Source organism: Variovorax sp. KBW07 (assembly GCF_003852515.1).
In the GTDB taxonomy this organism is placed as follows: Bacteria; Pseudomonadota; Gammaproteobacteria; order Burkholderiales; family Burkholderiaceae_C; genus Variovorax.
This window is the reverse complement of record NZ_QAJK01000119.1, coordinates 1-41,063: the sequence shown is the minus strand read 5'-3', so window position 1 is coordinate 41,063 and position 41,063 is coordinate 1. Positions and strand designations below refer to the sequence as shown.

Annotated in this window: 37 protein-coding genes; 5 read left to right on the top strand and 32 right to left on the bottom strand. The window is 65.5% G+C overall.

Translation table 11 applies throughout. The features are described from left to right. Nucleotides 1–116: 116 nt before the first annotated feature. The 20 genes from DBV14_RS22295 to DBV14_RS22200 form a co-directional block, all read right to left on the bottom strand. Nucleotides 117–641, bottom strand: a complete 525-nt coding sequence (locus DBV14_RS22295) for a phosphoribosyltransferase (protein WP_124462170.1) — start codon at nt 639–641, stop codon at nt 117–119. 17 nt (nt 642–658) lie between these two features. After that, a complete protein-coding gene (locus tag DBV14_RS22290; protein ID WP_124462167.1) occupies nt 659–1,990 on the bottom strand; it encodes an adenylosuccinate synthase in 1,332 nt (443 codons plus the stop codon). A gap of 23 nt (nt 1,991–2,013) precedes the next feature. Then, the gene (locus DBV14_RS22285) at nt 2,014–3,174 is read right to left on the bottom strand and encodes an ATP phosphoribosyltransferase regulatory subunit (RefSeq protein ID WP_124462165.1); all 1,161 of its coding nucleotides are present in this window, start codon (nt 3,172–3,174) and stop codon (nt 2,014–2,016) included. A 43-nt stretch (nt 3,175–3,217) separates the two neighbouring features. Continuing rightward, nucleotides 3,218–3,406, bottom strand: coding sequence for a DUF2065 domain-containing protein (locus tag DBV14_RS22280; RefSeq protein WP_124462163.1), 189 nt, complete (start codon nt 3,404–3,406; stop codon nt 3,218–3,220). Between the two features lie 13 nt (nt 3,407–3,419). Next, entirely contained in the window at nt 3,420–4,319 is a 900-nt protein-coding gene (gene hflC / locus DBV14_RS22275) for a protease modulator HflC (RefSeq protein ID WP_124462161.1), read from the bottom strand. 17 nt (nt 4,320–4,336) lie between these two features. Beyond that, on the bottom strand, nt 4,337–5,704 hold the full coding sequence (gene hflK, locus DBV14_RS22270; protein ID WP_124462159.1) for an FtsH protease activity modulator HflK: 1,368 nt from the start codon (nt 5,702–5,704) through the stop codon (nt 4,337–4,339). Between the two features lie 74 nt (nt 5,705–5,778). Then, nucleotides 5,779–6,948, bottom strand: coding sequence for a GTPase HflX (gene hflX / locus DBV14_RS22265; protein WP_124462157.1), 1,170 nt, complete (start codon nt 6,946–6,948; stop codon nt 5,779–5,781). Nucleotides 6,949–7,002: 54 nt separating this feature from the next. Beyond that, nucleotides 7,003–7,248 carry an RNA chaperone Hfq gene (hfq, locus tag DBV14_RS22260; RefSeq protein ID WP_012747311.1) on the bottom strand — a complete coding sequence of 82 codons (246 nt, stop codon included), beginning with the start codon at nt 7,246–7,248 and terminating at the stop codon, nt 7,003–7,005. Between the two features lie 165 nt (nt 7,249–7,413). Continuing rightward, on the bottom strand, nt 7,414–8,757 hold the full coding sequence (der, locus tag DBV14_RS22255) for a ribosome biogenesis GTPase Der (RefSeq protein WP_124462156.1): 1,344 nt from the start codon (nt 8,755–8,757) through the stop codon (nt 7,414–7,416). Nucleotides 8,758–8,817: 60 nt separating this feature from the next. Continuing rightward, the gene (gene bamB / locus DBV14_RS22250) at nt 8,818–9,960 is read right to left on the bottom strand and encodes an outer membrane protein assembly factor BamB (RefSeq protein WP_124462154.1); all 1,143 of its coding nucleotides are present in this window, start codon (nt 9,958–9,960) and stop codon (nt 8,818–8,820) included. 7 nt (nt 9,961–9,967) lie between these two features. After that, the gene (locus DBV14_RS22245) at nt 9,968–10,660 is read right to left on the bottom strand and encodes a tetratricopeptide repeat protein (protein ID WP_124462153.1); all 693 of its coding nucleotides are present in this window, start codon (nt 10,658–10,660) and stop codon (nt 9,968–9,970) included. A 6-nt stretch (nt 10,661–10,666) separates the two neighbouring features. Further along, nucleotides 10,667–11,977, bottom strand: coding sequence for a histidine--tRNA ligase (gene hisS, locus DBV14_RS22240; protein ID WP_124462151.1), 1,311 nt, complete (start codon nt 11,975–11,977; stop codon nt 10,667–10,669). Nucleotides 11,978–11,994: 17 nt separating this feature from the next. After that, nucleotides 11,995–13,281 (bottom strand): flavodoxin-dependent (E)-4-hydroxy-3-methylbut-2-enyl-diphosphate synthase, encoded by a 1,287-nt coding sequence (gene ispG / locus DBV14_RS22235; protein ID WP_124462149.1) that lies wholly within the window; start codon nt 13,279–13,281, stop codon nt 11,995–11,997. Continuing rightward, complete coding sequence (locus DBV14_RS22230) at nt 13,278–14,249, bottom strand: helix-turn-helix domain-containing protein (protein ID WP_124462147.1); 972 nt, start codon at nt 14,247–14,249, stop codon at nt 13,278–13,280. Before DBV14_RS22230 ends, ispG begins: the two co-directional genes overlap by 4 nt. Further along, complete coding sequence (gene pilW, locus DBV14_RS22225; RefSeq protein ID WP_124462145.1) at nt 14,242–15,099, bottom strand: type IV pilus biogenesis/stability protein PilW; 858 nt, start codon at nt 15,097–15,099, stop codon at nt 14,242–14,244. Before pilW ends, DBV14_RS22230 begins: the two co-directional genes overlap by 8 nt. A gap of 4 nt (nt 15,100–15,103) precedes the next feature. Further along, nucleotides 15,104–16,261, bottom strand: coding sequence for a 23S rRNA (adenine(2503)-C(2))-methyltransferase RlmN (gene rlmN / locus DBV14_RS22220; protein WP_124462143.1), 1,158 nt, complete (start codon nt 16,259–16,261; stop codon nt 15,104–15,106). 21 nt (nt 16,262–16,282) lie between these two features. After that, nucleotides 16,283–16,708: a nucleoside-diphosphate kinase gene (gene ndk, locus DBV14_RS22215; protein ID WP_124462141.1), complete on the bottom strand. Its 426-nt coding sequence runs from the start codon at nt 16,706–16,708 to the stop codon at nt 16,283–16,285. Between the two features lie 155 nt (nt 16,709–16,863). Continuing rightward, a complete protein-coding gene (locus tag DBV14_RS22210; RefSeq protein ID WP_124462140.1) occupies nt 16,864–18,735 on the bottom strand; it encodes a pseudouridine synthase in 1,872 nt (623 codons plus the stop codon). Beyond that, entirely contained in the window at nt 18,732–19,724 is a 993-nt protein-coding gene (gene scpB / locus DBV14_RS22205; RefSeq protein ID WP_124462139.1) for an SMC-Scp complex subunit ScpB, read from the bottom strand. The genes DBV14_RS22210 and scpB overlap by 4 nt, the downstream gene beginning before the upstream one ends. Nucleotides 19,725–19,856: 132 nt before the next feature. Further along, entirely contained in the window at nt 19,857–20,798 is a 942-nt protein-coding gene (locus tag DBV14_RS22200) for an RluA family pseudouridine synthase (protein WP_260397182.1), read from the bottom strand. A 107-nt stretch (nt 20,799–20,905) separates the two neighbouring features. Here DBV14_RS22200 and DBV14_RS22195 point away from each other — a divergent pair, with 107 nt between their 5' ends. Continuing rightward, nucleotides 20,906–21,712 (top strand): outer membrane protein assembly factor BamD, encoded by an 807-nt coding sequence (locus DBV14_RS22195; protein ID WP_124462137.1) that lies wholly within the window; start codon nt 20,906–20,908, stop codon nt 21,710–21,712. A 76-nt stretch (nt 21,713–21,788) separates the two neighbouring features. On the opposite strand, the gene DBV14_RS22190 is transcribed toward DBV14_RS22195, so the two are convergent. Together DBV14_RS22190 and DBV14_RS22185 are read right to left on the bottom strand one after the other, a co-directional pair. Further along, entirely contained in the window at nt 21,789–23,852 is a 2,064-nt protein-coding gene (locus DBV14_RS22190) for an ATP-dependent DNA helicase (protein ID WP_124462136.1), read from the bottom strand. Next, nucleotides 23,849–24,052 (bottom strand): YdcH family protein, encoded by a 204-nt coding sequence (locus DBV14_RS22185; protein ID WP_041943815.1) that lies wholly within the window; start codon nt 24,050–24,052, stop codon nt 23,849–23,851. The genes DBV14_RS22190 and DBV14_RS22185 overlap by 4 nt, the downstream gene beginning before the upstream one ends. A 104-nt stretch (nt 24,053–24,156) precedes the next feature. Between DBV14_RS22185 and DBV14_RS22180 the strand changes: the two genes are divergently transcribed. Next, on the top strand, nt 24,157–24,930 hold the full coding sequence (locus tag DBV14_RS22180; protein ID WP_124462134.1) for a PP2C family serine/threonine-protein phosphatase: 774 nt from the start codon (nt 24,157–24,159) through the stop codon (nt 24,928–24,930). A gap of 24 nt (nt 24,931–24,954) precedes the next feature. On the opposite strand, the gene DBV14_RS22175 is transcribed toward DBV14_RS22180, so the two are convergent. From DBV14_RS22175 to DBV14_RS22135, 9 genes are all read right to left on the bottom strand, one after another. Beyond that, nucleotides 24,955–25,605: a hypothetical protein gene (locus tag DBV14_RS22175; RefSeq protein WP_124462132.1), complete on the bottom strand. Its 651-nt coding sequence runs from the start codon at nt 25,603–25,605 to the stop codon at nt 24,955–24,957. Then, the gene (gene zapE, locus DBV14_RS22170) at nt 25,602–26,702 is read right to left on the bottom strand and encodes a cell division protein ZapE (RefSeq protein ID WP_124462130.1); all 1,101 of its coding nucleotides are present in this window, start codon (nt 26,700–26,702) and stop codon (nt 25,602–25,604) included. The genes DBV14_RS22175 and zapE overlap by 4 nt, the downstream gene beginning before the upstream one ends. Before the next feature lie 13 nt (nt 26,703–26,715). After that, nucleotides 26,716–28,146 (bottom strand): dihydrolipoyl dehydrogenase, encoded by a 1,431-nt coding sequence (gene lpdA / locus DBV14_RS22165; RefSeq protein ID WP_124462128.1) that lies wholly within the window; start codon nt 28,144–28,146, stop codon nt 26,716–26,718. A 15-nt stretch (nt 28,147–28,161) separates the two neighbouring features. Then, nucleotides 28,162–28,641, bottom strand: coding sequence for a GNAT family N-acetyltransferase (locus DBV14_RS22160; RefSeq protein ID WP_124462126.1), 480 nt, complete (start codon nt 28,639–28,641; stop codon nt 28,162–28,164). Between the two features lie 16 nt (nt 28,642–28,657). Continuing rightward, nucleotides 28,658–29,926, bottom strand: coding sequence for a 2-oxoglutarate dehydrogenase complex dihydrolipoyllysine-residue succinyltransferase (gene odhB, locus DBV14_RS22155; protein ID WP_124462124.1), 1,269 nt, complete (start codon nt 29,924–29,926; stop codon nt 28,658–28,660). Nucleotides 29,927–29,980: 54 nt separating this feature from the next. Continuing rightward, entirely contained in the window at nt 29,981–32,857 is a 2,877-nt protein-coding gene (locus DBV14_RS22150; protein WP_124462122.1) for a 2-oxoglutarate dehydrogenase E1 component, read from the bottom strand. Between the two features lie 179 nt (nt 32,858–33,036). Then, on the bottom strand, nt 33,037–35,013 hold the full coding sequence (locus tag DBV14_RS22145) for a propionate--CoA ligase (protein WP_260397179.1): 1,977 nt from the start codon (nt 35,011–35,013) through the stop codon (nt 33,037–33,039). Nucleotides 35,014–35,100: 87 nt separating this feature from the next. After that, a complete protein-coding gene (locus DBV14_RS22140) occupies nt 35,101–35,706 on the bottom strand; it encodes an isochorismatase family protein (RefSeq protein WP_124462118.1) in 606 nt (201 codons plus the stop codon). Nucleotides 35,707–35,718: 12 nt separating this feature from the next. Then, nucleotides 35,719–36,423, bottom strand: coding sequence for a TetR/AcrR family transcriptional regulator (locus DBV14_RS22135; RefSeq protein ID WP_124462116.1), 705 nt, complete (start codon nt 36,421–36,423; stop codon nt 35,719–35,721). A gap of 127 nt (nt 36,424–36,550) precedes the next feature. Between DBV14_RS22135 and DBV14_RS22130 the strand changes: the two genes are divergently transcribed. Together DBV14_RS22130 and DBV14_RS22125 are read left to right on the top strand one after the other, a co-directional pair. Beyond that, nucleotides 36,551–38,173, top strand: a complete 1,623-nt coding sequence (locus DBV14_RS22130) for a 4-hydroxyphenylacetate 3-hydroxylase family protein (RefSeq protein WP_124462114.1) — start codon at nt 36,551–36,553, stop codon at nt 38,171–38,173. A 10-nt stretch (nt 38,174–38,183) separates the two neighbouring features. Then, nucleotides 38,184–38,984, top strand: coding sequence for an alpha/beta fold hydrolase (locus DBV14_RS22125; protein ID WP_124462113.1), 801 nt, complete (start codon nt 38,184–38,186; stop codon nt 38,982–38,984). An 18-nt stretch (nt 38,985–39,002) separates the two neighbouring features. On the opposite strand, the gene DBV14_RS22120 is transcribed toward DBV14_RS22125, so the two are convergent. Continuing rightward, nucleotides 39,003–40,052: a PQQ-dependent sugar dehydrogenase gene (locus DBV14_RS22120; protein ID WP_260397178.1), complete on the bottom strand. Its 1,050-nt coding sequence runs from the start codon at nt 40,050–40,052 to the stop codon at nt 39,003–39,005. A gap of 322 nt (nt 40,053–40,374) precedes the next feature. Between DBV14_RS22120 and DBV14_RS22115 the strand changes: the two genes are divergently transcribed. Further along, nucleotides 40,375–40,950, top strand: a complete 576-nt coding sequence (locus DBV14_RS22115; protein ID WP_124462111.1) for a C40 family peptidase — start codon at nt 40,375–40,377, stop codon at nt 40,948–40,950. Nucleotides 40,951–41,063: the final 113 nt, after the last annotated feature.

The window sequence follows — 41,063 nt, the reverse complement described above, 5'->3', positions numbered from 1 at the left end:
CCCCGAATGACCCCGCTCCAAAACAGCAGCGCCAAGAAGGCCCCGCAGCGCGACGGCTCAACGAGAGCCGATACAGCGCAAAAAAAGCCGGCAATTGCTGCCGGCTCGGAACCGAATCAGACCGACCACTTCTCGAGCAGCTTTTCAGCGCCGAGCGAGTCGTAGCCCTCGAAGGGCTGGTGAATCCAGGGGTTCGTTGCCAGGAACTCGACCGAGTAGTCCGGCGTGAACGTCGACAACGCCTTCGTCCAGATCACCGCGCTGCGCAGCTCCGTGATTGGCTTGTAGTTGTTGCGCAGCATGTCCATCACCGCGTGCAGCGTGTGGCCAGAATCGGCCAGGTCGTCCACCAGCAGCACCCTGCCGGCGATCTCGCCCTTGGGCGTTGTGATGAAGCGCGCGATGTCCAGGTGGCCCTGCACCGTGCCGGCGTCGGCGCGGTACGAGCTCGTCGACATGATCGCCAGCGGCTTGTCGAAGATGCGCGAAAGCACATCGCCGGGGCGCATGCCACCGCGTGCCAGGCACAGGATGGTGTCGAACTCCCAGCCCGACTGGTGCACCTTGATCGCGAGCTTCTCGATCAGGTTGTTGTACTCGTCGTAGCTGACGTAGAGATGTTTGCCGTCTTCGGTCAACATGGGTCTTTTGTTCCTGTTCAGTCGGCGAGGTAGGGGTGGCGCATCATGATCGTGTGATCGCGATCCGGGCTCGTGGAAACCATGTGGATCGGCACACCGGTGACCTGCTCGATGCGTTGCAGGTACAGCCGCGCGTTGATCGGCAGCTTGTCGTATTGCGTCACGCCCACGGTGCTTTCGGTCCAGCCTTCGAGGGTTTCGTAGATCGGCGTGCAGCGCTCGATTTCATCCGCGCCCATCGGCAGGATGTCGGTGACTTCGCCATCGAGCTCGTAGCCGGTGCACAGCTCGAGCTTTTCGAGGCCGTCCAGCACGTCGAGCTTGGTGATGCACAGGCCCGACAGGCCATTGACCTGCGCCGAGCGCTTGAGCAGCGCGGCGTCGAACCAGCCGCAACGGCGGCTGCGGCCGGTGGTCACGCCCTTTTCGGCACCCACGGTGCTCATGTGATAGCCAGGGGTGCCGGGCGTGGCCCAGTCGAGTTCGGTCGGGAACGGACCGCCACCGACGCGTGTGCAGTACGCCTTGGTGATGCCCAGGATGTAGTGCAGCATGCCCGGGCCCACGCCCGAACCGGCGGCGGCATTGCCGGCCACGCAGTTGCTCGACGTGACGTACGGGTAGGTGCCGTGGTCGACGTCGAGCAGCGTGCCCTGCGCGCCTTCGAACAGCAGGTTCGCGCCGGCCTTGTGGGCGTCGTTCAGCTCGCGCGACACATCGGCCATCATCGGCTTGAGCAGCACGGCGTGGCGCATGGCCTCGTCGAACACCGTGTCGAAGTCGATGGCGGGCGCGTTCAGCACTTGCGTCAGCACGTGGTTGTGCAGGTCGAGCAGCACGCGCAGCTTGGCGGCGAAACGGTCGGGGTGCTTCAGGTCCTGCACGCGCAGCGCGCGGCGGGCGATCTTGTCTTCGTAAGCCGGACCGATGCCGCGGCCGGTGGTGCCGATCTTCTCGATACCGCCCTTTTCGCGGTAGGCCTCGCGCGCGATGTCGAGCGCGGCGTGGAACGGCAGGATCAGCGGGCAGGCCTCGCTGATGCGCAGGCGCGAACGCACTTCGACGCCGGCCTTCTCCAGCCCTTCGATTTCCTCGAACAGCTTGGCGGCGGACAGCACCACGCCGTTGCCGATGTAGCACTTGACGCCGGGCCGCATGATGCCGCTCGGGATCAGGTGCAACGCGGTTTTGACGCCGTTGATGACCAGCGTGTGGCCCGCGTTGTGGCCGCCCTGGAAACGGACCACGCCCTGGGCGCTTTCCGTCAGCCAGTCGACCAGCTTGCCTTTGCCTTCGTCGCCCCACTGGGTACCGACGACGACCACGTTTCTTCCGGTGGTTACGCTCATGCTCGTTCCATTACTTCAAAAATTCAGATCGCTCGGACATTCCACTGGCCGGCCTGCTCGACGAGCTCGCGGTCGCAATGGAATTCATCGATTTCGCTGCCGTGACCCGGCAGCACGCAGACAACCGTTTCACCGGCCTTGCGCAATTGGGCAATGGCCTGGCGCAGGCCTGCCGCGTCGCTCCAGGGCGCGCGGATGGCGGCGCGCAGCGGGCGGGCCGGCAGCACGCCGACCAATTCGCGCACGTCCAGGCTGAAGCCGACGGCCGGACGGTTGCGGCCGAACACGGCGCCAACTTCGTCATAACGGCCGCCGCGCACCAGCGAATCGGCGGCGCCCGGCACATAGATGCCGAAGCGCATGCCGCTGTAGTAGGCGTAGCCGCGCAGGTCGGCCAGGTCGAAGCTGATCTGGCGGCCGGCCGTGCCGCTCAGGCCCGCGGCCAGCTGCTTCAGGTCGGCCAGCGCGGCGCCCACGGCGGGCGTGCCCTTCAGGGCCCTGGCGGCCTCGTCGAGCACCGACACATCGCCGTACAGCTGGATCAGCGCACGCAGCCCGTCGCGCGAGGCGGCGGGGAAATCCTTGGTGAGCGACTGCAGCTCGCTCGCATCCTTGGCGGCCAGCGCAGCATGCACACGGGCCAGCGTTGCGGCATCGACCGGCACGCCGGCGAACAGCGCACGCACGATGCGGGCATCGGCCAGGTCGACGATGACGCCTTCGCGCAGGCCGGCGGCGTCGAGGCAGTCGAGCGCCAGCAGCAGGGTTTCTGTGTCGGCTTCGAGGCCGGCGTGGCCATAGATCTCGGCGCCGAACTGGAGCGGTTCGCGGGTGGCATGCGGCCGGTCGGGCCGGGTATGGAGCACCGGGCCGCAGTAGCACAGGCGGGCCACGCCATCGCGGTTCAGCAGGTGTGCATCGATGCGCGCCACCTGGGGGGTGGTGTCGGCACGAAGGCCCATGCTGCGGCCGGAGAGCTGGTCGACGAGCTTGAAGGTTTGGAGGTCGAGCGCCTCGCCGGTGCCCGAAAGCAACGACTCCAGGTGCTCGAGCAGCGGCGGCATCACCAGCTCGTAGCCATAGCCACGGGCGGTATCGAGCAGCTGGCGTCGAAGTTCTTCGATGTGGCGCGCCTCGGAGGGCAGCACATCGGCAATGTGATCCGGGAGGACCCAGGCGGACATGGGGATCGGGGGCGTGGTTAAACCGGGATTCTACCGGGCCGCGCTACCCCAAGACCCAAAGGAGTGCCAAACCCAGCAGGATGCTGCAAAGTCCAAAGAAACGAAGCTGGCCGTCGCGCAGCTGCATGAGCTGCCCGAAGCCGCGCCGCCACCCTCCTGGCGACAAGAAAGGCAGGATGCCTTCGATCACCAGGACGAGCGCCAGCGCGCTCCAGAAAGTGTCGGCGCTCACGGCTCCGAACGAATCAGCGGCGAGGTGCGCTGGTGGCCGATCCCGAGCCCTGCATGGCCCGGAAGAAGTCCGACGACGGGTCGAGAACCAGCACGTCGCTCTTCTTGTTGAAGCTCTGCTTGTAGGCTTCGAGGCTGCGATAGAACTGGGCGAACTGCGGGTCGCGGCCAAAAGCTTCGCTGTAGGCCGATGCGGCCTGGGCATCGCCCTCGCCCTTGATCTTCTGGGCGTCGCGGTAGGCGTTCGCCACAATCACTTCGCGCTGGCGGTCGGCGTCGGCGCGGATCTTTTCGCCTTCGGCCGTACCGGTCGAACGCAGCTCGTTGGCCACGCGCTTGCGCTCGGCTTCCATGCGGCGGTAGACCGATTCGGTAATGGCTTCCACGTAGTCGACACGGGTGATGCGCACGTCGACGACATCCACACCCCAGGGCTTGGCGCCCTTCACGACGGCCAGCACTTCGCGCTGCACGTCGGCCATGAGGGCTTCACGGCGCACGGAGATCAGGTCGCGCACGGTGCGCTTGTTGATGTTTTCCTGGAACGCATTGCGCACCACGCGGTTCAGCTGCATGGCACCCGCGTTTTCGTCGAGGCCGACGTTGCGGATGTAGGCCTGCGGGTCGGAAATGCGCCAGCGCACGTACCAGTCGATCACCACGCGCTGCTTTTCAGCGGTGAGCATGGGTTCGGTGTCGAGGCTCGACAGCGTCAAGAGGCGCTTGTCGATGTACGACACGTTCTGGAACGGCGGCGGCAACTTGAAGTTGAGGCCGGGCTCGGTAATGACCTGCTTGATCTGGCCGAGGGCGTAGACCACGCCGAACTGGCGCTGGTCGACCACGAAGAGGGTCGAGCTCAGCAGCACGAGCAAGACGAGGATCGACGAGGCGATGAATCCGATTCTGTTCATGTTCTTCTAGGCCTTTTTCAACGCACGTCGCGGTCACGCGAGCGGCCGTCGCGGGCGCGCACGTCGCCCGTCACCGGCGCCACCGGGATCACCGAGGACTGGCTTGGCGCGGTGCCGGCCACACTGGGGCTGGCCGCATCGACGGGCGTTGCCGCCGCGCTGTTGCCGCTCATCTGCATCAGCTTGTCGAGCGGCAGGTACAGCAGGTTGGAGCCCTGCTTGCTGTCGACCAGGACCTTCGTGGTGCTGGCGTAGATCTGCTGCATGGCGTCGGTGTACATGCGGTCGCGGGTTACTTGCGGTGCCTTCTGGTACTCGGTCAGCACGGCGCTGAAGCGGCCGGCATCACCTTGTGCCTGCGCCACGATCCGCGCCTTGTAGGCTTCGGATTCTTCCTTCAGGCGCGAAGACGTACCGGTAGCGAGCGGCACCACGTTGTTGGCGTAGGCCTGCGCGTCGTTCTTGGCGCGCTCGCGCTCCTGGCCGGCCTTGAGCACATCGTCGAATGCGGCCTGCACCTGCTCGGGCGGACGCACGCCGCCCTGCTGCAAGTTGATGCCGACGACTTCGACACCGACCTTGTAGCGGTCGAGGATAGTCTGCATCAGGGCGCGCACGCGGGGTGCGATCTGGTCGCGCTCTTCGGCGAGCGCCGCGTCCATCTTCATCTTGCCGACCACTTCGCGCACGGAGCTTTCAGCCACCTGCACGATGGTCTCGGCCGGCGACTTGCTCTCGTAGAGCCAGGCGCGCGCGTCGCTCAGGCGGTACTGCACGGCGAACTTGATTTCGACGATGTTCTCGTCTTCGGTCAGCATGGCCGATTCGCGCAGGCCGGTGGAACGCACGATGGCGTCACGGCCCACGTCGGTGGAGCGGATCTGCGTGGTCACCACCACTTCGTGGCGCTGGATCGGGTACGGCAGGCGCCAGTTGAAGCCGGCGTTCACGGTGGACTTATAGCGGCCGAACTGGGTCACCACGGCCTGCTGGCCTTCGTTCACGATGAAGAAGCCGGTACCGAGCCAGATGAGCACCGCCACGGCCAGCACGAGGCCGAGGCCGAAACCTGCGTTCTTCATGTCGGGCTTGAAGCCATTGCCGCCACCACCGCTGTTGCCGCCATTGGGGCGGTTGCCGCCGCCCTTGCCGCCACCGAAGAAACCGCCGAGCTTGCGATTGAGGTCGCGCCAGAGTTCGTCGAGGTCGGGCGGGCCCTGGTTGGGGCCCTGGCCGCGGGGGCGGTCACCGTTGTTGTTGCCCGAGGGCGGGGGCGTCGGTGCGCCGGGAGGATTGGCATCGGGGGGGCGGTTGCCGGCTGGACGGTCGCCGTTGGAGGACGGCTCGTCGCCGCGCCCCCATCGGCCATCGTTCAGATTGAACATGCCTAAAAACCCACTCCGCGCTGGCTTTGAATTCATTCGCTTCGTTCTCTTGTCAGTGGCGGGATTGTGCCCAATCAATTGCCGGCATCGTGCAATTCAGCGTCTGCCTCAGGGGTCATCGTATCGGCTACGGAGCCCGATTGCCGGGCGAGCTCGGCGCGCAGCAGTGGCACGCCCTCGCCGCTCTTGGCGCTGAGGAAGATGCGGGGGACCTGCACGCCTTCGATTTCCATCTCGTCCTGCAGATGCAGCGGATGTTGCGCGCTTTCAAGGGCATCGAGCTTGTTGAAGATCAACAGTTGCGGCACGGCCTCGGCGCCGATGTCGCGCAGGACCGACTGCACCTCGGCCATCTGCTCGGGGTAATGCGGGTTGGAGGCGTCGATGACATGCAGCAAAAGGTCTGCATCCACCGCCTCTTGCAGCGTGGCCTTGAACGCGTCGACCAGGCCGTGCGGCAGGTCGCGGATGAAGCCCACGGTGTCGGAGATCGACACCTGGCGGCGCGCATCGCCCAGATAGAGGTTGCGCGTGGTGGTGTCAAGCGTGGCGAACAGCTGGTCGGCCGCATAGGCGCGGGCTTTGACCAGTGCATTGAACAGCGACGACTTGCCCGCATTGGTGTAGCCGACCAGCGAGATGTTGAAGGTCTCGCGGCGCTCGCGCTGCCGGCGTTGCGTGCCACGCTGCTTTTGCACTTTGGCCAGACGCTCCCGCGTGCGCTTGATCGACTCGTTGATCATCCGGCGGTCGAGCTCGATCTGCTTTTCGCCCGGGCCGCCGCGCACACCCGCACCGCCGGTCTGGCGCTCCAGGTGGGACCAGCGGCGAACCAGCCGCGTGCTGAGGTACTGCAGGCGAGCAAGCTCCACCTGCAGCTTGCCTTCGTGCGAACGGGCGCGCTGGGCGAAGATTTCGAGAATGAGGAAGGTGCGGTCGTACACCGCGACATCGAGCTGGCGCTCGAGGTTGCGCTGCTGCGCGGGGCTCAGGGACTGGTCGAAGATGACCTCGCTCGCCCTGTGCATGGCGGCCAGTTCCTTGATTTCTTCGGCTTTGCCGCTGCCAACGAACAATGCTGCATCGGGCGCCTTGCGTTTGCACGCAAGACGGGCGACAGGCGTCAGGCCCGCGGTCTGCGCAAGCAGGCCGAGTTCCTCGAGTTCGCTGTCGAAATGGGGCAGCCCGAAATCAACGCCGACGAGAACGGCGGCGCCTTCCTGGCGGGGGATCAGTTCAGACAAGCGGGGATCGGAATAGGGAAAAAGCGCGGCAGCAAGCTGCCGCGCTCCGCGCGATCAGGCTGCGGCGTCGTCGTTCTCGGCAGCCGAGAAGTTGACGGCACGACCCGGCACGATGGTGGAAATGGCGTGCTTGTAGACCATTTGCGTCACTGTATTGCGGAGCAATACGACGTATTGGTCAAAAGACTCGATCTGGCCCTGCAGCTTGATGCCGTTCACCAAATAAATGGAAACCGGCACATGCTCACGACGCAAGGTGTTCAGAAACGGATCTTGCAGAAGTTGCCCTTTATTGCTCACGATATTCTCCGTGTTCAAGAGTAGTTGTTGGAGAGATGACCTTAACACAGGGTTTCTGCGCTGCAGCAATCGGGGTCAAAAGCCTTGAGAAAATAACGGTTCTCAAAAGACGGAACTTCCGGTCTTGCTGCAACTCATCGGCCGCCATCGGCGGCCAAGCCCCGCTCAGTCGTCCTTGTCGACAAACGGGTTGGAGGAGCTCTTGAACTGGATTCGCAGGGGCGTTCCGACCAGGTCGAACTCCTTGCGGAAACGGCCTTCCAGAAAGCGCTTGTACGCCTCTGTCACGTGCTCCAGCGAATTGCCGTGGATGATGATCACTGGGGGATTCATGCCACCCTGGTGCGCATAGCGCAGCTTGGGACGGAACATGCCTCCGCGCTTGGGCGCCTGGAATTGCACCGCCTCCAGCAGCAAGCGGGTCAGCACCGGAGTCGACATCTTGCGCGTGGCCGACTTGTGGGCCTGCGCAATGGCCTGCCACACCGGGCCAAGGCCCTGGCGCTTGATGGCCGAGATGAAATGCAGCGCCGCGAATTTCAGGAAAGGCAGCCGGGTTTCGATCTGCCGCTGGATCTGCTCGCGCTGATAGCTGTCGACCGCGTCCCACTTGTTGATGGCGATCACCACCGCGCGGCCGCTTTCGAGGATGTAGCCCGCAATGTGGGCGTCCTGGTCGGTCACGCCCTGCGTGGCGTCGAGCAGCAGCAGCACAACGTTCGCCGATTCGATGGCCTGCAGTGTCTTGACCACCGAGAACTTCTCGATCGCCTCGAAGACCTTGCCCTTGCGGCGCAGGCCGGCGGTGTCGATCAGCTCGAAGCGCTGGCCGTTGCGCTCGAAAGGCACCGAGATCGCATCGCGCGTCGTCCCGGGCATGTCGAAGGCCACCAGGCGCTCTTCGCCGAGCCAGGTATTGATGAGCGTCGACTTGCCCACGTTGGGCCGCCCCGCCACCGCCAGCTTGATCGGCTTGTTGACGTCGTCCTCGTCCGCCTCGTCGTCGGGATCGGGCAGGTTCAGGGGCGCCAGTGCCAACTCGACCAGATCGCGCATGCCCTGCCCGTGCGCGGCGGACACGCCATGCACATCGCCGAAACCAAGCTCGTAGAAATCCACCAGCTTGGTGCCGTCGTGCATGCCCTCGGCCTTGTTGGCCGCCAGCACGCAGGGCTTGCCCAGCCGGCGCAGTTCGTTGGCAATGTCGTGGTCTTGCGCCGAGAGGCCTTCGCGGGCATCGACCACGAAGATCACCACATCGGCCTCGGCCACGGCCTGCCGCGTCTGCTTGGCCATTTCCTTGTAGATGCCGCTGCCGGCATCAGGCTCGAAGCCGCCGGTGTCGATCACGATGAACTCGTGTTTGCCCAGGCGGCCATTGCCGTAATGGCGGTCGCGCGTGAGTCCGGCGAAGTCGGCGACGATGGCGTCGCGCGTCTGGGTCAGGCGGTTGAACAGCGTCGACTTGCCGACGTTGGGACGGCCGACCAGGGCCACGACCGGCTTCATGGCCGGCCTTTCGATGGCGCGGTTTTCATGGTCGGGCCTTGAGAGTGGGAAAAGAAGAAATTATTCAGGGCGATAGCCAAACACGCCACCCTTGGCAGTCACGACCACGACCGTGTTGCCGGCCATGACCGGCGCGACGGTGATGGCCGAGCCATCGGGCGTGACGCGATTGAGCAGCGCGCCGTCTTCGCGAGAAACGAAATGCAGGGAACCGGTGTCCTCGCCAATGACGAGCGAGCGGCCCACCGCCAGCGGCGCGGTCAGTTCGCGGTTCTTGAAGCGGGTCGATGCCCAGGCGCGCTCGCCATCGGCACGGCGCCAAGCCACGACGCTGCCATCGGTCTCGGTGCCGTAGACGAAGCTCTCGTTGCCGCTGACGCCATCGGCGCCCACGGCCGGCTTGCTCCACACCAGCGTACCGCGCTGGGTTTCGACACAGCCGACGTTGGCGTAGTACGCCCGCGCGCAGACCGAGTCACCGACGCGGCTCACGCTGCCGGTCAGGTCGACCAGGCGCTCCACGTCGTTGGTGCCGCGCGGTGCCGCGATGGGCGATTCCCAGCGCGAGGTGCCGTTGCCCGGGTTGATGCCCACTAGGCGGCCGCCGATGCCGGCCACCAGCGTGTCGCCCACGGCGATCAGCACGCCCGACTTGCGCAGCACGAGATTTTCACCGGGGCGCTGCTGGATCCAGAGGCGGCGGCCGCTTTGGCCGTCCCAGGCGCTGATGCTGCGGTCGGCGGTCTGCACGAACACGCGGCGGCCAGCGACCAGAGGTGCGGTGAAGGCCTGGGCCGACAGCTTCTGCTTCCACAGGACCTTGCCGCCTTCGATGGCGACCAGTTCGTTGTTGGTGGTGACCACCGCGGCCATCGAGCCGTCGCTGCCGACACCGGCAGCCAGCGTGGCGCCGACGCTGGCGCGCCAGGTTTCACGACCGGCGCGAGCGTCGATGGCGACCACGGTGCCGTCGCTGCCTGCCACGGTCACCGTGTCGCCGCTGACGTCGGTGGTGAGCGGGAAGCTGACCGAGGGAATCTTCACCGTCCAGGCCTGGCGCACCCCGATCAGGGACGGGTTGGCGGGAAGCTCGGCCGGCTTCGGCTTGCTGGTGCCCGAGCAGGCAGCCAGGAGCGCTACCAAAACAATAGCTGATCCCGCACGCAGGGCGGTGGATTCAGGCATGAGACGCTTGAAATTCATGATGCGGTCAGGGAGTTTTGGGGGCTGCGGGAGTGACGGTGACGACGGGGGCCAGGCTCTTCGGGTCGACGCCGACCGCGTTGAGCTTGATCTCGATCAGGCGGCGATAGTCGGAAGTGGCGCCAAGGCCGGTCCAGGCCTTGCGGTACTCGGCCTGGGCTTCGTCGCGCTTGCCTTGTGCCAGGTAGATGTCGCCCTTGCGATCGGCCACCAGCGGTTCGAATTCCTTGGGCACCTTGCCGTCGAGTTGCTTCAAGGCTTCGTCGTACGACTTGCTGTCGAGCAGCTCGGCGGCGAGACGCAGCTTGGCAATGGCCTGGTAGCCCGGGTCGATGGCGCTCTGCGCCACCCAGCCCAGCGCTGCGCGCGATTCTTCGACCTTGCCCTTTTCGTACAACGTCTTGGCGACCAGCAGGCCAGCCTGTTGCGCGTAGGTGGTGCCGGCAAAGCGCTCCTTCATGTCGCCCAGCACGCGCTGGATGCGCTCGACGTCGCCGGACTGCGTGCTGCGCTCGACCTCGTCGTAGAGCGCCGCGGCTTGAGCAGCCTTGTTGCGCTGGAAGTATTGCCAGCCGTTCCAGGCCACGAAGGCGCCGGCGGCAAGCAGCACGACCCAGGTGATCAGGGTGCCGTAGGTATTCCAGAAATGCTTGAGCTGGTCGAGCTGTTCCTGTTCTTCGAGGTCGAGATGGGTTGCCATGCGCTGTCAGATGTTGGGAGCCGGCGATTGTAGGGTGGTGGCCCAGGTGGCCACTTCAGCAAGCGTTCGGGAAGTTTGCGCGCCACTTCCGTCGCGCAGCGCCTTGAGAGTCACTTCGCCGCGCGCAAGTTCATCGGCACCGAAGATGAGGGCGTAGGTGGCGCCGCTGTTGTCGGCCCGCTTGAACTGCGACTTGAAGCTGCCAAGGCCGTCGACCGTGGCTGCATGCATCTGCACGCGAACGCCAGCCTCGCGCAACTGCTGCAGCGTGCGCAGCACCACGGGCATGGCGGCGGCATCGGGTACGACCGCATAGACGTCGGGCACGGGCAAGGGAATGTGGGTGCCCTGCTCTTTCATCAGGTCGAGCACACGCTCCACACCCATGGCCCAGCCCACGGCGGGAGCAGGCTTGCCGCCGATCTGCACGATCAGGTCGTCATAGCGGCCACCTGCGCACACGGTGCCTTGAGAACCAAGGCGATCCGTCACGAACTCGAACACACTGAGGTTGTAGTAATCGAGCCCACGCACCAGCCGCGGATTGATGGTGTAGGCCACGCCGTTGGCATCGAGGATGGCCTTGAGGCCGTCGAAGTGCGCAAGCGATTCGGCGCCGAGAAAGTCGATCAGCTTCGGCGCCGATTCGACGACTTCCTTCATCGCCGGATTCTTGGTGTCGAGGATGCGCAGCGGATTGCTGTGCAGGCGGCGCTTGCCGTCGTCGTCGAGCTTGTCGGCGTGTTTCTCGAAGTGCGCAATGAGCTGGGCGCGGTGTTGCGCCCGCTCGGCCGGTTGACCCAGGCTGTTGAGTTCGAGGCGGACGTCGGTCAAGCCGATGCGCTTCCAGAGCGCGTTGGCAAGCAGGATCAACTCGGCATCGACATCGGGGCCGGCAAAGCCGAGCGCCTCGGCGCCGATCTGGTGGAACTGGCGGAAGCGCCCCCGCTGGGGCTTCTCTCGCCGGAACATCGGACCGATGTACCAGAGGCGTTTGCCCCCGTCGTAAAGCATGTTGTGCTCGATCACCGCGCGCACCAAGCCAGCAGTGTTCTCGGGCCGCAGCGTCAGGTGATCGTTGTCGCCATACTTGTCGGAGCGGTCATGAAAGGAGTACATCTCCTTCTCGACGATGTCCGTCACTTCGCCGATGCCGCGCACGAACAGCGCCGTGTGCTCCAGGATCGGCGTGCGGACGTTGCGGTACGCATAGCGCCCCATCAGGTCGCGCACGGTGGCCTCGAGCCACTCCCAGCGCGCCGATTCGGGCGGCAATATGTCGTTCATGCCTTTGACGGCATTCAATTTTTCAGCCATGGATCCTGCCGGAGGTGTCAGGCCAGGGCGGCGTGCTCGCCGCCGAAGCGCTTTTCGATGTAGGTTTCGACGAGTTGGTGGAACTCGTTGGCGATATTGTCACCGCGCAAAGTGAGCGCTTTTTCGCCGTCGATGAAGACCGGCGCGGCAGGCGCCTCGCCGGTGCCGGGCAGGCTGATGCCGATGTCGGCATGCTTGCTCTCGCCGGGGCCGTTGACGATGCAGCCCATGACGGCCACCTTCATCGTCTCAACGCCCGGATATTTCTTGCGCCAGACCGGCATCTGCATGCGCAGGTAGTCGTCGATCTGCTTGGCCAGTTCCTGGAACGTGGTGCTGGTGGTGCGGCCGCAGCCGGGGCAGGCAGTAACGCTCGGCACGAAAATGCGCAGGCCCAGGGCCTGGAGAATCTCGGAAGCGATCACCACTTCCTGCGTGCGCGATTCACCCGGCTGCGGCGTGAGCGACACGCGAATCGTGTCGCCGATGCCCTCTTGCAGCAGGATCGACAGCGCCGTGGCCGAGGCCACCGTGCCCTTGGTGCCCATGCCGGCTTCGGTCAGGCCCAGGTGCAGCGGATAGTCGCAGCGCTTTGCCAGCTCGCGGTAGACCGAGATCAGGTCTTGCACACCGCTCACCTTGCACGACAGGATGACCTGGTTGCCGGCCATGCCCATCGATTCAGCCAGCCTGGCGGACTCGATGGCCGAGGTGATCAGCGCCTCGTACATGACCTGCTTGGCATCCCAAGGCTCGGCGCGCTGGCTGTTGATGTCCATCAGGCTGGCGAGCAGTTCCTGGTCGAGGCTGCCCCAGTTCACGCCGATGCGCACCGGCTTGTTCCAGCGCATGGCGGCGTCGATCATCTGGCCGAACTGGCGGTCGTGCTTGTCGCCCTTGCCCACGTTGCCGGGGTTGATGCGGTACTTGCTCAGCGCCTCGGCGCAGGCCGGATAGTCGGTCAGCAGGCGGTGGCCGTTGTAGTGGAAGTCGCCGATCAGCGGCACGTCGATGCCCATGCGATCGAGCTGCTCGCGGATGTACGGCACCTGGGCCGCCGCTTCCGGCGTATTGACCGTGATGCGGACCATTTCGGAACCCGCGATGGCGAGCTCCTTGATCTGGATGGCCGTGCCGATGGCGTCGACCGTGTCGGTGTTGGTCATCGACTGCACGCGCACCGGTGCGTCGCCGCCCACCGTCACGATGCGCGGGCCCCAGACCACGCTGGCCTGGCGCGAACGGCGCGCCTTGGGGGCGGCCGATTCAATGGGTTGCGGAGTGCAATCTACGGGATTGGTCACGATGTCACCTCGAAGCGGGCCACGCCACCACCACGGGTGACAGGCTTCAGATCGTAGGCTTTTCCGCGCACCTGCACATCGACGGCCGAAGCACGCCCGACCACGACGGACAGCGGCAGCGCACCCGACAGCCCGACGGTTTCGCCGGCCTTCAGGCTGCGGCGCAGCAACTGCTTGCCACCGGCTTCGGTCACGGTGATCCAGCACTCTTCGCGTGCGACAAAAACGAGTTGCTGGCTGCTGCTTTCGGCAGCGGCCGCAGGTACGGCAGCAGTAGTGGCGGCGACCACGGGTGCGGGGGCAACGGCCGAACCGGCACTGGCCACGGTTGCATTGCCAGCGACGGGTCCGCTCGGCGCCACGGCTTGCGCGGGAACGGTTTCCGCAACCACGCCCGTTGCGCCCGAAGGCTGGCCATTCGCAGCAGCTGGATCGGTAGCCGGAGCCGGCTCCGCCTCGCTGCGCGCGGTGAGGCGCGAAACAGAAGCACCGATCTGGTCGAAGACCGACTGGGGCAGCCAGAACAGCGCACCCGCGCCGACCAGCAGCAGCACCACGACCGTCAGCAGCGCGCGCGATGGCAGCCCGCTGGCACGGCCGTTGTTGTTCCAGCGCGGCGTGCCCGAGCTGATGTTCGTCTTGATGGTGCGATCGGCCACGGCCAAAGACACCTTCTGCGTGCTGGGCAGCTTCGCCAACACCGGCGCGGGATCGATGCGCAGTGCGCGACAGACGCTGCTGGCCAGCGCGCGGGCAAAAACCGGATCGGGCAGCGAGGCGATGTCGTCCGCCTCGAGCGCCATGAGCTTTTGCGGCGGCACCTTCAGCGCCGCCGCCACCATCTCGATGTGCAGGCCGTGGGCCTCGCGGGCCTCGCGAAGCATGTCGCCAGCCGTCTTTTGCGTGATGTCGCCTTCCTCGAGCGGCTGCGCCGCGGAAGTGCCGAACTCCGAAACCCGATCAGTCATTGAAATTCCCGCGCTCGTACGCTGATGCCTCCCGCGACTGGGGGAAACGTCGCTGAAGTTGGCCTCCCAACTGCGCGACGGCCTCGCGGTTGTTGAGCTTCCGTTCGATCTTGATGCCGAGCCAGAGCGTCTCCGCACTGGCCGAGGGGCTGTTGTTGACGCGGCGGATGTAGAACTGCGCGCGCGACCATTCTTCGCGCTGCGCCAGCACCGAGGCCAGGTTGAAGCCGACCACCGGGTTGCCGGCATCGATCTCGTAGGCCTGCATCAGGCTGCGCTCCGCTTGCGGGCGCAGGCCGGCCTTGAGCTCGCACACGCCCTGCGTCATCAACGTCTTGGCGCGGTCGGTGTAGCTGGGAATGGCAAGCGCCTCGGCGAACTGCTGCGCAGCGTCGCCATAACGGTTCTGCTGGCACAGCAGCCAGCCGTAGTTGTGGCGGGTGTTGGCGTCACGCGGGTTGATGGCCACGGCGCGGCGGAAACTGTCCTCGGCCATGCCGGGGTCGTCGAGCCGCATGTAGACCAGGCCGCGCAGGTTGTAGGCGTCGGCGTAGTTCGGGTCGGCCACCAGCGCCTGCTTGATCTCGTCGAGCGCGATGGTGGTCTGGCCTTGCTCGAAATAGCCCGAGGCGAGTTCCATGCGCAGGCGCGCACGGCGCTGGCGGTTGGTCTCGTCGGACTCGGTCACCATTTCGGGCCCTCTGCCCGAGTTGCTGCTATCGGCCAGGCTGGTGCTGGTGGTGCGCGTGTTGACGCAACCGGCGAGCAAAAACACCACGGCGACGCCGGCAAGGCTCGCGGCCAGCATTCGCTGCGCGCTTGCGGTCGTCATCGAAAAGGCCATGCTCATTGCTTCAGTGCTCCTGGGAGACGGTAGAGGTCTTGCGGACCGGATGCAGAACAATGGGGCGCTCGCTGCTCGCACGGCGCTGTGCCATGCGCTCGGCGGCGCGGGTGCGGTCCTTGACGTCGCCGGCGAGCTGCCCGCAGGCGGCATCGATGTCGTCGCCGCGCGTCTTGCGCACGGTCGTCACCAGGCCGGCTTCGCTCAGCGCCTTGGCGAATGCCAGAACACGCGGTTGCGGCGAGCGCAGCAGGCCCGAGGCCGGAAACGGGTTGAAGGGAATCAGGTTGAACTTGCACGACACGCCATGCGTGCGCACGAGCTCGATCAGCTGCTTCGCATGCTCGGGCTGGTCGTTCACGCCGTCGAGCATGCAGTACTCGAAGGTGATGAAGTCGCGCGGCGCGTGCACCAGGTAGCGCTTGCAGGCCTCGAGCAGTTCGGCAATCGGGTACTTGCGATTGAGCGGCACGAGGTCGTCGCGCAGTGCATCGTTGGGTGCGTGCAGCGAGACGGCCATGGCCACCGCGCAATCGGTGCCCAGCCGATCGATCATGGGCACGACGCCCGAGGTCGACACGGTGACTCGGCGGCGCGACAACCCGTAAGCGTTGTCGTCGAGCATGGTGCGCAATGCGGGCACCAGCGCCGAGTAGTTCTGCAGCGGCTCGCCCATGCCCATCATCACCACGTTGGAGATGACGCGCTCGGTGCGCTTCAGGTGCTTGCGCAGGAAATGTTCGGCAAACCACAGCTGGGCGACGATTTCGCCCGTGCTGAGATTGCGGCTGAAGCCCTGATGCCCCGTGGAGCAAAAGCGGCAACCGACCGCACAGCCGGCTTGAGACGACACGCACAAGGTGCCACGGTCGTCTTCGGGAATGAATACGGCTTCGACGGCATTGCCGTCACCGACGTCGAACAGCCACTTGATCGTGCCGTCCTTGGATTCGTGCTGCGTGAGAACCGGCAAGGCCTCGACGCGCGCGGTGGTCGCGAGTTTTTCGCGCAGCGACTTGGCCAGATCGGTCATCTGGGTGAAGTCGCTGGCGCCACGCTGGTGAATCCAGCGGAACAGCTGCGTGGCGCGGAATTTCTTCTCGCCGAGTTTTTCGCAGAACGCGGCCAGCCCCTCGAGATCGAATTCGAGCAGATTGGCCGTGGTCATGAAATCAGTCGGCAGACGGCTTCAGCGTGCGTAGACGTTGAGGCCGGCGAAGAAGAACGCGACTTCGTTCGCTGCGGTTTCAGCGGCGTCCGAACCGTGCACGGCGTTGGCGTCGATGCTGTCGGCGAAGTCGGCGCGGATGGTACCGGCGGCTGCCTTCTTGGGGTCGGTGGCGCCCATCAGGTCGCGGTTCTTGGCGATGGCGTTTTCGCCTTCGAGCACTTGCACGAACACGGGGCCGGAGATCATGAACTCGACCAGGTCCTTGAAGAAAGGACGTTCCTTGTGGACCGAATAGAACTGCTCGGCTTCGTTGCGCGAGAGGTGCACCAGCTTGGCGGCGACGATCTTGAGGCCGGCAGCTTCGAAGCGGGAAACGATCTTGCCGATGACGTTCTTTGCGACGGCGTCGGGCTTGATGATGGAAAGGGTACGTTCGATAGCCATTGAAATGCTTTCTGAGCTTTGATTTTGAAGTGTTTTGTCACAACTGCAACGAGTTTGTTGCGCCACATGTCGACAAAGCCTCTGATTTTAACCGGCGCAGCCCTCGGGGTTGGTGAAAACCCCGCGAAAGGCCGCGCTGCAGCGGCAGGCTTTTTTCAGCGCCCGCGGCGGCGGCCACCGCCGCCTCCACCACCCTGGCCGCCGAAGCCACCACCACCGCCTCCGCCGCCACCACGCCGGCCACCCGGGCCGCCGCGTTGCTCCTTGCGCTGGCGCGAAAAGCTGTCGGCGCCGATGTAGCCCAGCGAGGTCTTCATCGGATCCGGCTGGTTGGCGCCGCTTGGCTGACGGTCGTCGCCCTGCTGGCGATTGCCGCCGCCCTGGCGGTTGTTGCCACCGCCGCCACCGCGGCGTCCCTGCCCTTGCGGAGGACCGCCATTGCCGCCACCACGATTGGCACGGCCACCGCGGTCACCGCGCGGCGGACGACCGTCGCCCAACGGGCTCGGGATGGGCGCTTCGCGCCCTTCGTCGCGCGGGTCGCGCATCTCTCGTTGCTGCTGCGGCTGGCCACCACCGGCACCGCCGTTGCGGTTGCCGCGGCGCTTCTTGTTGCGGCCGTTGCGGCCACCGCCTTCGGGGCCACCCGGGCCGCGCTGCGGCGGACCCGCGGGGCGCGCAGCCGCACCACCGGAAGCCTGGAACAGCGCGCGGATGTCGCGCTCGTCGAGCTCCATCCAGGCACCGCGCTTCAGGCCGCGCGGCAGCACCATCGCGCCGTAGCGGATGCGGATCAGCCGGCTGACCGCATGGCCCACCGACTCGAACAGGCGCCGCACCTCGCGGTTGCGGCCTTCGGAAATGGTCACGCGGTACCAGCAGTTCGAGCCTTCGCCACCGCCCTCTTCGATCGTGCCGAACTGGGCCATGCCGTCATCGAGGCGAACGCCGTCGAGCAGCTTCTGCTTTTCTTCGCTGCTGAGCTTGCCCAGCACGCGCACCGCGTACTCGCGCTCCAGGCCGAAGCGCGGATGCATGAGTTGGTTGGCAAGATCGCCGGAGCTGCTGAACAGCAACAGGCCTTCGGTATTCAGGTCGAGTCGGCCGACCGATTGCCACTTGCCCTGCTGCAGGCGCGGCAGCTTGCGGAACACGGTGGGCCGGTTCTGCGGATCGTCGTGCGTGACGACTTCACCGGTCGGCTTGTGGTACGCGATGACGCGCGGCGGCGGCGGTGCAATCCGATAGCGGATCGGCTTGCCGTTGATCTTGACCTGGTCGCCGTACTGAATGCGTTGCCCGATATGGGCCGGCTCGTTGTTGACCGAAATGCGGCCCTGGAGAATCAGCGCCTCCATTTCAAGCCGCGAGCCCAGGCCGGCCTGCGCCAGCACCTTGTGCAGCTTGGGCGAATCGGCCTCGGGCAGCAGCACGCGCTTGAGCGGTGGGACTTCAGGGCTTTCCTCGTCGGCGTCGAACTGGCCGGAAATGACGTCGGCAAAGCGGATCGGCTCCGGCGGCAACGCATTGCGTTGCTCGCGCTCGGCAGCGCGGCGGGCACGGTCGAGGTCGTCTTCTTCCTCGTCGGGCTCTTCTTCGTCCTCGTCGTCGCCATCGTCCTGGTCATCGCGGCTGTTGTCGCGATCGGCTGCCACTACTTCTGGCTGGGGCGCCTGACGCGCTGCTTCGACCGGCGCGGGGGCTCGGTCTTCTTCAGCCGCCTCGGCAACGACCGGCGCGGCGACTGCCACGGCAGCGGCGGGCTCGATCACTTCGGTGGAAGCCAGTTCCACCTGCGCCGCTTCAGGCGCAGGTGCGGCTTCGTCGGCCACGGGTTGCTCGACCGGTTTCTTCTTGCGCGCGCGCGGCTTCTTCGGCTCCTCGGCTTCCACCGGCGCGACGGCCTCAGGCGCTACCGATTCGATAGCACCGTCCGCAGCCTTCTTGGGCGCGGCTGCCCTTTTCTTCTTTTTGACTTCGGGCTCGACCGGCGGCAGTGCCGCGTCGTCGGTGTCGGATGGGCTCATGAGGTTTTTCCGGGAGAAACTGCGTGGGGATCGACCTCGTCCGGAGACGTGGTGTCGGGTTCTGGCTCTGTGGTGAGCTCTTGCTCTGGGGCGAACTCTGGTTCTGCCACGAGCTCTGGTTCTGAAGCCGCCTCGGCTTCAAGCGGCGCTTCGGCAACTTCTGCCACTTCGGCCGCAGCGGCGTTGTCGGCAACCTGTGCCTCGACGGCTTCGATGATTTCAGGCGCCGCTTCGACAGCCGCCGATTCATCGGCTGGCGCATCTTCTTGCTGCGACGCAACAGGAACAGGCTCTTCGTCGGTCACTTCGCCGGCTGGCAATGCCACTCCCGCCTCCGCAACCGCCAACAGGACTTCTTCCTGGCCCGCCCCCGCAACAGCATCCAGAGATACTTCTGCGTCACCCGCGCCATCGATCGGCAGGTCGGCCTGATGGCCAGACGCCTGCTCGAGCGCATCGACCAGCGCAGCCTGCTGCGCCGGCGTTTCGATCAGCGGCAACTCACCGAGCGAGGCCAGCCCCAGGTCGTCGAGAAACTGCCGCGTGGTCGCGTAGAGCGCAGGCCTGCCGACCGTTTCGCGATGGCCGATCACCTCGACCCAGCCGCGGTCTTCAAGCTGCTTGAGGATCAGCGAATTGATCGTGACGCCACGGATGTCTTCCATGTCGCCGCGCGTGGCCGGTTGCCGGTAGGCAATGATGGCCAGCGTCTCGAGGGCGGCGCGCGTGTAGCGCGGCGGCTTCTCGGGGTGCAGCCGATCGAGGTGGTCGCGCATCTCGGGCCGGCTCTGAAAACGCCAGCCGCTGCCGACGCTCACGAGCTCCAGGCCGCGTTGCGCCCAGTCTTCCTGCAATTCAAGCAACAGCACCTTGATGGTGTCCACGCCCAGCTCGTCGTCGAAAAGCACGCGCATGTCGCGCACCGGCAGCGGCTGGCTCGAACAGATCAAGGCGGTTTCGAGAATGCGCTTGGCATCCGCCGTATTCATGGTTCGCGTTATCCGGGAAAAGGCGCCTGGTCGACGCTTGTTCAGAAGGATGAAAGAAGAAGGAGGCGTTGCCGGCACGCGGCGAGTGCAACGCAGGGCCGGCATCGAGGGGCCGGCGAGGCCCTCGGGCCGTCAGGCGCGATTGTAGTCCAGCCCCCAGGACTGCAAAGCCTCGGCAAGGTCGGGCGGTGGCGGCGAGCGGAACTCCATCGCCGCCTGCGTGACCGGATGCACGAAGGCCAGCCTGAAGGCATGCAGCGCCTGGCGCGTCAACCCGACAGCCGGTGCGCCGCCATAAAGCGCGTCGCCCACCAGCGGATGGCCGATGGACGCCATGTGCACGCGGATCTGGTGGGTGCGGCCGGTTTCGAGCGTGCAGCGCACGGCACAGCCGTCGGCATGGCTGTCGAGCCGCTCGATCAGCGTGCGCGCGGTCTTGCCCGAATTACGTTCCAGGTCGACCACGGCCATGCGCAGCCGGTTGCGCGGGTCGCGGCCGATGGGCGCATCGACCTGCCGGGCGGCGGCGCCGACCCATGGCTTGTGCCCCATGGCCAGGTACTGGCGCTTGACCTCGCGCGCGGCGATCAGCGCCACCATCGCGTCCATGGCGGCCCGTGTGCGCGCCACCACCATCAGGCCGCTGGTATCGCGGTCGAGCCGGTGCACGATGCCGGCGCGCGGCAGCAGCACGGCTTTCGGGTCGAGCGCCAGCAGCCCGTTCAGCAGCGTGCCGCTCCAGTGGCCCGGCGCCGGATGCACGACCAGCCCGGCCGGCTTGTCGATGATGCGCAGATGCTCGTCTTCATGCACCGTGACGAGATCCATCGCCTCGGGGCGGAAGGCCTGGCTCTGGGGGGTGGGCCGCAATTCGATGCGGCCGGCCTGCCCCGCCTTCACGGTGGCCGAGACCTTGGTGAGCGTGCGCCCCTGCAACTCCACAGCGCCGGCTTCGATCAGTTGCTGAAGGTAACTGCGGGAAAATTCGGGCACCAGCGCAGCGAGCGCCCGGTCGAGCCGCTGGCCGTGCTGGGCCGGGTCCACCACGAAAGGCCGCAGTTCGCTGGGCTCGATCGGGTCGGCGCCGTCCTCGTGTTCGGCCGCCTCCGCAGTTTCAGGGGTATTGCCCGAAGGGCCGGTCGATATAATTGAGGGCAACTGTTTCACGAAAGCCGTATGTGATGTTTCGCGCCAAATTATCGGTCCCTACCTGGATCGCGCTCGGCTTAGCGGCCATGCTTGCAGCCGGCTGCTCTTCCACCAAGGAAGACAAGACCGCGAGCTGGAGCCCCAACCGCATTTATTCCGAAGCCAAGGACGAGGTCGGATCGGGTGCCTACGACAAGGCCGTGCCGCTCTACGAGAAGCTCGAAGGCCGCGCCGCCGGCACGCCGCTCGCGCAGCAGGCCCAGCTGGAAAAGGCCTATGCCCAGTACAAGTCGGGCGAAAAGGCGAACGCCATCGCCACCATCGACCGCTTCATGAAGCTGCATCCGGCCAGCCCGGCGCTGGACTACGCGATCTACCTCAAGGGCGTGATCAACTTCAACGACGACCTGGGCATGTTCGCGTTCCTGACGCGCCAGGACCTGTCCGAGCGCGACCAGAAGGCCGCCAAGGAATCGTTCGAGTCCTTCAAGGACCTGGTCACGCGCTTCCCCGATTCGCGCTATGCACCCGACTCGCGCCAGCGCATGAACTACATCGTGAACTCGCTCGCGCAGTACGAAGTTCACGTAGCTCGCTACTACTACACGCGCGGCGCCTACCTGGCCGCCATCAACCGGGCGCAGATCGCACTGGCCGACTACCGCGAAGTGCCGGCGCTCGAAGAAGCCCTGTACATCATGGTGAAGTCGTACGACGCACTGGGCATGAAGGAACTGCGCGACGACGCGCAACGCGTGCTGACCACCAACTACCCGCAAAGCACCTACCTCGCCAACGGCTTCCGTGGCAAGGACGATCCGTGGTGGAAGGTCTGGTAAGCCGGAACAGCCTGCCGGCTTGACACCCGGCATTGCTTGCCTCTGAATTCAGCCTCCTTCGGGAGGCTGATTCGTTTCAGGGCTTGAGTGCTTCCAACGCGGCGTTGAAATCCGATTCGTTGTCCAGGCGCCGCATCGGCGGCAGTGCCGCCAGCAGCCGGCGCCCGTAGCCCATCGCGACCAGGCGCGTGTCGCAGATCGCCAGCACGCCGCTGTCGGTTTCGCGCCGGATCAACCGCCCTGCCCCCTGCTTCAGCGCCACGGCCGCTTCGGGCAGCGAGTAGTCGCTGAACGAGCTGCGGCCCTGCGCTTCGAGGCGCTGCGAGCGTGCCTCGACCAATGGATCGTTGGGCGGCGGGAACGGCAGCTTGTCGATCACCACCAATTGCAGGGCATCGCCCGGTGCATCGAAACCCTCCCAGAACGAGGCCGACGCCACCAGCACGCAGCCCGCGCGCCCCCCGCTTGCGCCTTCGCGAAAGCGGTCCATCAGCACGCGCTTGGGCAACTCGCCCTGCACCAGCACCTCAGGCCGCAACTCGGCTTCAAGCAGCTCGAACTGCTGCTTCATTGCATCGCCAATGGTGCGCAAGGCACGCAGCGTGGTCGTCAGTACCAGCGTGCGGCCACCCAGTTCGGTGGCGCCATGCGCGGCCAGTTGCGCAACGCGCTGGCTGTGCGCGGGATCGTTCGGCTTCGGAAACGCACGCGGCACGTACAGCGCGGCCTGCGATGCGTAGTCGAACGGGCTCTGCACGCGCAGCACCTCCGCATCGCGCAGGCCGCATGGTTCGGTGAACCAGCGCAGCGTGGGCTCGTCGCCCAGCGTGGCCGAGGTGAAGACCCAGGCCCGGCCACCATCTTCCGGCGGCGGTGGCTCCTCGCGCGCGATCTCCTCGCCATAGGCATCGACTTCCAACTCGGCCTCGGGGTCGGCGATCTTGAGCACGCGCTTGCGCATGGCATCGGCAATGTCGAGCGGCGACTCGATCAGCCGCAACTGCGAACCCACATCGACCCAGCGCACCGAGTCGACCTCGCAGGGCAAGGCAAAGCGCGCCGTGCGCTTGGCGAGCTGCCGCGCGCGCTCGTGCAGGCGCACGAAGTCGGGCGAGATTTCGCTCACCGTGTCGAGCCCCTCGGCCGCCAGCTCGAAGGAATGCTGCAGGTCGTCGAGCGATTGCTGCCAGGCATCGGGATCGATGCCTTCCGGCGAAGGCCCGAGCCAACGCAGCTTGGTGCCGGGCCATTGCTTGCCCACAACCAGCCGCAGTTCGCGAGCGGCGCGCTCGACACCCGCCACCAGCTGCTGCCAGTCGACCAGCCCGCGCGCGTGCTGCAGGCCCGCACCGAGCATGTCGCGCGCGAAGTCGAGTGCCTGGCCGCTGCCGAGCTGCGCGCCGAGAAACTGCACGCCGGTTTCGTTGAGCTGATGGGCTTCGTCGAACACCACCACGCTGACCGTCGGCAGCAGCTCCGCCATGCCGGTCTCGCGCACCGCGAGGTCGGCAAAGAACAGGTGATGGTTGATGACCACGATGTCGGCCGCCAGCGCCTCGCGCCGCGCCAGGTTGACGTGGCACGGCTTGAACTGCGGGCACTGCGCGCCCAGGCAGTTTTCGCGCGTGGACGTGATCAGCGGAATCAGCGGCGAACGCTCGTCGAGTCCCGGCAGTTCGGCCAGGTCGCCGGTGCGCGTGGCCTTCGACCATTGCTCGATCTTGGCGAGCGTGCGCAGGCTGCCACGTTCGGGCAGTGATGCATCGTGGCGCGCCGTGTCGAGGCGGTGCAGGCACAGGTAACTGCCGCGCCCCTTGAGCAGCGCCGTTCGCACGGGCAGCCCGAAAGCTTCGACCAGCCGCGGCAGGTCGCGGCCGAACAGCTGGTCTTGCAGCGTCTTGGTGGCGGTCGACAGCAGCACGCGCTCGCCGCTCAGCAAGGCCGGCACGAGGTACGAAAAAGTCTTGCCCACGCCGGTGCCCGCTTCGACCACCAGCACGCCGCCCTGGTCGATGGTGCGGGCCACCGCCATGGCCATTTCGGTCTGGCCCGAGCGTTCGCGGAACTGGTCGGCGGCACGCGACAGAGCACCTTCCGGCGCGAAGGCTTCGCGCACCTTGTCCTCGAGGCTTTCGGTCACGCGGGTTCTCTCGGGTCGAGCATGTTTTCGACGCGCGTGATCTGGTCGCGCAACGCGAGGCGGCGCTTTTTCAGGCGCCGCAGCAGAAGCTCGTCTTGGGGCGAGGCCTCGGCCAGCCGGTCGATGGTGGCGTCGAGATCGGCATGCTCGATGCGCAGTTCGATCAGCTGGCGGGAAAGGGAGTGAAGATTGGAGTCCAACGGTGGGGAGCGAACGCAGTTTTCGCGTCGCATGTTCATTCGATAATACGTCCTGACCCGAATCTCCGAGAAGACAGAAAACGCGCTACAGGCGCATATGCCTCATGACTCAAGGCTTTCGACTTGCCGCGGCCACCGGACTCCACAAGGGTGACCGCCCCTACCAGCAGGACCAGGTGCTGCTGATGAGCCATCCGCGCGTGCCCGGCTGCGTGCTGGGCGTCGTCGCCGATGGCATGGGCGGGCGCAGCGGTGGGCGCAAGGCGTCCGACCAGGTGCTGATGACGGCACGCCAGCTCTTCACGCGCTACCAGCCCGGCCGCGACGATCCCGAGCTCGTGCTCAGGCAGATGCTGGAAGACTCGCACACGGTCATCAAGCTCACCGCCATCTCGAGCGAGCAGGAGCCGCACAGCACGCTGGCAGCCTTCCTGATGAACCCGAAGGGCGACTGCGCGTGGATTCATGCGGGCGACTCGCGCATCTATCACTTCCACGACGGCCAGCTCATCAAGCGCACGCGCGACCATTCGTACGTACAGGCACTGATCGACCGGGGCCAGATCAGCGAAGCCGAGGCCAACATCCATCCGCAGGGCAACATCCTGCTCGGCTGCCTGGGCATGACGACCACGCCGCCGCCCATCGACCCTCACTACATTCCGAAGATGGAACCGGGCGACCTGCTGATGGCCTGCAGCGACGGGCTCTGGCACTACTTCAGCCCCGAGGAGCTGGCGAGCGTGCTCTACGCGCAGCCGCCGCGCGATGCCGTTGAAATCCTGGTGGGAGAAGCACGCCGCCGGGCCCGTGGCACCGGCGACAACATTTCGATTGCCGTGCTGAAGCTCGATACGCTGCCAGCGGCCGTCGCCTGATCGACGCGCCGCCCCGCGCTTCGCTCAAGGCGCTGGCGGCGGTGGCAGCGGCGCACCGCGCGGCTTGCTGCGGTCGATGTTCTGGCGCTCGCGACTGGCCCGGTGCTCCGCGGCCCTTCTCTGCTTGTCTTCATAGCGCGACACCGCGGCCGGCGCTTCGGCCTGGCGCTGCGCGGCCTTGGCCTGCTCGTCGGCGTTGGCCTGCTTCTTGGACTCGAACTGGCGCGCACGCTCGGCCGACTCCGCTGCCGTGGCGGCCCGGCTGGTCGCATGGTCCGTGGAGCGTTGCTCGCGGTCTTTCTGGTTCTGGATCGACTGGTCGCGCTTCTCGCGTGAATCTTCGGGGCGCGGCGTGCTCGCCTTCTTGTCCAGCTTCTGCAACTCGGCAGCACCACTGCGCTGGCGCTGGATGTCGTTGATCGCCGTTTCCTGCCGCTTGATGTTGTCGGTTTCCGTGCGGCGCCGGTCGCGGCTCTCGCGCAGGCAGTCTTCGACCGCGAACTTCTTGTAGCAGGCGGTTCGCTCCTGCACGAAGCGCTGCTCGATGACCGCGCGCTCGGCGGAAAGCCTGTTGCGCTCGGCCGCCAGGTCGGCGCTGCCCGACGCCGCATTGGACTGCGCCCAGAGCGGAAGGCTGGCCAACGACATCAACAGGGCAAGTGCGATTTTTTTCATGTGAGTCGGGTGTCGACGATGCGGCGTTCGAGGGCAAGGAACTCGCTCGACTGCATTTCAGTGAGCCGGGAAACCGTGCGCGGAAACTCGTGCGCCAGCGGCCCCTCGGTGTACAACGCCTCGGGCGGAACCTCGGCCGACATGATGAGCTTCACGCGGCGGTCGTACAAGACGTCGATCAGCCAGGTGAAACGGCGCGCCTCGGAAGCCATGCGCACCGGCATGTGCGGCACGTCGGACAGCAGCACCGTGTGGAACTGGCTGGCAATTTCAAGGTAGTCGTTCTGCGAGCGAGGACCGCCGCACAGCGTCTTGAAGTCGAACCAGACCACGCCACCGGCCTTGCGCCGTGCGCGAATCTCGCGCTGCTCGATGTGCAGCACCGGGTTTTCGTCGGCCGTCTCGGCCAGCTTGTCGAAGGCCTTGCGCATTTCCTTTTCGGCCGACGCGTCGTTCGGCGTGAGGTACATGCGCAGTTGCTCGAGCGTGCGGCGCCGGTAGTCGGTGCCGTTGTCCACGCTCAGCACTTCGAGCTTTTCGTTGAGCAGCGCAATCGCAGGCAGGATGCGGTCGCGGTGCAGCCCGCCGGGATACAGGTCGTCGGGCTTGAAATTGGAGGTGGTGACAAAGCCCACGCCGTTCTCGAACAACGCCACCAGCAGCCGATGAAGAATCATCGCGTCGGTGATGTCCGCGACGTGGAACTCGTCGAAGCAGATCAGCTTGTAGCGCTTGGAAATTCGCAATCCAAGCTCGTCGAGCGGATTGACCGTGCCCTGCAGCTCGCGCAGCTCGCGGTGCACTTCGCGCATGAACTCGTGAAAGTGCAGGCGCGTCTTGCGCCGAAGCGGCACGGCGTTGAAGAACAGGTCCATCAGGAAGCTCTTGCCCCGCCCGACGCCGCCGTACATGTACACGCCGCGCGGCAGCTCGGGCCGGTTGATGAACTTCTTCAGCGCATTGGAACGCTGGGCCTTGTAGTCGGCCCATTCGCGCGCGCAGCGGTCCAGCGCCTCCACGGCGCGCAGTTGCGCCGGATCGCTGTGGAACCCGCGCGCGGCGAGTTCCTTTTCGTAAGCCTCTTTGACGCTGGTCAATGGATCAGCGCGTTCAGAAGTTGAGCGTGCGCTTGTCCACGGCGAGTGCCGCTTCCTTGGTGGCTTCCGACAGCGACGGGTGCGCGTGGCAGATGCGTGCGATGTCTTCGGCGCTGGCCTTGAACTCCATGGCCACCACGGCTTCGGAGATCAGCTCGCTGACCTGCGGGCCCACCATGTGCACGCCCAGGATCTCGTCGGTCGTGGCATCGGCCAGGAACTTGACCATGCCGGTCGTGTCGCCCAGCGCGCGTGCGCGGCCGTTCGCCAGGAACGGGAAGGTGCCAGCCTTGTAGGCGCGGCCTTCGGCCTTGAGCTGCTGCTCGGTCTGGCCGACCCATGCGATTTCCGGGTGCGTGTAGATGACCCACGGCACGGTGTTGAAGTTGACGTGTCCGTGCTGGCCGGCAATGCGCTCGGCCACGGCAACGCCCTCTTCTTCGGCCTTGTGCGCCAGCATCGGGCCGCGCACCACGTCGCCGATTGCCCAGACGTTCGGCAGGTTGGTCTTGCAGTCGCCGTCGACGTTGATCGCACCGCGCTCGTCGAGCGCAAGGCCCACGGCTTCGGGGTTCAGGCCGATGGTGTTGGGCACGCGGCCGATCGAAACGATCAGCTTGTCGGCGTCCAGCGTCTGCGCTTCGCCCTTGGCGTTGGTCCAGGCGATGGACACGCCCTTCTTGCCCGACTTGATCTCGCCGACCTTCACGCCGAGCTCGATCTTCAGGCCCTGCTTGTCGAACGCCTTCTTGGCTTCCTTGGCGATCTGCTCGTCCACCGCGCCCAGGAAGGTCGGCAGTGCTTCGAGCACCGTGACTTCCGAGCCGAGGCGGCGCCACACCGAGCCCATCTCCAGGCCGATGACGCCCGAGCCGATCAGCGCGAGCTTCTTGGGCACGGCGCCCATGCGCAGCGCGCCGTCGTTCGACAGGATGTTCTCTTCGTCGAATGCGGCACCCGGCAGCGCGCGGGCATTGGAGCCCGTCGCCACGATGATGTGCTTGCCGACGATGGTTTCTTCGGCCGCACCCGCGACCTTGATTTCGTAGCCGCCTTCAGCGGCCTTCACGAACGAACCGCGGCCGTGGAACGAGGTGATCTTGTTCTTCTTGAACAGGTAGGTGATGCCGTCGTTGTTCTGCTTCACGACCTGGTCCTTGCGGGCCAGCATCTTGCCGATGTCCAGCGACAGGCCCGACACGTTGATGCCGTGGTCCGCAAAGCCGTGGCCGGCGTGTTCGAAGTGCTCCGACGATTGCAGCAGCGCCTTCGAGGGAATGCAGCCGACGTTGGTGCAGGTGCCGCCGAGTGCGGGGCCGCCCTTGGCGTTCTTCCACTCGTCGATGCAGGCCACGTTGAAGCCGAGTTGAGCGGCGCGAATGGCGGCGATGTAGCCGCCGGGGCCGCCACCGATGACGATGACATCGAATTGCTTGGTGGTCATTTGATTTCCGAAAATTTAGTGATGAATGCGCCGCACCATTTCGATGTGCGGTATCCCGTCTTCGTCGTAGGGCTCGCCCACTGTGGCAAAGCCTGCCGACTCATACAACTTTTGCAGATACGCCTGTGCGCCAATCCGCAACGCGGCGTTTGGCCAGAACCGGTCCGCATGCAGGAGCCCCTTGTTCAAAAGCTCTTGCCCGAGGCCCCGGCCACGGTACGCAGTGCCCGTGAGCACGCGTCCGATCGAGGCCTCTTCGTACGACACGCCGGGTGGCAGCAGCCGCAGGTACGCAGCCAACTGCGGCAGGCCCTGCGCACCGTCCACGCCGTCCACACTGTCCATTGCGAAGAGGTGGTGCGCCTGCGCGTCCTTGCCGTCCGGATCGAGGTACACGCAGCGCTGCTCCACGACAAAGACCTCGCTGCGCGCCGACAGAATCGCGTAGAGCTCCGACGCCGTGAGAGCGTCGAAAGGCTTGCAATACCACTCCATCGGCAGCGCGCGTGGATCAGATGTCGAACAAGAGGCGCGACGGATCTTCCAGCGCTTCCTTCATGGCGACCAGGCCCAGCACGGCTTCGCGGCCGTCGATGATGCGGTGGTCGTAGCTCATGGCCAGGTAGTTCATCGGGCGGATGACGATCTGGCCGTTTTCGACCACGGCGCGGTCCTTGGTGGCGTGCACGCCCAGGATGGCCGACTGCGGCGGGTTGATGATCGGCGTCGAGAGCATCGAGCCGAAAGTGCCGCCGTTCGAGATCGAGAACGTGCCGCCGGTCATTTCTTCAATGCCCAGCTTGCCGTCTTGCGCCTTCTTGCCGTACTCGGCAATCTTCTTCTCGATGTCGGCAAAGCTCATCTGGTCGGCGTTGCGCAGGATCGGCACTACCAGGCCACGCGGCGAACCGACAGCAATGCCGATGTCGAAGTAGCCGTGGTACAGGATGTCGTTGCCGTCGACCGAGGCGTTGATCACCGGGTACTTCTTGAGCGCGTGCACCGCGGCCTTCACGAAGAAGCTCATGAAGCCGAGCTTCACGCCGTGTTCCTTGGTGAACGCGTCCTGGAACTTCTTGCGCAGGTCCATGACCGGGGCCATGTTCACTTCGTTGAAGGTCGTGAGGATGGCGTTGGTCGATTGCGATTGCAGCAGGCGCTCGGCGATGCGGGCGCGCAGGCGGCTCATCGGCACGCGCTGTTCCGGGCGCTCGCCCAGGTCGGGTGCGCCAGCCGATGCCGCGACTTGCGGCAGCGCGGGCTTGGCGGCCGGCACGGCAATGGTGGCCGCGGGCTTGGCGCCAGCAGCAACCGCGCCGAGCACGTCGCCCTTGGTGACGCGGCCGTCCTTGCCGGTGCCTGCAACGTCGCCGGTCTTCAGGTTGTTGTCGGCCAGCAGCTTGGCGGCGGCGGGCATGGCAACGTCGGACTTCGAACCACCGGTGGCAGCGGCTGCCGCGGCGGCCGGCGCAGGTGCGGCTGCAGCCGGTGCTGCTGCGGCGGCGGGTGCTGCTGCCGGCGCGGCGGCTGCGCCCTTGCCTTCGGTGTCGATCTTGGCGATGAGCTGTTCGGCCACCACGGTGGCGCCATCGGGCTGCACGATTTCGGTCAGCACGCCGGCCGAGGGGGCAGGCACTTCGAGCACGACCTTGTCGGTCTCGATCTCGATCAGGATTTCATCGACGGCGACGGCATCGCCGGCCTTCTTCTTCCAGGTGAGCATGGTGGCTTCGGCCACGGATTCGGAAAGCTGGGGGACTTTGACTTCTACGATAGACATTTGGAGTGAGCTCCGTTTTGTTCTTGAAGGTGTTCGTGTGAAAAGGGACGGGTTTTACTTGGTCAGCACGAAGCCCTTGAGCTTGCCAAATGCGCCATCGACGAGCGCCTTCTGCTGTTCCTGGTGCAGGTGCGAGTAGCCGACCGCGGGCGATGCCGAAGCGGCACGGCCGGAGTAGCCGAGCTTCTGGCCTTCCTGCATGTTTTCGTGGATGTAGTGCTGCACGAAGAACCAGGCGCCCTGGTTCTGCGGTTCGTCCTGGCACCAGACCACATCGACGAGGTTCGGGTACTTCTTGATTTCGGCGGCAAACGCCTTGTGCGGGAACGGATACAGCTGCTCGACGCGGATGATCGCCACGTCGTCGGTGCCCTGCTCTTCGCGCTTCTTGGCCAGGTCGTAGTAGACCTTGCCCGAACAGGCGACCAGGCGCTTGACCTTCTCGGCCTTCAGGCCCTTGCTGTCAGGAATGACGGTCTGGAAGCTGCCCTTGGTGAACTCGGCCAGCGGCGAGGTGGCGTCCTTGTTGCGCAGCAGCGACTTGGGCGTCAGGATGATCAGCGGCTTGCGCAGGTTGCGCACCATCTGGCGACGCAGCACGTGGAAGATCTGGCTGGCCGTGGTGGGCTGCACCACTTGCATGTTGGTGTCGGCGCTCAGCTGCATGAAGCGCTCCAGGCGTGCGGAGCTGTGCTCGGGGCCCTGGCCTTCGTAGCCGTGCGGCAGCATCATGGTCAGGCCGTTGACGCGGCCCCACTTCACTTCGCCCGAAGCGATGAACTGGTCGATCACCACTTGGGCGCCGTTCACGAAGTCGCCGAACTGGGCTTCCCAGATGACGAGCGTGTTCGGGTCGTTCGAGGCGTAGCCGTATTCGAACGCGAGCACGGCTTCTTCCGACAGGATCGAGTCGATGACGACGAACGGTGCCTGGTTTTCAGCGACGTTCTGCAACGGCGTGTAGGTGCCGGTGTCGAACTTCTCGCGGTTCTGGTCGTGCAGCACGGCGTGACGGTGCGTGAACGTGCCACGGCCCGAATCTTCGCCCGACAGGCGCACCGGGTAGCCGCTGGCCACCAGCGAGGCGAAAGCCATGTGCTCGCCCATGCCCCAGTCGACGTTCACGTCGCCGCGGCCCATGGCGGCGCGGTCGTCCAGCACCTTCTTCACGAGCGGGTGCACCGTGAAGCCGGCCGGCACCGTGGTGATCTTCTCGGCCAGGCGCTTCCATTCGGTGGACGGAATGGCGGTGTCGCCGGCGTCGGTCCACTTCTTGTTGAGGTACGGGCTCCAGTCGACGGCGTACTTGCTCTTGAAGTTGGTGAGCACCGGGTCGACGGTGTTCTTGCCTTCGTCAAAAGCCGCGCGCTGCGCCTTGACCATGTCGTCGCCGAGCGTGTCGCCCAGGCCTTGAGCGGCCAGCTTGTCGGCGTACAGCTTGCGCGTGCCGGGGTGCTGGGCGATCTTCTTGTACATGAGCGGCTGGGTGAGCGAAGGCGTGTCTTGCTCGTTGTGGCCCAGCTTGCGGAAACAGATGATGTCGACGACCACGTCCTTCTGGAATTCCATGCGGAAGTCCAGCGCGAGCTGGGTGGCCAGCACCACGGCTTCGGGGTCGTCGCCGTTCACGTGCAGCACCGGCGCCTCGATCATCTTGACGATGTCCGAGCAGTACAGCGTGGAGCGGCTGTCGCGCGGGTCGCTGGTGGTGAAGCCGATCTGGTTGTTGATGACGATGTGCACCGTGCCGCCGGTGGAATAACCACGGGTTTCGGCCAGCGCCAGCGTTTCCATCACGACGCCCTGGCCTGCGAAGGCGGCGTCGCCGTGAACGATCACGGGCAGCACCTGCTTGCCCAGCGGATCGCCGCGGCGGTCCATGCGGGCACGCACCGAGCCTTCGACCACGGGGTTCACGATTTCAAGGTGCGAGGGGTTGAACGCAAGGCTCAGGTGCACCGGGCCGCCGGGGGTGGTCACGTCCGAGCTGAAGCCCTGGTGGTACTTGACGTCGCCGCTGGGCAGGTCTTCGGGGGCGGTGTGATCGAACTCGGCGAACAGGTCGGCCGGCATCTTGCCGAGCGAGTTGACCAGCACGTTCAGGCGGCCGCGGTGGGCCATGCCGATCACGATTTCCTGCACGCCCTTGACGCCTGCCTGGTTGATCAGCTCGTCCATCGCGACGATGAAGCTTTCGCCGCCTTCGAGCGAGAAGCGCTTCTGGCCGACGTACTTGGTGTGCAGGAAGCGCTCGAGGCCTTCGGCCGCGGTCAGGCGGTTGAGCACGTGCTTCTTCTGCTCGGCGTTCAGCTTCGGGTTGGTGCGTGCGCTTTCGAGCTGCTGCTGCCACCAGCGCTTGTGGTTCTGGTCGGTGGTGTACATGTACTCGGCACCCATCGTGCCGCAGTACGTTTCACGCAGTGCATTGAGCAGGTCGCGCAGGGACATGGTGTCCTTGCCGAAGAATGTGTTGCTGGTGTTGAACACCGTCTCGAGGTCGGCATCGGCAAAGCCGTAGAACGAGGGCTCGAGTTCCGGAATGGCGGGACGCTCGGCACGCTTGAGCGGGTCGAGGTCGGCCCAGCGGGCGCCGACATTGCGGTAGGCGGCAATCAGCTGCTGGACGGCGGTGCGCTTGCGGCCGAGTTCGGAGTCGGCACCGCTGGCCTGCACGACCTTGGTCGTGCCCTGCTTCGCGCGTTCGGCGAAAGCATTGATGACCGGCAGGTGGGGCACGTCGCGGGTGTTGGTGCCGTCGGCCGCGGGAACGTTCTGCAAGGCGTCGAAATACGAACGCCAGTTGTCAGGCACGCTGCCGGGGTTGGAGAGATAGTTTTCGTACATCTCTTCGACATAGGGCGCATTGCCGCCGAAGAGGTAGGTGTTGCCTTGATAGGCGGTGTACGCCGTGGGCGTAGATGAATCGCTCATGATCCGCTGACCTTCGCTTCCCTGAAGGAAGCACTAGCTGGTTAAGAAACCTTCCGCGACACGGCTGAACCGGTTGGCGGATGCGACTGTGGCTGGGGAAGGGCCTGAGTACCTTGGCATTGTGCCACGTCAACCATATGACGGTTCACGCGGGCTTCGCAACCCCATCCCCTGCTCATTCAGACCGAAGAAAGTAACTGTTTGATCTGCTGCAGCGTGGCGGGGTCGTCGATGGTGGTCAGGTCGCCCGGGTCGCGCTGCTCGCACACGGCCTGGATGGCGCGCCGCAGCAATTTGCCGCTGCGGGTCTTGGGCAGGCCGGTGACGAAGCGCACGCGGGCCGGCCGCGCCAGAGCGCCGAGCTGGTCGGCCACGACTTTCATGATCTCGCCTTCGAGCCTGAGTGCCGCGTCGGCATCGGTCGCGGCGAGCCCGTCCTTGGTCACCACGAAAGCCATCGCCACCTGGCCCTTGAGCGCGTCGGCCACGCCGACCACCGCGACTTCGGCCACGTTGGCATGACCCGAAATGCTCTCTTCGATCTCGCGCGTGCCCAGGCGGTGGCCCGCCACGTTGATCACGTCGTCGGTGCGGCCCAGGATGTAGAAGTACCCGTCTTCGTCGCGAATGCCCCAGTCGAAGGTCGAATAGACCATCTTGCCCGGCACGCTCTTCCAATAGGTGTTGACGAAGCGCGCGTCGTCTTTCCATACCGTCTGCATGAAGCCCGGCGGCGTCGGGCCTTCGACCACGACAACACCCTTCTCGTTGGCCCCCGTGAGTTCTTCGCCGGTCGACTCGTGCAGGATCTTGATGCGGTAGCCGTACATCGGAACACCCGGGCTGCCGAACTTGCTGGCCTTGGGCTCGACACCGTTGGCAATGGTGATCATCGGCCAGCCCGATTCGGTCTGCCAGTAGTTGTCGATGATCGGCACGCCCAGGCCCTCGCTGATCCAGCGCGCAGTCGGCTCGTCGAGTGGCTCGCCGGCCAGGAACAGCGCGCGCAGGGTCGACAGGTCGTATTTCTTCAGCAGCGCCGGGTCTTGCTTCTTGAGCACGCGCACCGCGGTGGGCGCGCTGAACATCACCGTCACCTTGTACTTCTCGACCAGGCGCCACCAGATGCCGCCATCGGGCTGCTGGTCGATGCCCTGCGTGGGCAGCCCCTCGTACATGATGGTCGCCATGCCCGCGATCAGCGGGCCGTAGACGATGTAGCTGTGGCCCACCACCCAGCCGATGTCGCTGGTCGAGAAATAGGTTTCGCCCGGCCGTCCGTCGAAAATGTGCTTCATGCTCGCGGCCAGCGCCACGGCGTAGCCGCCCACGTCGCGCTGCACGCCCTTGGGCTTGCCGGTGGTGCCGCTGGTGTAGATGGTGTAGCTGATGTCGGTGGACGCCAGCCACGTACAGGGCACCTGGGCATCGAGGTGCTTTTGCCGGAGTTCGCTGGCCAGGTGGTCGCGGCCCGCAGTCAGGTCCATGGGCGCCAGGCCCCGGTCCGTCAGCAAGACGGCGTCGGGCTTGTGCTTCGACAACCGGATCGCCTCGTCGAGCAGCGGCTTGTACGCAATGACCTTGCCGCCGCGCGAACCGGCGTCGGCACTCACGACCACCTTGGGTTCGGCATCCTCGATGCGGGTGGCCAGCGAGCCGCTGGCGAAACCGCCGAACACCACGCAGTGGATCGCACCGATGCGCGCGCAGGCCAGCATCGCGAAAGCGGCTTCCGGGATCATCGGCATATAGATGAGCACGCGGTCGCCCTTGCCCACCCCGAGCTCGATCAGGCTGGCGGCCGTGCGCTGCACCTCGGCGTGCAGCTCCTTGAAGCTGTAGCTCTTCTCGACGCCGGTTTCGGTGGAAACGAAGATCAGCGCCGCCTGGTCGCCCCGATCGGCCAGATGCCGGTCGACGGCGTTGTGGCACAGGTTGGTGGTGCCGCCGACGAACCAGCGTGCAAATGGCGGCTGGCTTGCATCGAGGATCTGCTGGGCGGGCGTTCCCCAGTCGATCAGCCTGGCCTGCTCGGCCCAGAAGGCCTCGGGCGCATCCACGGACTGGCGGTAGAACTCTTCGTAGCGGCTCATCGGGATCTGTCTCCTGTTCTGTATGTATTCCGTTCCGGCGACCTCGCCAAAAACTGAATTCATAATTATGGAGACCGATCTTGCAGCAAGCTGACGACCGGAACAATCCGGCCCAGCCCCACATTCCGGGGGCGGACCCGACTCAGTGGATCAGCGGATCAGGGCTTGCAGATCGCGGAATGCCGGATGTTCGGCGGTGCGCAGCCATTCGAAGCCGACCATCTCGGTGGTCACCAGTTCGGCGCCGGCACCGGCCAGCCGGTCGAAAGCCGCATCGCGGTTGCGCTCGGTGCGCGAGCTGCAGGCGTCGGTGACGACCCAGACCTCGAACTCGTCTTCCAGCAGATCGAGCGCCGTCTGCAGCAGGCAGACATGGGCTTCGCAGCCGGCGATCACGATGGTGTTGCGCTCTTCCGCCGCGGCGGCGGGCTTCTGCAGATGCTTGGGCAGGCTGCGGGCATTGCCTTGCGGCACGGCCTTCGCCGGGGCGCGCAGCCATTCGCCGAGCCCTTCTTCCACGCCGCTGAAATGCATCTTGGCCAGGGTCTTCTTGCACAGCGCGCGGATGTCCGGCAGGTTCTCGCCCAGCTTGGACGGGTTCTGCTCGGTGCCCCATACGGGCACGTCGACCCACTGCGCCATGGTCGCGAGGCGCACGGCGTTCTTCGCAACAGCCTCGTTCTCGAAGACCGCCGGCATCAGGCGCGCCTGGTAGTCGACCAGCACGAGTTGGGATTGCGAGGCATCGAGCAGCATGAACAGTGTCTTTCAGGTATCGGTTGAGTTGGGCTGAACCGTACCACCGAAAAGATCGGGTTGGCCGGCTGCCGCGGGCTCCGCCGCATCCTCGTTGATCGCAACGGTGGCTGATCGCAGTGTCAATTGCGCCAGGTATGTCTTGAACAAGGCATCGGCCGACTGCCTGAACATGCGGATGCGGCCGGTGTACTGCATCAGCAGCAGGCCGACACCGTGCGCAAAAAGCGCCGTGTTTTCCTGGAGCGCGAGCTCCGCGCCGAGGCCCAGCGCCCGAAGCGCTTCTTCGCAAGGGTGCAGCGCGTCATACAGACGGTCGTTGAGTTCGTGGTCCAGCTCGCTGGTCAGCCCGCGGGGCCGCATGCCGTGCACCAGGTAGAAGCCCAGGTCGAGGTCGCGCGGGTTCGCCGCATAGAAGTCGAACCAGGCCTGCGCCTTGGCCGCCAGGGTCTTGTCGGGCCGGCTGCTGAACACCTTCGCTTCGGCCACTGCGGCCTGCAGGCGCAGCAGCGATTCGTCGAGCAAGGCCGCATAGATCGCCTCCTTGCTCTCGAAGTACGAGTAGATGGCGCCCGGCGTGTAGCCCGCCTTTTTGGCGATCTCGCGGATGCTCGCGCCCTCGATGCCGGCCTCCGCAAACACTGCTCGCGCGGCATCGAGCACCAGCGCGCGGCGGGTGTCGGCAAGGGTCTGGCGGCGCTGGAGCTTGGCATGCATGGGCGGCACTATAGCGCCGAGATTGAGCTGTCGATCAATTTTTCAAACGTTGATCTAAGTATTGAACGATGTTCAAATATTTGTGTCTACGATCAATTGAACCGAAAAACACTGGAGACAACACCCGATGAACGCCCCACTTTCCGCCGCCACCCTCATGTCCGGCGCCGACTACCGCGAGTCGCTGCGCCGCTACCGCCCCACCGTGTTCGTCGACGGCCGCCGCGTCGAGAGCGTGGCCGACGAAGCCGCCTTCCAGCCCGGCATCAATGCCATCGCCCTCACCTACGACTACGCCCTGAAAAAGGAATACGAGCCCCTGATGACCGCCGTGCAGCACACCAGCGGCAAGCGGGTGAACCGGCTCTCGCACCTCAACACCAGCTCGGGAGACCTGCTCAACAAGCTCGAAGCCGTGCGGCTGGTCTGCCAGGAAACCGGCTGCGCCCAGCGCTACCTGACGCACGACGCGCTCAATGCCATCGCCCAGGTGTCGGCCCGCATCGACGACGCGCGCGGCAGCACCGAGCACACGGCCCGCTTTTACGAGTACCTGCACCGCATCCAGGACGAAGACCTGACGCTCGGCGTCGCCATGACCGATGCGAAAGGCGACCGCAGCCGGCGGCCGCACGAGCAGGCCAACGTCGACAGCTACCTGCACGTGGTGGAGCGCAACGCGCGCGGCATCGTCATTTCGGGCACCAAGGCCATCGTGACCGGCGCGCCCTATGTGCATGAACTGCTGGTCATGCCCTGCCGCAACATGGGCAAGGAAGACGCCGACTTCGCCGTCTGCTGCGCCGTGCCGCTCGACGCACCCGGCCTCACCATCGTCGCGCGCCCGGCCGGGCGTCCCGGCGAAAAGCTGGAGCACGGCGACGCCCTGTTCAGCCGCAAGTACGGCCAGAGCACTGGCGTGTGCATGTTCGACCGGGTCTTCGTGCCATGGGAGCGCGTGTTCTACGCCGGGGAGTGGGAACACTCGGGCCACCTGACCTACAGCTACGCCACGCACCATCGCCACAGCTGCATCGGCGCCCGCGCCGGCTTCGGCGACCTGCTGATCGGCGCCGGCGCGCTCATGTGCGAGGCCAACGGCTTCGACCCCGGCAAGGAAAGCCACCTGCGCGAGCAGATGGTCGAGCTCATCACCATCACCGAGAGCTTTTTCGCCTGCGGCGTGGCGGCCAGCGTCTACGGCAAGGCCGACGAGCACTGCGAAGTCTTCATGCCCGACCCGGTGTTCAGCAACATCGGCAAGCTGCTGCTGGCCACGAAGATCTACGACATGCACCGCATCGCCCACTACGTGAGCGGCGGCCTGATCGTCACCCTGCCCGGCCCCGACGAAGACCACAACCCCGAGACCGCCGCCCGCTTGTCCGACGTGCTGCGCGCCAACCCGGCCATTCCCTATGAGCAGCGCATCGAGACGGCGCGCTTCATCGAAGACCTGACGGCCGGCTATCAGGGCGGCTGGTACAGCGTGATCAGCCTGCACGGCGGCGGCTCGCCGGCGGCCATGAAACAGGAGATCTGGCGCAACTACCCGGTCGGCTCGAAGGTCGAATTGGTGGAACGCATCCTCGAACGCGGCATCGCGGCCGACGGATCGCCCGCCGCCGCGCCGCACGACCCCGCACGCGCCATCACCCGGAACCGCCAGCCCGGCAAGTGCTGCGACACCGGCTGCACCACGCCGGGCCAGCCTGTGATGGTCGACCTGCCGGCCTCGCTGCGCACCTAAACTGCGCCGGATGAAGACCTTTTTCTCGAAGAAGCGGCTCAGCCTGGCGGCCCTGGGGCTTGGCGCCACGCTGCTGGTGCTGGGCTGCGGCGGCGTGCGCAAGACCGCGGTGCCCATGGCGACCAGCTTCGAGAAAAGCAGTTGCGCCCGCAACATCGACACGCTGCTGGTGATGCTGCCCGGCGCCTATTCGACGCCCGACGAGTTCGAGCGCGAAGGCTTTGTCGCGGCCTTGCGCAACAACCGGGTGGCGGCCGACGTGGTGCTGGTCGATGCGCACCTGGGCTACTACAACGACAAGTCCATCCTCGAGCGCCTGAGCGCGGACGTGATGACGCCAGCGCGCAGCCAGGGCTACAAAAATATCTGGCTCGTCGGCATTTCGGTCGGCGGCTTCGGCGGGCTGCTCTACGCGCAGACGCACCCCGGCGAACTCGCGGGGCTGGTGGCGCTCGCACCCTACCTCGGCGAACGGGGGTTGAGCACCGACATCGCCAATGCCGGTGGCGTTGCGCGATGGAAAGGCCCGCTGGTCGACCCCGCCGAAGCCGCGCCGCGTACGCCCAACGAAACACAGCTGTGGCAATGGCTGCGCGGCTATGTCGGCTTCACGCAGACCGCGGCGGCCAGGCCTCCGCTCTACCTGGGGTATGGCACAGACGACCGCTTTGCCTTCAGCCATCGCCTGCTTGCCGGTGCGCTGCCCGCGGAGCGCGTTTTCACGACCGAAGGCGGCCACGACTGGCCGGAGTGGAAACGCCTGTGGCTGCGCATGCTTCCCACGCTGCCGCTGCCGGGCTGCCCCGTCTAGAGGGACATTCGCGCTGGTTCAGTTCGGTCGCAGGCGCAGCAGCTTGCCGTCAGCCTCGTCGGTGAGCACGTAGAGCAGCCCGTCCGGCCCCTGCTTCACATCGCGGATGCGCGCCCTGCCCTCGGCCAGCAGCTTGTGCTCGGCCACCACCTTGCCACCCTTGAGCTCGATGCGGTCGAGATAGCCGAACTTGAGCGAGCCCACGAACAGGTTGCCCTTCCACGCCCCTCCGTAGCGATCGCTCGTCAGGAACGCCATGCCGGAAGGCGCAATCGACGGCACCCAGTAATGCAACGGCTGCTCCATGCCGTCCTTGGCGGTGATGCCGTCGCCGATCTTGCCGCCGCCGTAGTTCTCGCCATAGGTGATCACGGGCCAGCCGTAGTTGCGGCCGGCTTGGGGAATGTTGATTTCGTCGCCGCCTTGCGGGCCGTGCTCGGTCATCCAGAAACGGCCGTCGGGCGCGAGCGTGCCGCCCTGCCCATTGCGATGGCCGTAGCTCCAGATCTCGGGCAACGCGCCGGGCTTGCCGACGAAGGGGTTGTCTTTCGGCACGGAGCCATCCTTGGCAATGCGCACGACCTTGCCCAGGTGGTTGTCGAGCTTTTGCGCGTCTTCCTTGCGGCTGAAGCGATCGCCGAGGGTGAGAAACAACGTGCCATCGCGCGCCTCGACGATGCGGCAGCCGAAATGGTTGCGACTGGCCACCTTGGGCTGCTGGCTGAAGATGATCTTCAGGTCTTCGAGCCGCGTGCCGTCCGCTGAAAGATTGGCGCGCGCGAGCGCCGTGCTGTTGGCGGAACCGCTGGCATCCGGCTCGGAAAAGCAGAAGTACAGCGTGCGGTTCTTCTCGAAGCCGGAATCGGCCAGCACGTCGAGCAGGCCGCCTTGTCCGCCTGCCGCAATGGCGGGCAGCCCAGTGATGGGTGCGCCGATCTTTCCGTCGGCACCGACGAGTCGCAGGCGCCCAGGCCGCTCGGTGAGCACGAAGCGGCCGCCCGGCAGGAAAGCCACGCCCCAGGGGTTTTCAAGGCCGGAAGCGACGGTTTCTGGGCGCACTTGCGCCATGGCAGTGACACAAAACCCCAGGCTGGCAACAAAGACAAGACGTCGTACGACACCAAAAGGCACGGGGCTCTGCAAGTTCATGGGTTTTCCGGGTAGTTGACGCGATCTTGGCGAGAAATAGCGACCGAATCCAGCATGCCAACTATTTCACACACCACCGCGAGGCCCATTGGCAGCCAATCACTTATGGGCCATAAACGTCCACCGTTACATTTTTTCTTCCGCGGGATCGAGAATTTCCATGTAAATCAATGACTTACATATGCAATCGCTAATTCAGATTAAATTGACATAACCGCGCGTCATCAATATCCTACGCGCCATGCGTTTTTTCGTCCTACCCGCGTCCCTCCTGTTTGCTCTCGCTGCCCACGCAGCCCCTCCACAGGACCGATCCGATGACGAGATGGCCCGCGTGCTCGCCGACAGGGGTCTGGTCGGGCAATTCCAGCAGGTCCGTCAAACCGTCGCCGAACGAACTTCCGACCTGGTGGTCACGGCCATCGGTTTCCTTGGCGTCCCCTATCGCCGCGGCGGCAATACGGCGGAAGCCGGCTTCGACTGCAGCGGTTTCGTTCGCGCGATGTACAACCAGACGGTGGGCCACATGCTCCCGCGCCGCGCCGAAGAGCAAGCCGCCGCAACCGAAAAGATCGATCGCAGCCAACTGAAGCCGGGCGACCTGGTGTTCTTCAACACGATGCGTCGCGCGTTCAGCCATGTCGGCATTTATGTCGGCGAAGGCAAGTTCATTCACTCGCCCCGCTCCGGCGCACAAGTTCGCGTGGAAGACATGAACGGCAGCTACTGGCAACGTCGCTTCGACGGTGCGCGTCGTGTGCTCAACGGCCCGACGGAAGAAGTGAAGGCGGCAGCGGTCGCGAACACCGGCAACTGAACGGTCCTTGCTGACTTGTCCCGAAACCCGCCGCCAGCGGGTTTTTGCTTTTGTGCTCGGGCGTTTGGAACGTTGCTGCCTGGGTTCGGGAGCGGATGCGGGGTCATTCTTGG

Excerpts from the sequence above, each read along its gene's own strand:
- DBV14_RS22295 (WP_124462170.1), bottom strand. The coding sequence starts at position 641 with ATGTTGACCGAAGACGGCAAACATCTCTACGTCAGCTACGACGAGTAC.
- DBV14_RS22290 (WP_124462167.1), bottom strand. The coding sequence starts at position 1,990 with ATGAGCGTAACCACCGGAAGAAACGTGGTCGTCGTCGGTACCCAGTGG.
- DBV14_RS22285 (WP_124462165.1), bottom strand. The coding sequence starts at position 3,174 with ATGTCCGCCTGGGTCCTCCCGGATCACATTGCCGATGTGCTGCCCTCC.
- hflC (WP_124462161.1), bottom strand. The coding sequence starts at position 4,319 with ATGAACAGAATCGGATTCATCGCCTCGTCGATCCTCGTCTTGCTCGTG.
- hflK (WP_124462159.1), bottom strand. The coding sequence starts at position 5,704 with ATGTTCAATCTGAACGATGGCCGATGGGGGCGCGGCGACGAGCCGTCC.
- der (WP_124462156.1), bottom strand. The coding sequence starts at position 8,757 with ATGAAGCCGGTCGTGGCCCTGGTCGGCCGTCCCAACGTCGGCAAGTCG.
- bamB (WP_124462154.1), bottom strand. The coding sequence starts at position 9,960 with ATGAATTTCAAGCGTCTCATGCCTGAATCCACCGCCCTGCGTGCGGGA.
- DBV14_RS22245 (WP_124462153.1), bottom strand. The coding sequence starts at position 10,660 with ATGGCAACCCATCTCGACCTCGAAGAACAGGAACAGCTCGACCAGCTC.
- hisS (WP_124462151.1), bottom strand. The coding sequence starts at position 11,977 with ATGGCTGAAAAATTGAATGCCGTCAAAGGCATGAACGACATATTGCCG.
- DBV14_RS22230 (WP_124462147.1), bottom strand. The coding sequence starts at position 14,249 with ATGACTGATCGGGTTTCGGAGTTCGGCACTTCCGCGGCGCAGCCGCTC.
- pilW (WP_124462145.1), bottom strand. The coding sequence starts at position 15,099 with ATGAGCATGGCCTTTTCGATGACGACCGCAAGCGCGCAGCGAATGCTG.
- rlmN (WP_124462143.1), bottom strand. The coding sequence starts at position 16,261 with ATGACCACGGCCAATCTGCTCGAATTCGATCTCGAGGGGCTGGCCGCG.
- ndk (WP_124462141.1), bottom strand. The coding sequence starts at position 16,708 with ATGGCTATCGAACGTACCCTTTCCATCATCAAGCCCGACGCCGTCGCA.
- DBV14_RS22210 (WP_124462140.1), bottom strand. The coding sequence starts at position 18,735 with ATGAGCCCATCCGACACCGACGACGCGGCACTGCCGCCGGTCGAGCCC.
- scpB (WP_124462139.1), bottom strand. The coding sequence starts at position 19,724 with ATGAATACGGCGGATGCCAAGCGCATTCTCGAAACCGCCTTGATCTGT.
- DBV14_RS22195 (WP_124462137.1), top strand. The coding sequence starts at position 20,906 with ATGTTTCGCGCCAAATTATCGGTCCCTACCTGGATCGCGCTCGGCTTA.
- DBV14_RS22180 (WP_124462134.1), top strand. The coding sequence starts at position 24,157 with ATGACTCAAGGCTTTCGACTTGCCGCGGCCACCGGACTCCACAAGGGT.
- DBV14_RS22175 (WP_124462132.1), bottom strand. The coding sequence starts at position 25,605 with ATGAAAAAAATCGCACTTGCCCTGTTGATGTCGTTGGCCAGCCTTCCG.
- lpdA (WP_124462128.1), bottom strand. The coding sequence starts at position 28,146 with ATGACCACCAAGCAATTCGATGTCATCGTCATCGGTGGCGGCCCCGGC.
- DBV14_RS22160 (WP_124462126.1), bottom strand. The coding sequence starts at position 28,641 with ATGGAGTGGTATTGCAAGCCTTTCGACGCTCTCACGGCGTCGGAGCTC.
- odhB (WP_124462124.1), bottom strand. The coding sequence starts at position 29,926 with ATGTCTATCGTAGAAGTCAAAGTCCCCCAGCTTTCCGAATCCGTGGCC.
- DBV14_RS22150 (WP_124462122.1), bottom strand. The coding sequence starts at position 32,857 with ATGAGCGATTCATCTACGCCCACGGCGTACACCGCCTATCAAGGCAAC.
- DBV14_RS22145 (WP_260397179.1), bottom strand. The coding sequence starts at position 35,013 with ATGAATTCAGTTTTTGGCGAGGTCGCCGGAACGGAATACATACAGAAC.
- DBV14_RS22140 (WP_124462118.1), bottom strand. The coding sequence starts at position 35,706 with ATGCTGCTCGATGCCTCGCAATCCCAACTCGTGCTGGTCGACTACCAG.
- DBV14_RS22135 (WP_124462116.1), bottom strand. The coding sequence starts at position 36,423 with ATGCATGCCAAGCTCCAGCGCCGCCAGACCCTTGCCGACACCCGCCGC.
- DBV14_RS22130 (WP_124462114.1), top strand. The coding sequence starts at position 36,551 with ATGAACGCCCCACTTTCCGCCGCCACCCTCATGTCCGGCGCCGACTAC.
- DBV14_RS22125 (WP_124462113.1), top strand. The coding sequence starts at position 38,184 with ATGAAGACCTTTTTCTCGAAGAAGCGGCTCAGCCTGGCGGCCCTGGGG.
- DBV14_RS22120 (WP_260397178.1), bottom strand. The coding sequence starts at position 40,052 with ATGGCGCAAGTGCGCCCAGAAACCGTCGCTTCCGGCCTTGAAAACCCC.
- DBV14_RS22115 (WP_124462111.1), top strand. The coding sequence starts at position 40,375 with ATGCGTTTTTTCGTCCTACCCGCGTCCCTCCTGTTTGCTCTCGCTGCC.